This window comes from Synechococcus sp. CS-205, from assembly GCF_025128255.1.
Taxonomy (GTDB): Bacteria; Cyanobacteriota; Cyanobacteriia; order PCC-6307; family Cyanobiaceae; genus Regnicoccus_A.
On the sequence record NZ_JAHLZB010000024.1, the window covers coordinates 163579 to 219008 of the forward strand.

General features: G+C 68.2%; 53 protein-coding genes, 1 tRNA gene and 1 riboswitch (2 of these 55 only partly in view). Of the genes, 34 read left to right on the plus strand and 20 right to left on the minus strand.

The features are described from left to right. Positions 1–495, plus strand: the 3' portion of a protein-coding gene (locus KQ297_RS06080) for a PHP domain-containing protein (RefSeq protein ID WP_259738614.1). The gene continues 204 nt to the left of window position 1, outside the view; only the last 495 of its 699 coding nucleotides appear in the window; its start codon lies beyond the left edge, outside the window; the stop codon is at positions 493–495. A 29-nt stretch (positions 496–524) separates the two neighbouring features. Next, positions 525–1070: a hypothetical protein gene (locus tag KQ297_RS06085; RefSeq protein ID WP_259738615.1), complete on the plus strand. Its 546-nt coding sequence runs from the start codon at positions 525–527 to the stop codon at positions 1068–1070. 9 nt (positions 1071–1079) lie between these two features. Here the strand turns inward: KQ297_RS06085 and cobN are convergent, their stop codons facing one another. Continuing rightward, positions 1080–4787, minus strand: a complete 3708-nt coding sequence (cobN, locus tag KQ297_RS06090) for a cobaltochelatase subunit CobN (RefSeq protein ID WP_259738616.1) — start codon at positions 4785–4787, stop codon at positions 1080–1082. 89 nt (positions 4788–4876) lie between these two features. On the opposite strand from cobN, the gene KQ297_RS06095 reads away from it, so the two are divergent. The 3 genes from KQ297_RS06095 (at position 4877) to KQ297_RS06105 (ending at position 9829) form a co-directional block, all read left to right on the plus strand. Further along, positions 4877–5794 carry a branched-chain amino acid transaminase gene (locus KQ297_RS06095; protein WP_259738617.1) on the plus strand — a complete coding sequence of 306 codons (918 nt, stop codon included), beginning with the start codon at positions 4877–4879 and terminating at the stop codon, positions 5792–5794. A 67-nt stretch (positions 5795–5861) separates the two neighbouring features. Further along, the gene (metH, locus tag KQ297_RS06100; protein ID WP_259738713.1) at positions 5862–9494 is read left to right on the plus strand and encodes a methionine synthase; all 3633 of its coding nucleotides are present in this window, start codon (positions 5862–5864) and stop codon (positions 9492–9494) included. A gap of 62 nt (positions 9495–9556) precedes the next feature. Beyond that, positions 9557–9829, plus strand: coding sequence for a DUF4090 family protein (locus KQ297_RS06105; RefSeq protein ID WP_259738618.1), 273 nt, complete (start codon positions 9557–9559; stop codon positions 9827–9829). Between the two features lie 37 nt (positions 9830–9866). Here the strand turns inward: KQ297_RS06105 and KQ297_RS06110 are convergent, their stop codons facing one another. Further along, a complete protein-coding gene (locus KQ297_RS06110; protein ID WP_185464568.1) occupies positions 9867–10088 on the minus strand; it encodes a hypothetical protein in 222 nt (73 codons plus the stop codon). 198 nt (positions 10089–10286) lie between these two features. Between KQ297_RS06110 and KQ297_RS06115 the strand changes: the two genes are divergently transcribed. Next, positions 10287–10649, plus strand: a complete 363-nt coding sequence (locus tag KQ297_RS06115) for a DUF2237 family protein (RefSeq protein ID WP_259738714.1) — start codon at positions 10287–10289, stop codon at positions 10647–10649. An 18-nt stretch (positions 10650–10667) separates the two neighbouring features. On the opposite strand, the gene KQ297_RS06120 is transcribed toward KQ297_RS06115, so the two are convergent. Further along, positions 10668–11450 (minus strand): SDR family oxidoreductase, encoded by a 783-nt coding sequence (locus KQ297_RS06120; RefSeq protein ID WP_399251311.1) that lies wholly within the window; start codon positions 11448–11450, stop codon positions 10668–10670. A 38-nt stretch (positions 11451–11488) separates the two neighbouring features. Here KQ297_RS06120 and KQ297_RS06125 point away from each other — a divergent pair, with 38 nt between their 5' ends. From KQ297_RS06125 to KQ297_RS06145, 5 genes are all read left to right on the plus strand, one after another. Beyond that, the gene (locus KQ297_RS06125) at positions 11489–12406 is read left to right on the plus strand and encodes an NAD(P)H-dependent glycerol-3-phosphate dehydrogenase (protein WP_259738619.1); all 918 of its coding nucleotides are present in this window, start codon (positions 11489–11491) and stop codon (positions 12404–12406) included. Further along, positions 12403–13332, plus strand: a complete 930-nt coding sequence (locus KQ297_RS06130) for a PhzF family phenazine biosynthesis protein (protein WP_259738620.1) — start codon at positions 12403–12405, stop codon at positions 13330–13332. The genes KQ297_RS06125 and KQ297_RS06130 overlap by 4 nt, the downstream gene beginning before the upstream one ends. Next, positions 13254–14312, plus strand: coding sequence for a SpoIID/LytB domain-containing protein (locus KQ297_RS06135; protein WP_259738621.1), 1059 nt, complete (start codon positions 13254–13256; stop codon positions 14310–14312). Before KQ297_RS06130 ends, KQ297_RS06135 begins: the two co-directional genes overlap by 79 nt. Then, the gene (locus KQ297_RS06140; RefSeq protein ID WP_259738622.1) at positions 14299–15150 is read left to right on the plus strand and encodes an ATP adenylyltransferase; all 852 of its coding nucleotides are present in this window, start codon (positions 14299–14301) and stop codon (positions 15148–15150) included. Before KQ297_RS06135 ends, KQ297_RS06140 begins: the two co-directional genes overlap by 14 nt. A 148-nt stretch (positions 15151–15298) precedes the next feature. Continuing rightward, positions 15299–16093, plus strand: coding sequence for a sigma-70 family RNA polymerase sigma factor (locus tag KQ297_RS06145; protein ID WP_259738623.1), 795 nt, complete (start codon positions 15299–15301; stop codon positions 16091–16093). Here KQ297_RS06145 and KQ297_RS06150 read toward each other — a convergent pair. Further along, the gene (locus KQ297_RS06150; RefSeq protein ID WP_185464563.1) at positions 16041–16235 is read right to left on the minus strand and encodes a sigma factor SigF; all 195 of its coding nucleotides are present in this window, start codon (positions 16233–16235) and stop codon (positions 16041–16043) included. The genes KQ297_RS06145 and KQ297_RS06150 overlap by 53 nt on opposite strands. Before the next feature lie 285 nt (positions 16236–16520). Between KQ297_RS06150 and KQ297_RS06155 the strand changes: the two genes are divergently transcribed. Further along, positions 16521–18134, plus strand: a complete 1614-nt coding sequence (locus tag KQ297_RS06155; protein ID WP_259738716.1) for a DUF3370 domain-containing protein — start codon at positions 16521–16523, stop codon at positions 18132–18134. A 20-nt stretch (positions 18135–18154) separates the two neighbouring features. After that, entirely contained in the window at positions 18155–19276 is a 1122-nt protein-coding gene (locus KQ297_RS06160; protein WP_259738624.1) for a J domain-containing protein, read from the plus strand. A 939-nt stretch (positions 19277–20215) separates the two neighbouring features. On the opposite strand, the gene apcD is transcribed toward KQ297_RS06160, so the two are convergent. After that, positions 20216–20710: an allophycocyanin subunit alpha-B gene (gene apcD / locus KQ297_RS06165; protein ID WP_185464561.1), complete on the minus strand. Its 495-nt coding sequence runs from the start codon at positions 20708–20710 to the stop codon at positions 20216–20218. Between the two features lie 121 nt (positions 20711–20831). Between apcD and rlmD the strand changes: the two genes are divergently transcribed. Beyond that, positions 20832–22232: a 23S rRNA (uracil(1939)-C(5))-methyltransferase RlmD gene (gene rlmD / locus KQ297_RS06170; RefSeq protein ID WP_259738625.1), complete on the plus strand. Its 1401-nt coding sequence runs from the start codon at positions 20832–20834 to the stop codon at positions 22230–22232. A gap of 25 nt (positions 22233–22257) precedes the next feature. On the opposite strand, the gene pheT is transcribed toward rlmD, so the two are convergent. After that, positions 22258–24720, minus strand: coding sequence for a phenylalanine--tRNA ligase subunit beta (gene pheT, locus KQ297_RS06175; protein WP_259738626.1), 2463 nt, complete (start codon positions 24718–24720; stop codon positions 22258–22260). A gap of 110 nt (positions 24721–24830) precedes the next feature. Between pheT and rpmG the strand changes: the two genes are divergently transcribed. From rpmG to KQ297_RS06190, 3 genes are all read left to right on the plus strand, one after another. Next, positions 24831–25025, plus strand: coding sequence for a 50S ribosomal protein L33 (gene rpmG, locus KQ297_RS06180; protein WP_185464558.1), 195 nt, complete (start codon positions 24831–24833; stop codon positions 25023–25025). Positions 25026–25099: 74 nt separating this feature from the next. Further along, on the plus strand, positions 25100–25321 hold the full coding sequence (rpsR, locus tag KQ297_RS06185) for a 30S ribosomal protein S18 (protein ID WP_006171444.1): 222 nt from the start codon (positions 25100–25102) through the stop codon (positions 25319–25321). A gap of 34 nt (positions 25322–25355) precedes the next feature. Next, positions 25356–27380: a ribonuclease catalytic domain-containing protein gene (locus tag KQ297_RS06190; protein ID WP_259738627.1), complete on the plus strand. Its 2025-nt coding sequence runs from the start codon at positions 25356–25358 to the stop codon at positions 27378–27380. A gap of 11 nt (positions 27381–27391) precedes the next feature. On the opposite strand, the gene KQ297_RS06195 is transcribed toward KQ297_RS06190, so the two are convergent. Continuing rightward, on the minus strand, positions 27392–29215 hold the full coding sequence (locus KQ297_RS06195; RefSeq protein ID WP_259738628.1) for an FAD-dependent oxidoreductase: 1824 nt from the start codon (positions 29213–29215) through the stop codon (positions 27392–27394). Between the two features lie 137 nt (positions 29216–29352). Between KQ297_RS06195 and metG the strand changes: the two genes are divergently transcribed. Together metG and lptC are read left to right on the plus strand one after the other, a co-directional pair. Next, positions 29353–30942 carry a methionine--tRNA ligase gene (gene metG, locus KQ297_RS06200; protein ID WP_259738629.1) on the plus strand — a complete coding sequence of 530 codons (1590 nt, stop codon included), beginning with the start codon at positions 29353–29355 and terminating at the stop codon, positions 30940–30942. After that, positions 30939–32075 (plus strand): LPS export ABC transporter periplasmic protein LptC, encoded by a 1137-nt coding sequence (lptC, locus tag KQ297_RS06205; RefSeq protein WP_259738630.1) that lies wholly within the window; start codon positions 30939–30941, stop codon positions 32073–32075. The genes metG and lptC overlap by 4 nt, the downstream gene beginning before the upstream one ends. On the opposite strand, the gene KQ297_RS06210 is transcribed toward lptC, so the two are convergent. Next, positions 31987–32670, minus strand: a complete 684-nt coding sequence (locus KQ297_RS06210) for a cofactor assembly of complex C subunit B (RefSeq protein WP_259738717.1) — start codon at positions 32668–32670, stop codon at positions 31987–31989. The genes lptC and KQ297_RS06210 overlap by 89 nt on opposite strands. Before the next feature lie 111 nt (positions 32671–32781). Here KQ297_RS06210 and KQ297_RS06215 point away from each other — a divergent pair, with 111 nt between their 5' ends. The 7 genes from KQ297_RS06215 to KQ297_RS06245 all read left to right on the plus strand — a co-directional run bounded on the left by KQ297_RS06215 (position 32782) and on the right by KQ297_RS06245 (position 37452). Beyond that, positions 32782–33189, plus strand: coding sequence for a tellurite resistance TerB family protein (locus KQ297_RS06215; protein ID WP_185464552.1), 408 nt, complete (start codon positions 32782–32784; stop codon positions 33187–33189). Between the two features lie 38 nt (positions 33190–33227). Then, positions 33228–33902: a photosystem II repair protein Psb32 gene (psb32, locus tag KQ297_RS06220; RefSeq protein WP_259738631.1), complete on the plus strand. Its 675-nt coding sequence runs from the start codon at positions 33228–33230 to the stop codon at positions 33900–33902. Positions 33903–33908: 6 nt separating this feature from the next. Further along, complete coding sequence (gene pxcA, locus KQ297_RS06225; protein WP_259738632.1) at positions 33909–35051, plus strand: proton extrusion protein PcxA; 1143 nt, start codon at positions 33909–33911, stop codon at positions 35049–35051. After that, positions 35038–35604, plus strand: coding sequence for a bifunctional adenosylcobinamide kinase/adenosylcobinamide-phosphate guanylyltransferase (gene cobU, locus KQ297_RS06230; protein WP_259738633.1), 567 nt, complete (start codon positions 35038–35040; stop codon positions 35602–35604). Before pxcA ends, cobU begins: the two co-directional genes overlap by 14 nt. Then, positions 35601–36086 (plus strand): tRNA (cytidine(34)-2'-O)-methyltransferase, encoded by a 486-nt coding sequence (locus KQ297_RS06235; RefSeq protein WP_259738634.1) that lies wholly within the window; start codon positions 35601–35603, stop codon positions 36084–36086. Before cobU ends, KQ297_RS06235 begins: the two co-directional genes overlap by 4 nt. 144 nt (positions 36087–36230) lie before the next feature. Next, complete coding sequence (locus KQ297_RS06240; protein ID WP_259738635.1) at positions 36231–37307, plus strand: M23 family metallopeptidase; 1077 nt, start codon at positions 36231–36233, stop codon at positions 37305–37307. A gap of 71 nt (positions 37308–37378) precedes the next feature. Continuing rightward, positions 37379–37452 (plus strand) — tRNA-Met (locus tag KQ297_RS06245). 91 nt (positions 37453–37543) lie between these two features. Here the strand turns inward: KQ297_RS06245 and KQ297_RS06250 are convergent. Continuing rightward, positions 37544–37858 (minus strand): hypothetical protein, encoded by a 315-nt coding sequence (locus tag KQ297_RS06250; RefSeq protein WP_259738636.1) that lies wholly within the window; start codon positions 37856–37858, stop codon positions 37544–37546. A 169-nt stretch (positions 37859–38027) separates the two neighbouring features. Here KQ297_RS06250 and KQ297_RS06255 point away from each other — a divergent pair, with 169 nt between their 5' ends. After that, positions 38028–38618, plus strand: a complete 591-nt coding sequence (locus tag KQ297_RS06255; RefSeq protein ID WP_259738637.1) for a peroxiredoxin — start codon at positions 38028–38030, stop codon at positions 38616–38618. A gap of 105 nt (positions 38619–38723) precedes the next feature. Here the strand turns inward: KQ297_RS06255 and purQ are convergent, their stop codons facing one another. Both purQ and purS read right to left on the minus strand, forming a co-directional pair. Then, the gene (gene purQ, locus KQ297_RS06260; RefSeq protein ID WP_259738638.1) at positions 38724–39377 is read right to left on the minus strand and encodes a phosphoribosylformylglycinamidine synthase subunit PurQ; all 654 of its coding nucleotides are present in this window, start codon (positions 39375–39377) and stop codon (positions 38724–38726) included. Beyond that, the gene (purS, locus tag KQ297_RS06265) at positions 39374–39655 is read right to left on the minus strand and encodes a phosphoribosylformylglycinamidine synthase subunit PurS (RefSeq protein WP_259738639.1); all 282 of its coding nucleotides are present in this window, start codon (positions 39653–39655) and stop codon (positions 39374–39376) included. Before purS ends, purQ begins: the two co-directional genes overlap by 4 nt. A gap of 97 nt (positions 39656–39752) precedes the next feature. On the opposite strand from purS, the gene KQ297_RS06270 reads away from it, so the two are divergent. Continuing rightward, entirely contained in the window at positions 39753–40133 is a 381-nt protein-coding gene (locus tag KQ297_RS06270; RefSeq protein WP_259738640.1) for a hypothetical protein, read from the plus strand. A 15-nt stretch (positions 40134–40148) separates the two neighbouring features. Here KQ297_RS06270 and cobW read toward each other — a convergent pair whose 3' ends face one another. The 3 genes from cobW to KQ297_RS06285 form a co-directional block, all read right to left on the minus strand. Continuing rightward, positions 40149–41288 (minus strand): cobalamin biosynthesis protein CobW, encoded by a 1140-nt coding sequence (gene cobW, locus KQ297_RS06275; RefSeq protein WP_259738641.1) that lies wholly within the window; start codon positions 41286–41288, stop codon positions 40149–40151. A gap of 2 nt (positions 41289–41290) precedes the next feature. Further along, positions 41291–41992: a HupE/UreJ family protein gene (locus tag KQ297_RS06280; RefSeq protein WP_259738642.1), complete on the minus strand. Its 702-nt coding sequence runs from the start codon at positions 41990–41992 to the stop codon at positions 41291–41293. 23 nt (positions 41993–42015) lie between these two features. Beyond that, positions 42016–42177, minus strand: a riboswitch (cobalamin riboswitch). Further along, positions 42171–42656: a pentapeptide repeat-containing protein gene (locus KQ297_RS06285; RefSeq protein WP_255441314.1), complete on the minus strand. Its 486-nt coding sequence runs from the start codon at positions 42654–42656 to the stop codon at positions 42171–42173. (Overlaps the previous riboswitch by 7 nt.) Before the next feature lie 106 nt (positions 42657–42762). Between KQ297_RS06285 and upp the strand changes: the two genes are divergently transcribed. Genes upp through glmU form a run of 4 tightly spaced genes read left to right on the plus strand, consistent with a single transcriptional unit; the run spans position 42763 to position 47149 of the window. After that, positions 42763–43446: a uracil phosphoribosyltransferase gene (upp, locus tag KQ297_RS06290; RefSeq protein WP_259738643.1), complete on the plus strand. Its 684-nt coding sequence runs from the start codon at positions 42763–42765 to the stop codon at positions 43444–43446. Positions 43447–43482: 36 nt separating this feature from the next. Beyond that, positions 43483–44832 (plus strand): 3-phosphoshikimate 1-carboxyvinyltransferase, encoded by a 1350-nt coding sequence (gene aroA / locus KQ297_RS06295; RefSeq protein ID WP_259738644.1) that lies wholly within the window; start codon positions 43483–43485, stop codon positions 44830–44832. 11 nt (positions 44833–44843) lie between these two features. After that, entirely contained in the window at positions 44844–45767 is a 924-nt protein-coding gene (locus KQ297_RS06300) for an MnmC family methyltransferase (RefSeq protein WP_259738645.1), read from the plus strand. Positions 45768–45796: 29 nt separating this feature from the next. Then, positions 45797–47149 carry a bifunctional UDP-N-acetylglucosamine diphosphorylase/glucosamine-1-phosphate N-acetyltransferase GlmU gene (glmU, locus tag KQ297_RS06305; RefSeq protein WP_259738719.1) on the plus strand — a complete coding sequence of 451 codons (1353 nt, stop codon included), beginning with the start codon at positions 45797–45799 and terminating at the stop codon, positions 47147–47149. Here glmU and murF read toward each other — a convergent pair. The 4 genes from murF to KQ297_RS06325 are packed head-to-tail and all read right to left on the minus strand — an operon-like array spanning position 47118 to position 51559. Further along, positions 47118–48569: a UDP-N-acetylmuramoyl-tripeptide--D-alanyl-D-alanine ligase gene (gene murF / locus KQ297_RS06310; RefSeq protein ID WP_259738646.1), complete on the minus strand. Its 1452-nt coding sequence runs from the start codon at positions 48567–48569 to the stop codon at positions 47118–47120. The genes glmU and murF overlap by 32 nt on opposite strands. A gap of 4 nt (positions 48570–48573) precedes the next feature. Then, positions 48574–49290 (minus strand): hypothetical protein, encoded by a 717-nt coding sequence (locus KQ297_RS06315; RefSeq protein ID WP_259738647.1) that lies wholly within the window; start codon positions 49288–49290, stop codon positions 48574–48576. 2 nt (positions 49291–49292) lie between these two features. Beyond that, entirely contained in the window at positions 49293–50846 is a 1554-nt protein-coding gene (gene glgA / locus KQ297_RS06320) for a glycogen synthase GlgA (RefSeq protein ID WP_259738648.1), read from the minus strand. A gap of 53 nt (positions 50847–50899) precedes the next feature. Continuing rightward, positions 50900–51559 (minus strand): L,D-transpeptidase, encoded by a 660-nt coding sequence (locus KQ297_RS06325; RefSeq protein ID WP_259738649.1) that lies wholly within the window; start codon positions 51557–51559, stop codon positions 50900–50902. Positions 51560–51890: 331 nt separating this feature from the next. Here KQ297_RS06325 and KQ297_RS06330 point away from each other — a divergent pair, with 331 nt between their 5' ends. Beyond that, the gene (locus KQ297_RS06330) at positions 51891–52280 is read left to right on the plus strand and encodes a hypothetical protein (protein ID WP_259738650.1); all 390 of its coding nucleotides are present in this window, start codon (positions 51891–51893) and stop codon (positions 52278–52280) included. Between the two features lie 35 nt (positions 52281–52315). Here the strand turns inward: KQ297_RS06330 and menB are convergent, their stop codons facing one another. Next, on the minus strand, positions 52316–53212 hold the full coding sequence (menB, locus tag KQ297_RS06335; protein WP_399251327.1) for a 1,4-dihydroxy-2-naphthoyl-CoA synthase: 897 nt from the start codon (positions 53210–53212) through the stop codon (positions 52316–52318). Next, a complete protein-coding gene (gene menD, locus KQ297_RS06340; protein WP_259738651.1) occupies positions 53212–55083 on the minus strand; it encodes a 2-succinyl-5-enolpyruvyl-6-hydroxy-3-cyclohexene-1-carboxylic-acid synthase in 1872 nt (623 codons plus the stop codon). Before menD ends, menB begins: the two co-directional genes overlap by 1 nt. A gap of 50 nt (positions 55084–55133) precedes the next feature. Here menD and lepB point away from each other — a divergent pair, with 50 nt between their 5' ends. Further along, positions 55134–55430 carry the 5' portion of a signal peptidase I gene (gene lepB / locus KQ297_RS06345; RefSeq protein WP_259738652.1) on the plus strand. 279 nt of this gene lie beyond the right edge of the window, so 297 of the gene's 576 nt are visible here — the first part of the coding sequence; it begins with the start codon at positions 55134–55136; the stop codon falls past the right edge of the window.

Here is a 55430-nt window from a genome sequence, read left to right on the forward strand (position 1 = left end):
GCGGTGACCGATCACCACAGCGTCGCGGCCCTGGCACCGCTTCGCCGACGATTGGCGCAGCACAGGGAGCGGGGCCTGGGGGTTCCCACCCTCTGGAGCGGGGTGGAGATCAGCTGCCTGCTGGAGGGCTGCCTGGTTCATGTGCTCGGCCTTGGCTTCGACCCGGATCACCCCGCCCTGGGCCCCTACCTCCAGGGCAGCGCCGTGGTGGGCAAGGCGCTGCGGGCCGAAGCCGTCCGCCGCGCGATCCATGCCGCCGGCGGACTGGCCCTGCTGGCCCACCCCGCCCGCTATCGGCTGCCCTACCACCTGCTGATCGCGGCGGCGGCCGAGCTGGGCTTCGATGGCGCTGAGGCCTTCTACGACTACGAACAAGGGCAGCGCTGGCGCCCGTCTCCTCTGGTGTGCGATGCGATCGCGGCCCAGCTGAGTCGGCTGGGATTGCTGACAAGTTGCGGTACTGATACCCATGGGCTGGGGCTCGGTGGCCGCTAGGCTCGTTCATAGGTTTCCGTTCCCTGACCATGGGTCTGCTTGATCGTCTGCTCGGCAACCGCTCCGAAGGAGCCTTTTCGTCCAAGGCCGCCAGGGAGAAACCGGCCAAGGCGAAGCAGGAAGAGAGCTTCTACCTCGATCCAGACGCCTCCAGCAGCCTGGGCGATGTCAAGTTCATGCGCCGTTCGAACAAGATCCGCCACACCTTCCCCGGCAACGCCGACAACCCCGGCGGCAAGGAAATGATCCAGGAAGTGGATTCGATGGCCGCACGGCTCGAGAAAGCCAGCACCGGCCTCCCCGGCACCGAGGTCAGCGCTGCCACCAGCAGCCCCAGTGGCGGAGTGCCCAAGCCGGTCAAGAAGACCTTTGTCGAGAAGATGAGCTCGGCCGAGCTGAGCAATCGGCTGCGTGGTGCCGCCGTGGGTGGTGTGAACGCCGCCGGTGGTACGGCGCCCGCCGCTCGCAAGCCCGACGGCAGTTCAAGCGAAGGCCAGCCGGCCATCAGCCGCCAGCAGGCCAAGCCCGGTGCCATCGACCCGTTCAAGGACATGGCCAAGGAGATCAACTCCTGATCTGCAGCCTCAACCCTCCACCAGGCTCTCACTGCTGAGCACCAGCTGCCTCAGCCGCTCCAGTTGTTCCGGGCCTGCCCCTTCCCACAACTGGCGGTTGTGGGCTTCCAGCAGCCGCTCGGCCATGTCGCGCAGTGCCCAGGGGTTGGCCTGGCGCAGGAAGGCCAGCAGCCCCTCATCCCCCAGCCAGGTGTCGCAGATGGCGCCGTAGCTCCAGTCAGGCACCCGTCCGGTGCTGGCGTCGTAGGCGAAGAGGTAATCGAGGCTGGCGGCCAGCTCGAACCCCCCCTTGTAGCCATGGGCGCGCATCCCCTCGATCCAGCGGGGATTGAGCACCCTCGAGCGCAGCACCTTGTCGAGTTCCCGCTCCAGCCGATGAACACGCGGTCGCTGGCTTCGGGAGTGATCGCCGAACCAGAGGGCCGGAGCCGACCCCCGCACCCGCTCCGTGGCCGCGCTCAGCCCACCCTGGAACTGGTAGTAGTCGTCGGAATCAAGCAGATCATGCTCCCGGTTGTCCTGGTTGTGCAGCACCACCTGCACCTGGCGCAGCCGTTGCTCCAGCCCGCCGCGGTCGGCAATCGCCTCGCCGCTGCCCTCGTAGCGCCAGCCGCTCCAGTTGAGATACGCCTCGCCCAGATCGCTGCGCTCCACCCACTGGCCACTGTCGATCAGCCCCTGCAGTCCAGCGCCGTAGGCCCCGGGGGCTGATCCGTAGACCCTGGCGCAGTGGCCCTCGCGGCGCAGAGCTGCCGCCAGGGGATTATCCGGCTCCGGTTCCTGCAGGCCCCCCACCAGGGCGGTGGCCCGGTTGACCCAGCCCACCAGCTGGGGGAAGGCATCCCGGAACAGCCCGGAGATGCGCAGGGTCACATCCACCCGGGGGCGCCCCAGCAGGGAGAGCGGGATGATCTCCAGGTCCACCATCCGCCGGGTGGGTCCATCCCAGACGGGCCTCACACCCATCAGCGCCAGGGTCTGGGCGATGTCTTCCCCGCCGTTGCGCATGGTGGCGGTGCCCCAGACCGAGAGCGCCAGGTGGCGCAGGTCGTCGCCCTCCTCCTGCAGATGCAGCTCCAGCAGCAACTCGGCGCTGCGCCGGCCCAGGTCCCAGGCCGCTTCGCTGGGCAGTCCGCGCAGATCGACGCTGTAGAAGTTGCGGCCGGTGGGCAGCAGGTCGGGTCGGCCGCGGGTGGGGGCTCCGGAAGGCCCGGCGGCGATCCGCTCCCCCGCCACCCCCGCCAGAAAGGCCTGCCGCTCGGCGTCGCCGCAACGCAGCAGTCGAGGGAGCAGATCGCCGCGGACCCGCTCCAGCACAGAGCGGGTGATGGCGCCGCAGGGGGGGAGGGCCGCCAGGGGGTCCACCAGCAGAGGCCGCAGCAGTTGCAGGGCCCAGTCCTCCAGCAGGGCCACCCCATCACCGATCCGGCGACAGGCCCCGTCGGCAGGCTCCGGTGCTGCAACGGCTGAGAGCAGCAGCTGCCGATCGACCGGATCCAGGGGCTCCTCCTCCGGGTCCGCCCAGGGGTCGAGCGCCAGCCCCAGGTCCCGGGCCAGCGCCTGGGTCAGCCCGGGCCCTTCGGCCAGGGGCGGCCGCGCCAGGCACAGCAGCAGCTCCAGCAGGGGTTCCTGAGAGGGCAGCCGGCCGAAGGTGTGCAGGCCGGTGCGGATCTGGGCCTCCTTGAGCTCGCAGAGGTAGCCATCGGCCCGATCGATGCGGCCCTCCAGATCGCCCGCCTCCAGGGGCAGCTCCAGGGTTTCGAGGGTCTCGGCCAGCCGCTGGCGCAGGGGATCTCTCCGCTCGCTGCCCAGCTGGCACGCCTCCCAGTACTCATCGAGCAGGGCCTCCAGGGCCTGGAGCGGTCCGTGCAGCCCCGCCCGTCCCAGGGGTGGGGTGAGATGGTCGAGGATCACGGCCTGGGCGCGGCGCTTGGCCTGGGACCCTTCGCCGGGATCGTTGACGATGAAGGGATAGAGGTGGGGCATGGGCCCCAGGGCCCATTCGGGGAAACACCGGTCTGAGAGCCCCAGCCCCTTGCCGGGCAGCCACTCCAGGTTGCCGTGCTTGCCCACGTGCACCACCAGCTGGGATCGCTCCACCTCCCGCAGCCAGAGGTACTGGGCCAGGTAGGCGTGGGTGGGCGGCAGATCCGGGCTGTGGTAGGTGAGGCTGGGGTCGCGGTCGTAGCCCCGCTCCGGCTGGATCAGCACATGGACGTGGCCGAAGCGCAGACCCCGGATCGGGAAACCGGCACCGCTCGGGGTGGTTTCCAGCCCACTGTCCTGATCGGCCGGGCCCCAGCGCCGCTCGATCAGCTCCCGTCCCTCCTGCGGCAGGCCGCCGTACCAGCGCTGATAGGTGGCCAGGGGGAGGTGGTCCAGGGGCGGCCGGTGGCCGCTCTCAGCATCGTTGCTGCGGCCTGCCAGCAGCTGCTCGATCAGCTCCTGGCCATCGTGCGGCAGGGCTGCGTCGGCCTCCCCCAGCTGGTAACCGGCGGCGGCCAGCCAATGCAGCATGGCCGCCGCACTTGCGGGGGTATCGAGGCCGACGCCGTTGGCCAGGCGGCTGTTGCGCGTGGGGTAGTTGGCGAGCACCAGCGACAGGCGCCGCAGCGCAGGGGCTGTTTCCCGCAGGCTCACCCAGGCCCCCACCAGACGGGCGATCCAGTCGAGGCGCTCCTCATCCGGCACGTAGTGATGCAGGGCAGTGGTCAGCCGGGCATCGGCCCGCTCCGCCGCCTGCTTGAACGCCCCGACCCGGGTGGTGAGGCGACCATCAAGCTCCGGCAGCGCCACCTGCAGACTCAGGTCGAGCGGTCCCAGGCCGATGCTGCTGCTCTCCCAGCGTTCGCGGCTGGAGCTGCTGCAGAGCAACTGCAGCACCGGCACGTTCAGGGCCTCCCAGAGCGGTGCACCCAGGCCCGCCTCCTCGAACTGCACCGAGGCGAAGGAGGTGGTGCAGAGCACGGCCTGCACCCCTTCGCGCTCCAGCAGGTCAGCCACACCGCGCTGCACCCCGGCCTCGCGCAGGCCGCTCACCCAGAGGGCCCTGGGACAGAGGCCCCGTCGGCGCAGGGCGGCCAGGGTGGCCTCCGCCAGGGACGTGTCGCCCGCCTGCAGCAGGGCGCGGTAAAGCACCAGGCCGATGCGGGGCCCGGGATCCGCCCGCCAGTCGTGGGGGGCGGGATCGGGCAGAGGGGCCGCCAGGGGCGGCTCCGGTCGCTTCCCATCCAGGAGGGCGGCGAGGCAGAGCAGCACCCGGCGCAGGTTCACGCGCCCCCCTTCCCGCAGGCAGCGGCCGATCGCCACCGCCAGGGCTGGAGCCACGTTGCCCAGGCCTGCCAGGTCGCCCTCCTCCTCCCTGGTGCCCGCCACCACGATCAGCTGGCGGCCAGGGCCGTCCGCCCAGTGGCGCAGTTGCTCGAGGCCATAGCTCCAGTGACCCCGTCCCCCCAGCAGGCGGACCAGCACCAGCTGGGTGTCCTCCAGGCTGGAGGCCAGGTAGTGGTCGATCACGGCCGGGTGATCCAGGGCCGCGAGGTTGAGGCCGCGGACCTCCTGGCTGAGCAGCGTCGGTTCGTCGCCCAGCAGGCCAGCCAGGGTGGTCAGGTCGGTGTCGGCGCTGCTGAGCAACAACAGGGGCGCGGAGGGTTGCTCCACGAAGAGGGGACCATCCGTTTCGCCGGTGGCGCCGGGAACTGCCGCAAGCCGATGCATCGATCCATCCTCGTTCCTGACGGTGAGAAGATCGAGGCCCGTCCACGGTGCGGTGCCGCCCGCCCCTCCCCCATCCCAAGCGTCTCCGCATGCAGAAGTTTCTTCCCTATGCCTGGTTCCAAGGCGGTTGCGTTCCGTTTGCGGAGGCCACCCTGTCGGTGGCCACCCACGCCCTGCACTACGGCACCGGGGCCTTCGGGGGGATGCGGGCGTTGCCCAATCCAGCCGATCCGGCTGAAATCCTGCTCTTCCGTGCCGACCGCCACGCCCGCCGGCTGAGCCAGAGCGCCCGCCTGCTGCTGACGGAACTGGACGAGAGCACGATCCTGAGTGCCATCGAAGCCTTCCTTCAGGCCAACCGACCCACCACACCGATCTACCTGAGGCCGTTCGTCTACACCAGTGATCTCGGCATCGCGCCGCGCCTGCACGACATCGAGACCGATTTTCTGATCTACGGCATCGAACTGGGGGACTACCTCTCCCCCGATGGGGTCAGCTGCCGTGTCAGCAGCTGGACCCGTCAGGAAGATCGCTCCCTGCCCCTGCGCGGCAAGATCAGCGGGGCCTACATCACCAGCTCCCTGGCCAAGACCGAGGCGGTGAAGAGCGGCTTCGATGAGGCCCTGCTGCTCAACAGCCGCGGCAAGGTCAGCGAGGCCAGCGGCATGAACCTGTTCATCGTGCGCGATGGCGTGCTGATCACCCCCGGGGTCGACCAGGACATCCTCGAGGGCATCACCCGCGCCAGCATCCTGGAACTGGCCCGCTCCCTCGACATCCCCGTGCTCGAGCGGGCGGTCGACAAGACCGAGCTGTTCGTGGCCGAGGAGGTGTTCCTCAGCGGCACCGCGGCCCGGGTGACTCCGGTGCGCCGCGTGGAGACCACCGATCTCCCCACGGAGCGCCCCGTGATGGAACTGCTGCGGGAGCGCCTCACCCGGATCACCATGGGCAACGACCCCAGCTATGACCACTGGGTCACCCGCATCCGCCTGCGCGACTGATTTCTAGAATGATTGCTGGCACGATCACGCGATGACGGCACTGGCAGGCGGGACGGCGGCGGCAGCGATGACGGGGACCCAGAGGATCGGGTTCCTGGAGCACCTCCATGGCCCTGGCCGTCCTGTGCTGGTTTTTGACGGCGCCACGGGCACCTCGCTGCAGCAGATGGATCTGAATGCCGAGGATTTCGGCGGCGCAGCCCTCGAGGGCTGCAACGAGAACCTGGTGATCACCCGCCCCGATGTCGTGCAGGCGGTGCACCGTCAGTTTCTCGAGGTGGGCTGCGATGTGATCGAAACCGATACCTTCGGTGCCGCCTCGATTGTGCTGGCGGAATACGGACTCGAGGATCAGGCCTTCGCCCTCAACCAGCGGGCCGCTGAGCTGGCCCGTGAGATGGCCGACCGCTACAGCACCCCCGCCAAGCCCCGTTTCGTGGCGGGCTCGATGGGCCCCACCACGAAGTTGCCCACCCTGGGCCACATCGACTTCGACACGATGAAGGCCTCCTTCCGTGAGCAGGCGGCGGGATTGCTGGCCGGCGATGTCGATCTGTTCATCGTGGAGACCTGCCAGGATGTGCTGCAGATCAAAGCGGCGCTTCAGGGACTGGAGGAGGCCTTCGAGGCCGCTGGCGAGCGAAGGCCGTTGATGGTTTCGGTCACGATGGAAACCACCGGCACGATGCTGGTGGGCTCGGACATCGCCGCGGTGGTCTCGATCCTGGAGCCCTTCCCGATCGATGTGCTCGGCCTCAACTGCGCTACCGGTCCGGAGCAGATGAAGGCGCACATCCGCTATCTGAGCGAGCACATTCCGTTCGTGATCAGTTGCATTCCCAACGCCGGACTTCCGGAGAACGTGGGAGGCGTGGCCCATTACCGTCTCACCCCCCTGGAACTGCGGCTGCAGCTGCTGCATTTCGTTGAGGACCTTGGGGTCCAGGTGATCGGTGGTTGCTGCGGCACCACCCCCAGCCACATCGCGGCTCTCGCCGAGCTGGCGGTGGATCTCCACCCCAGACCCCGCCCGGTGCGGCTGCCGGAGCAACGGCGGCAGCGGCCGGCCCTGCAGTGCGAACCGGCGGCGGCCTCGATTTACGGCATCACGCCGTATCACCAGGACAACTCCTTCCTGATCATCGGCGAGCGGCTCAATGCCAGCGGCTCTCGAAAGGCGCGTGATCTGCTCAATGCCGAGGACTGGGATGGATTGGTGGCCCTCGCCCGCGGCCAGATCAAGGAGAATGCCCATGTTCTCGATGTCAACGTCGACTATGTCGGCCGCGATGGCGAGAAAGACATGCACGACCTGGTCAGTCGCCTGGTCACCAATGTGAATCTTCCGTTGATGCTGGATTCAACGGAGTGGCAGAAGATGGAAGCCGGCCTCAAGGTGGCTGGAGGCAAGTGCATCCTCAACTCCACCAACTACGAAGACGGCGATGAGCGCTTCTTCAAGGTGTTGGAGCTGGCTCGCCGCTATGGCGCGGGCGTGGTGGTGGGAACCATCGACGAGGAGGGCATGGCCCGCACAGCTGAGCGAAAATTCGCCATTGCCCAACGGGCCTACCGGGACGCCCTCGAGTATGGAATCCCGGCCCATGAGATCTTCTACGACCCCCTGGCTCTGCCCATCTCCACAGGCATCGAGGAAGATCGCCGCAATGCCGTCGCCACGATCGAAGCCATCCGCAGGATTCGCGCCAGTCTGCCCGGAGTTCATGTGGTTCTGGGGGTGAGCAATGTGAGCTTCGGGCTCTCCCCCGCCGCACGGATCGTGCTCAATTCCGTCTTCCTGCACGACTGCTGTGAAGCCGGCATGGATGCCGCCATCGTCAGCCCTGCCAAGATCCTGCCGCTTGCCAAGATCAGTGAGGAGCATCAGCAGGTCTGCCGGGATCTGATCCACGACCGCCGTCGTTTCGAGTCGGAGCAGGTGGGCGCGATCTGCACCTACGACCCGCTCACGGTTCTCACCGGACTGTTTGAGGGGGTGAGCGCCAAGGAGGCCAGGGCGTCAGGCCCCAGCCTGGCCGATCTGCCCGTGGAGGAACGGCTGCGCCAACACATCATCGATGGCGAGCGCATCGGACTGGAGCCGGCCCTTGAGGAGGCCATGGCCAACCACCCACCGCTTCAGATCATCAACACCTTTCTGCTCGATGGCATGAAGGTGGTGGGGGAGCTGTTCGGCTCCGGACAGATGCAACTCCCGTTCGTGCTTCAGAGCGCTGAAACGATGAAGGCGGCGGTGGCCTATCTCGAGCCCCACATGGAGAAGGTGGAGGGAGAGAGCAGTGCCAAGGCAAAATTCCTGATCGCCACCGTTAAGGGCGATGTGCACGATATCGGGAAGAATCTGGTTGACATCATCCTGACGAATAATGGTTATGAAGTGATCAATCTCGGCATCAAGCAGGGGGTGGAGGCCATCATCGAAGCCCAGCGGCTGCACCAGGCAGACTGCATCGCCATGAGTGGGCTGCTGGTGAAATCCACAGCATTCATGAAAGACAATCTCCAGGCCTTCAACGAGGCGGGCATCACCGCTCCGGTGATCCTCGGCGGAGCAGCCCTCACTCCCCGCTTCGTACAGAAGGATTGCCGCTCTGTCTACAACGGCCAGGTGATCTATGGCCGCGATGCCTTCGCTGATCTGCGCTTCATGGATGCGCTCTCGGACGCCCGCAAGGCCGGTCAGTGGGATGACCAGCTCGGATTCCTGGCCGGTGCCCCTGCGGGTCTGGGCCTGGAGGTGGAGCTCGAGCCAGCGGCTGAGCCCAGAGCCACCGCCCCTGAAGGGGTAAGTGTGGACGATCAGCCCACGCCCGCAAAAGCCGGCGCCCCCGAAATCACCAGCGATCGCTCGGCGGCGGTGCCGGAGGAGCCCGCCGTGGAACCTCCCTTTCTGGGCAGTCGTCTGATCCATGAGGGTGAGATTCCGCTCGATGAGGTGTTCGCCTACCTCGATCGCAACGCCCTCTTCGCCGGCCAGTGGCAGCTGCGCAAGAGCCAGGAACAGAGTCGTCAGGCCTACGAGGCGATGCTGGTGGACAAGGCCGAGCCGGTGCTGCAGAGCTGGATCGAGCGTTGCCAGGGGGAGGCCCTGCTCACGCCCCGGGTCGCCTATGGCTATTTCCCCTGCGGCCGCGATGGCAATGCGCTGGTGGTCTTCGATCCCGTGAACACCACTCAGGTGCTCGGCCGCTTCGAGCTGCCCCGTCAGCGGGGCGGCAACCGCTACTGCATCGCCGATTTCTTCCGTGATCTCAGGGAGGGCGGGCCCAGTGATGTGCTGCCGATGCAGGCGGTGACCATGGGCGAACAGGCCAGCGCCTTCGCCCGTGAGCTCTTCGCCGCCGATCGCTACACCGACTACCTCTACTTCCACGGGCTGGGCGTGCAAATGGCCGAGGCGCTGGCGGAGTGGACCCACGCCCGCATCCGCCGGGAGCTGGGCTTCGCCGAAGAAGAACCCTCGACCCTGCGCGACGTGCTGGCCCAGCGCTACCGCGGCAGCCGCTATTCCTTCGGCTACCCGGCCTGCCCCAACGTGGCCGATTCCCGGCAGCAGCTGGCCTGGCTCGATGCTGGCAGCATCGGACTGAGCATGGACGAAAGCGATCAGCTTGAGCCCGAGCAGAGCACCACGGCCCTGGTGGCGGTGCACAGCCGCGCCCGCTATTTCAGTGCCTGAGGCCGCTGAAGGCCGCTCGTCCGAGGCGATGGCAGGCTGAGGCGTTCCTTGCCTGTCTTTCCATGGCGATTGCCGGTCCTGATGGTGTTGATGCGGCGATCGCCGCGGGCGTCGATCTCGATGGGAGTCCCATCCCTCCTGAGATGCTCAGCCTCTACAACGAGGTGATGCTGCTCGAATCGCAGCGGGCCCGCAGCGGCGTGCGCAAGTCGATGCGCAACCGGGTGGTGAAGACCGGCTCGAAGCACCTGGATCAGGCCAGCCTTGATGCTCGTCTCAAGGCTGCCGGCTGGGAAGGGCTCAAGTCCAAGGAGATCGACTTCTTCTACGGCTGAGGCTGCGCCATTGCGCCGCCTGGCCCGGCACTGGAGCTCAGAGGGATTCCAGGCTGTCGATCACCTCCTGCTGGAAAGCCTCCAGATCGGTGGAGTCGCTCAGATCGAATCCTTCACCGGCTGCATTCTGAAGGAGTTCCTGGAAGTGAAAGGCGCCTTCGCCATGGGCGAGGAATTCCATGGCGGAGGTTTCACCGCTTTCCCTGAAGGCGTCATGCAGGGCCATGAAGGCTGCATCTTCGGCGAAATCCCAGCTCATGAAGGTGTGAAGGCAAGGCGGAAGGGCGGCAGAAGGAGGCCTTCCAGCACCACGGCTCAATGACCTTTAACGCCTGCCCCCCCGAATCCGTCAACCTCCCGGCTGGATTTCGTGCCTGCGAATGGTCAGACTCAGCTGTCATGTCCTGGATTTCACGTGGATCAGTCGTCGTCAGCCCCAGGCCTTCAAACGCGGAATGTGCTGGGAGAGCCTCTGGTCGTCTGTGGCTGCGAGCCGATGACGGGCTGGTTCCGCGATGGCCACTGCCGCACTGATCCCTCGGACCATGGACGCCACACGGTCTGCTGCGTCGTCACCGACCTGTTTCTGCGTTACTCCCTGTCCCAGGGCAATGATCTGAGCACCCCCAGGCCCGCCTACGGATTTGCCGGCCTCAAGGCCGGAGACCATTGGTGCGTCTGCGCCGCCCGCTGGCTGGAGGCCCACGACGACGGCGTGGCTCCACCGGTGCGGCTGGAGGCCACCGAAGCGTCCACCCTGGAGTTGATCCCTCTGGAGCTGCTCCAGTCTTTCGGCGAGGCCCCTTCGCCCGAGGGTTGAGCCCTCAGTATTGAATGGTCACCAGGGAATGCTCGTCCCGTCCCAGGCCAGGAAGCGCCCGGAGTGGGCGGGCGTCTGGGCCGCCAGCACGTCGATCAGGTGGTTGGCGGCCCGCTCCGGGCTGAACAGTCGCTCCGCCGGCACCGAGCTGCGGAAAGGTGCGGAGAGGGCCGTGGCGGTGGTGCCCGGATGCAGCAAGGTGACGCAGGCCTGGGGCAGCCGTCGTTCCCATTCCAGGGCCAGGCAGCGCAGCAACTGGTTCTGGGCCGCCTTGGCGGCCCGGTAGCCGTACCAGCCCCCCAGCCGGTTGTCGCCGATGCTGCCCACCCGCGCCGAAAGGCTGGCGAAGTGCACGGGCCCCCGGCGGGGCAGCAGGGGCTCCAGGGCCCGTGCCAGCAGCACCGGGCCGTAGGCGTTGACGCTGAACAGACGCTCGAGGGAGACGCGCTCCAGCTGTTGCAGCCGTTTCTCCGGTCGCAGGCCGCCGTCATGGAGCAGGCCGGCGGTGTTGATCACCAGCCGCAGGCGCACATCCTCCGCCTGCAGCTGCCTCGCGCAGGCCGAGAGGCTGGTGTCGTCTGTGATGTCGAGGGGCAGCACCCGGCCTGGTGGCATCAGCCTTCCTGGGGAGCATTCCCGCCGGCTCGTGGCCCAGAGCCTCAGCCCTGGGGCCCGTTGGGACAGAGCCTGGAGCAACGCCATGCCGATGCCTCCGCAGCCCACCACCAGGGCATCCCCCTGCCAGTGGGCCAGATCGAGGCCGCCTTCAGGGGCCGGTGCTCCTTCGGCGGGCATGGACATCGGCGGGACCAACAGGGAGGGTGGCCCATGATGGGCCGATGGCTTTGCGCATCGGCATCTTCGGGCAGGGGGCTTGGGGCCGCTCCCTTCACCAGGTGTTCCGGCAGGCTGGCCACAAGCTCAGCGGCTGGTCGCGCCGCGACGGGGGTGATCCTGCCGATCTGCTGGCGGATCAGGATCTGATGCTGTGCGCCGTCGCCATGGCCGGCGTACCGGAGCTTTCCCAGCGGCTCTCCTCTCAGTGGCCATCGGGGCTGCCCCTGATCAGCTGCACCAAGGGCCTGAACCAGCGTCTCAGGCTCACCGCCTCACAGCTCTGGCAGCGCTCGATCCCCAACCTCCGCAGCCTGGTGCTGAGTGGGCCGAACCTGGCCGGAGAGCTGGATGGCGGTCTGCCTGCGGCCAGTGTGCTGGCCTCGTCCCACTCCGATCTGGCCCAGGCCCTGCAGCTGGAACTCAGCAGCCAGCAGCTGCGCCTCTACACCAATACCGATCCGATCGGCACCGAACTCTCCGGTGCCCTCAAGAATGTGATGGCCGTGGCCGCGGGAGTCTGCGACGGCCTGGGCCTGGGTGCCAACGCCAAGGCCGCGCTGCTCACCCGCGGGCTGGCGGAGATGGGCCGCCTCAGTCAGCAGCTGGGTGGTGAGTCCGACACCCTCTACGGCCTGGCCGGACTGGGGGATCTGCTGGCCACGGCCAACAGTCGCCTCAGCCGCAACCATCGCTTCGGGGTGCACCTCGCCGAAGGACTCACCGCCGAGCAGGCGATCCAGGCCATCGGCGCCACGGTGGAGGGTCCATCAACGGCCGTGGCGGCTCTCGCCATGGCCGATGGAGGCGAGGCCCTTTTGCCGATCTGCGCCCAGGTGGTGGGCCTGATCGAGGGCCGCTTCACCCCCCAGGAGGCCGTCCGCGCCCTGATGGATCGAGATCTCAAGCCCGAGGAGCGATGAACGACGGTGGTCTGCCTGCCGTCCTGATCACGGCCTTCGCCGAGAGGCCGCTTCAGGGCAATGGAGCTGCTGTGGTCGCCCTGGCGCGGCCAGCGTCGAGCGGCTGGATGCAGGCGGTGGCCGCCCAGCTGAGGCAGTCGGAGACGGCTTTTCTTTTGCCTCTCGAGGGCCTTCTGCCTGAGGCTGAAGCCGCAGGAGACTGGGCCCTTCGCTGGTTCACCCCGAGCTGTGAAGTGCCGCTCTGCGGCCATGCCACCCTGGCCTCTGCCCTGGCCCTGGGCCATTGGGGCCTCCTGCAGCCCGGCGGCACCACTCGGTTGCACAGCCGCTCCGGGCCGCTGCTGGTGAGCCTCAGCCCGGCCGCCGCGGGCTGCGCCCAGCTGGTGCTCCCCTCCGCGGGTCTGGAGCCCTCGCCCTTGTCCGTCGAGCTGGGCCCTCTGCTTGGCATGACGCCGCTGCGCAGCTGGCGCTCGGCCCTGGGCTACGGGGTGGCCCTGCTGCCACCGGAGTTCGACCTGCCGTCCCTTGACGGGGAGGCCCTCGCGGGGCAGTTGCCCGGTGAGCTGCGCCAGGGTCTGGTTCTGATGCAGGCGTTGGGGGACAGCGCTGATGCCCCTGCGCTGCAGGGGCTCAAGGCCGACTATCAGCTGCGTTTCCTGGCACCGGGCCTCGGCATCAATGAGGACCCTGTCACCGGCTCGGCCCACGCCCTGGTGGCCCCCTGGTGGTGTGATCTGCTGGGCCGCGATCGGGTCGTGGGCTGGCAACCCTCTCCCCGGGGTGGCGGAATGGTGTGCGATCGGCTGTCTTCAGGCATGATCCGCCTGTCGGGTTCGGGGCAACTGCTGTGGGATGGCCGCTTGAGCGCTGGTGTCGACGCTGCCGAACCCGTGGACTGGAGCTGCTGCCTCCCCGGACCAGCCTGAACCGCGTTCTGGTCACCGCCCCCCTGAGTGTGGTGGCCCTGGGCCTTGGCTTCCTGGCCCAGCAATCCTTCACCGAGCCCCGCTCCAGCCTCGATGCCAAGGTGATGGAGGCCTTGCTGCCGGCCACCGCCGCCGACGACCCCGACCGTCAGGCCGAGGCCCGGCAGCTGCAGGAGATTCAGGCGCGTCGTGCCGACGTGAGCACTGCCCCGCCTCCATCGGGACCCTCTCCCCGCGGGGAGCTGGCGCTTGCGGAGCCGGCCGCTGGTCGTCCCGTGCCCCTGGAAGCGCGGGTGGCCCTCCTGCGCCAGGCCGGTCGGCCCACGCTCTCGGCAGGGGGCCCCTGGCGTCTGCTGGATGGTGAGGGTCGGGTCCTGCTTCGTGGCAGCGGGGGGGAACCGGTCAACTGGAGCGCTCAGAGCAGTGCGGATCTCTGGCTGGAGAGCGCTGGTGGCCACGCCCTGCTGGTGAATGGGCTCCCCTACGAGGGACGGCTGCGCCTGCTGCGTGAGGGCGGCGGCATCACCCCGATCAACCACCTGCCCCTGGAGCGCTACATCGCCTCGGTGGTGGGGGCCGAGATGCCCAGTTCCTGGTCTATGGAAGCCCTCAAGGCCCAGGCGGTGGCGGCCCGCTCCTATGCCCTGGCCCATCTGGCACGGCCCGCCAACCGCTACTGGCACCTGGGAGACACGACCCGCTGGCAGGCCTACCGAGGGCTGGAATCGGTCAGCGCGCGGACGCGCGAAGCCACGGAACGCACCAACGGCCTCATCCTCAGTTACCAGGGAGGCATTGTGGAGAGCCTCTATGCCGCCAATTCCCAGATCACCCTGGAAGCCCATGGCCATCTGGGAGCGAGCATGAGCCAGGAGGGTGCCCAGCAACTGGCCCGTCAGGGCCAGCCTTACAACCAGATCCTCGGCCACTACTACCCGGGAGCCTCCCTGGCGCGGTTGCAGATCGGTGGAGCGGGCTGAGCGGATCTGGAGCGAGGCGCTGGAGCGCAGCCGTGGGGCCCTCGAGGGCGGCAGTCTCGTTCCCCTGGAAACGGAGTGGATCCCCCCCCAGGGCTGGGAGCCATTCCACCTGCGCCGGCTGCTCTCCGCCACCCCGAAGCACCTGAGGGCCTCGGGACCGAAGCCCAACCCCTTCCACCCCTGGGACCCCCAGCTCCAGGTGCGCCTGCTGGGGGACAGCCATCTGCTCCTGCTCAACAAGTATCCGGTCCAGGCGGGCCATGTGCTGCTGATCACCCAGGAGTATGCGCCCCAGTCCAGCTGGCTGGAGAGCGGCGACTGGGCGGCCGTGGCCAGGGTGGATGCCGACACGGGCGGATTGTGGTTCTTCAACAGCTGCGCCGAGGCCGGCGCCAGTCAGCCCCACCGTCACCTTCAGCTTCTTCCTCGCCACGGCGACCAGATCGTCTGTCCGCTGGACGGGCTGCTGAGGGCTCAGTCGGCCGGAGATGAGGAATCCTGGCCCTGGGCCTACCGGCTCACCCCCCGGCGGCCAGGGGAGTGCGCCGAGGACCTGGCGTCCACCTACCAGGCCCATGCCCTGGAGCTCGGTCTCGGCGACCCCGCCAGCGACGTCAGGCCCCTCCATCCCTACAACCTGATCTTCAGTGACCACTGGTTCCTCACGGTGCGGCGGCAGCGGGAACACGTGGCCGGGTTCAGCGTCAATGGTCTGGGGTTTGCGGGATATCTGCTGCTGAGCGAGCGCTCGGACCTGGCCTGGTTGCAGCGCGAGGGCCCCTGGTCCCTGTTGCAGGCGGTGGCGGCAGGGACTGAGGGCCTGACGCCTCACACCTGAGGGCTGAGCGCTGAGGGGAGTCTTGGGGAGGATTCAGTGATTCCACGGTTGCTGGAATCCGGCTGTTGGTCCGTATCTGGAAAAGGAGCAGCGACCTGGCGTTGCGGCTCCCTCTATCGCTCCAGATACATCCACCGTCACGGCTCCGATGACCAGCTCTTCCCTGCTTCAACCCCGCACGCGCCGCTCTGCACTGAACCGGCGACTACGCCAACGCAACGACCGGGTGGCCCGGCACCTGGAGCTGGTGCGGCCGATTGCGCATCACTACAGCACCCTCTGCAGGGAGGGGCGCGACGATCTCACCCAGGTGGGTCTGCTGGGCTTGCTGCGGGCGGCTGAACTGTTCAGGAGCGATCAGGGCACGCCGTTTGAGGCCTTCGCTCGCCATCACATCCGCGGAGCGATCCTCCACTACCTCCGCGACCAGGCTCCGGTGATCCGGCTTCCGCGTCGGCAGAAGGAGCTGGAAGACCGCCTGCGCCGACTGGAGCAGAGCCCGGCCGGCAACTCCGCCAGCCCCCTGGAGTCGATGGAACACTCCGGTCTGCGCCGGCTGCTGGGGTTGAGCGAGCCCCAGTGGCGCCGCTTTGAGCAACTGCGCCAACTGGGACGGCTCGTGAGCCTGGACGCGGAGGAGGTGCAGCTTGCCGCCCCCGAAACCGAAGCGGAGCACGATCCTGATGCCGGCGAGATGGCTGAGCGGATTCTTGGGATGCTGGCTCAGCTCGATCAGCGCCAGCGCACCGTTGTGAGGGAGGTGGTGCTGGCCGGTCAGAGCCTCAGGTGCACGGCCCGCCTGATGCAGGTCAGCCCGATGACCGTTCACCGTCTGCTGGCCCGGGCGCTCGACACCCTGCGTCAGCAGCTGGAAAGGGAGGGGCTGGGCTTCAGCCCTGCTCCGGGGCCCCATCGCGGTCCATCTGCTTCTCCAGCGTGCTGATCGCGGCACTCACCGCCGCCAGTTGCCGCTCGATTCCGTCTCGCCAGTACGTGAGCATGCGCAGCTTGCGCTCCTGATGCTGACGACGACTGGTGGCGGGGTCGCAGCAGGAAGCCCCGAAGCAGGGCAACGGCGGAAACATGAGAAAATGTCACGGGTAGGGTTGGTTCTAGCGAGCGGTCCACCCCTGATGTGATGTCACCTCCCCGCCGGGGGCTGCATCGCAGGGTCAGCGAGACTTCACGATGGCCAAGGGTCCAGACCCGCCGCCACGAGGAGCGATCCGCGCCAACCAGCCATCCCGTCCCAGCCGAGAATCAGCGTGAGCAATCTAGGTCCCATTGGTCTCGCCGCCGTCGCCATTCTTCCCGGTCTCTCCGGTGCTGTTCTGGTGGCGCCAGCGGCCCAGGCCGCCGCTGTGCCCCTGATGGCGGGTCAGGCGGCACGGCCTCTGCGGGGACGCTTCAACGCTGTGCCGGTGTTGCACTCCAACCAGCCCGAGGAAGTGTTCGGCCCGGGCATTCTGGTGAACACGGCTCCTGGATCAGCCATCGCCAGGGAAAACCGCCAGAGACTGCGCAACGCCACCTTCACCTTCAACGGTGACTTTGGCCTGCACATGCACCACAAGTACTACCCGGAAGACGCCACCCGTCTGGGCTATGGCCTGGTGCGCGGGCAGCTCACCCTGGCCACGATCGTGATCAACCCGGGCCCCCAACCGGTCACCCTGGAATTCGATCGCGGTGCGGTGCGCAACAGCTTCCAGGCGCCGTATCTGGCCAACCACCTGATGGGGGTCAAGCCGCTGGGCCCAAGGCCCTGGAACACCGGTCCCGGTGACGCCACTGCCGTGATCATGCTGCGCAACCAGCTCGATCCGAAACTGCCTGAGCGCTTCACCATTCCCGCGAACAGCCGGGCCGTTCTCTTCCACACCCAGCTCCCAGCCAGGGGAATCGCCAACGGACTTCTGAGCGGCCGCAGTGACGGGCCTTTCCAGATGGCCGTCGTGGCTGCCGAGGATCCCCGCAGCGATGCCGATCTCTTCGCGGTGCTCGATCAGGGGGTGCTGGCTCCCGGGCGCACCTACCTGAGCATGCTTCCCAAGATCCGGAACCGACAGGTGTTCTCACGGGTCGGTGGGGTGGCTCTCGGCGATGCCTTTCAAGCGAGCCTCAGCCATGACCTCACCCAGTCCCCCTTGCACGTTCCCTTCACCAGCACCAACCGGCACCATTTCGGCACCGGTGATATTCAGGTCAATGCCCTGGCCAGCCGCATGATCGATTCCTCCCTCGACAATGTCGGGACCTATGGCGTCCGCTTCGATGTCGAGCTGAATCTGAAGGGCGCTGGCCCTTACGAGCTGGTCTTCAGCCATCCCACCGCCGATGGCGCTCAGTTCACCGCCTTTCGGGGATCGATCGGGATCGAGACCGACCAGGGCTACGGCGAAGTGCACGTGGGCATGCGTTCTGGCGAAAGTCTCTCCCTCAGGCAGCTGAACCTGCGACCAGGGGTGAACAACAGGGTCAAGGTGAGCATGGTGTACCCGGCCGATGCCACCCCTGGACATCTGCTCAGCGTGGTGCCGGCCTATCAGCTCGCGCAGCTGCGCGAGCGGGAGCGGCAGGTGGCCGTCGCCCGGGCTGCCGCTGAAGCGGCCGCAGCCAAGCGCAAGACCAAGCCAGCGACGACACTGCCGGCCGTGGTGACCCCTACCCCACCAGCTCAGGCCACCGCGCCGACTCCTGCGGCCCCTGCTAGGCCCGTCAGGCGCCCCGTCAAACCCGCCGGCGCTGCCCCACGGCCCACTCCGCCACCCTTGCCCCGGCCGCCGATCATCCCGGCCTGGTTGCCGCCCCTGCCACCGTTGAAGTTCTTGAATCAGACCCCCCAGGCCTCTCCCTCCCTGGCGGAAGTGCCCGTGGGCACAACACCTCCGGCCTCCCCCCAGGAGACTCAGCAGCTGCGGGATCGCTACCGCGAGGCCGCCCTGGCTCAGCAACGCTTTCTCAGGCAGTTGATGGGCCGCTAGCCCGTCCTGATCAGGTTGCCGTGGCACCCGACGACACGAAAGCGGATCGCCAGCGCATTCAACTGATCCTCCCCGTCGCCCAGGTGGAGCAGATCGATGAGTTGTGCAAGCAGCTCGGCCACCGCAGCCGCGGAGCCCTGCTGGAGCGTCTGCTGGATGACCTCTTCCCCGGTACCGATGGCCAGGACGGTGACCAGGATGGGGAGGAGACCGGTGCTGAGGAGGAGCTGGATTCCTGCCGGGCCCTCGTCCTGGTCACAGGTCAGGAGAACCGACTGGTCTCCCCCGATCAGGGTCAGCTGGGACTGGATGAGCTGGGTGAGCCGGAGAAGCCCGATGGACTTGCTGAGGCAGGTGAGGCCTCCTCTGCCGCACGAGCGAGCGACCCCCTGGGGCCTTCCTCCCTGCAGATCCCTTCCAGACGCCCTCGGAACCCAGAGACCCAGGAGCTGCGCGAAGCCCCGGGCCCAGCCGGAATCGATCTGCCGGGCTTCGTCAGGCAGTCATCGGCGCGCCTGCGCCGCAGCCTGCATCCCAGGCCGGCGGCCCAGGGGGAACCGCTTCCTGCCGTCAAGACATCAGAACTGGATCAGGCGCTGCTGGCCGCCGAGGAGCACTGGCTCAGCCTTTACGGCACGGCGGCCAACGAGGCCGTGCTGGAAGCCGCCATGGTCTGGCTGGCCCGGGACATCTGGGTCCAGTCGGATCAGGCGGAAGGACGGCCCTTCACCTGGGCCCTGATCGAACAGTGGGTCACCGGGTTCGTCAGCGGCTGGCCAGCGGGGCCGCCCAGTTTCAACCGGGTGATCGTGGCGGCAGGCTTGCTCGAGGACCCCTTCAGCACTGACACCCTGACGCTGCGGGTGCCCACCTTGATCCGCCGGTTTGTGCATCGCTTCCGCAGGCGACGTCGGGGAACCTCCTTCCAGACCCTGGAGCACACGATGACCTTGCAGGGAGCCCTGAAGGTGCTGGCCTTGCCCACGGCGCCTGGGCACAAGCTCAGCCTCAACCAGATCCGCGAGGCTTACCGCGAGCAGGCCATGAGTCACCACCCGGATTCCGGTGGGAGTGCCGATGCGATGCGCCGCCTCAATGAGGCGTATCAGTTGCTCAAGGAGCTCTACCGCCGACCGGCCTGAACCCACTCGTGGTCCTGGTCCATTCTTCTCATCCAAGACTCTTGTCTGGTCCGGCTGCGAGACCCGAATGCGACCGATGGTGTGTCTCGCTGGATTCGGAGCTGGCTCCGCGCCTTCGGTCCTGTTCTCTGCGGTCATGGGAAAGGCTGTGTCCAGCCGGGCCTGGACAGGCGTTCCAGGGGCTCAAAGCAGCGCAAGAGGCCTGTGGTGGCCAGCGTTTTCTTTTCTGCGTACCTGCTGCAGACACAGGTACGCCATCATTTCTGGTTGCAGGGGCCATGACTCGGGTCCTGGGCGGAAGCTGAAAACACGGCCTTTGAGGCTCGCGTGTTGATGGGTCCCTGGCGTCTCATCTGTGAGCAGAGCTTGGACCTGAATTCGGTCCAACTCAGGACCGAGCAGTCCATGATGAGACCTGTTCTGAGTCCAGAGATTGGTCTTGCCTGAGCGCCCTGCCTTGGCGATCCGGCCTCTCATCCGCTACCCGAGCCAGCGGATGCCGTTCGATGCAGCCAAAGCCATCAGGGACTTGTCCGTCGCCTCTGAGAGGGCGCAGGGCTGGAATTGTGCAATAGTCTCGACTGTGTCTCTGTTCTAGACGCTGTAGAAGTCTTAATTGAGACGCTCTCAACGCTCTGACCTCAAGCGCGTCTGGCCTGCGCTGATCGCTGTCAGATCGTCCGGCGTCGCTCCACTCAGGCTTCCGACTGCCGCCGGTTCAGGTCATCCTGTGAGTTCAGAGGTCTCACATGAGACGCACAGCTAGTCCTGTGTCAAGACAAAAGTGAGACCCCTGGCAGGCTCGGCCAAGGGCCTCGTGGCTGCTCCAGTCCATCGCCAATTCATTGGGCAACGGATGCAAGGGCTTTTGGGATCAGCCCCCTGGCTGCTGGTTGAGCAGCGCTTCCGCTGGTGCGTGAGCAGGGGGCAAGGTCTGGCTCAGCCCAGGGTCTGCATGCCCTGGATCAGGTAGTCGAAGTAAGGGGCAGCGCTGGCGGCATCATCAGTGGAGAGCAGGGCCAGGGAGGCCTCCTTGAGGGTGCGCATGCTCTCGACCATGCCCGCCATGGGCACTCCGAGGCTGTTGTACATCTCGCGGGCTCCGTTGAGACCGATCTCCTGGATCTTCTCGGTGCTGCCTGCCAGCACTCCGTAGGTGACCAGGCGCAGGTACCAGCTGAAATCACGCAGGCACTGGGCCCGTTGCTTCTGGCCGTAGGCATTGCCGCCCTGGGCCACGTATTCAGGCTTGCGTGAGAACAGCAGGCGCGCCGCCTCATCGACGATTTTTTTCTCGTTCTCGGCGAGGGCGCGGGCCACGCGGATGCGCTGGGGGCCTCCAGAGAGGTACTGCGCCATCGAGCGGAGTTCTCCGCCGCTGGGATACCGCAACTGATCATCGGCTTGGAGGATCAGATCCCGAACGACGCTCATCAAGGACACCAGGCGCCTAATGACTTTATCGAGCCGTGATGCTCCGCGCCGAAGGACGTCTTCAGATGTAACGCCCCTTTGCATCTAGGGTTTGCTCAACGTCCAAGGCGCTCCGATCCAGATGGGACTTCCCCTGCCGGTCCCAGGTACGGACCTGGATCTGTGCATTTCCGGCCTCAACCATCACGGCCAGGGGGTGGCACGCATCAGCTCGAGCGAGGAGTCAGGTCGCGACCTGGTGGTCTTCGTCCCCGAGGCCCTGCCGGGGGAGCGGGTGCTGGCCAGGGTGCACCACAGGGCCCAGCGCCATCTGGTGGCTCATCCCCTTGAGCGGCGCAACGATGCCCCGGAGCGGCGGCAGCCACCCTGCATCCTTGCCTCGGATTGCGGAGGCTGCGGGGTCCAGCACCTCCAGGACCAGGCCCAGTTGATCTGGAAGCAGGATCTGGTTCAGCAGGCCCTGCGCCGCATCGGCGGCCAGGGCCTCGCGGTGGAGCCGATCCTGGCCTCGGACACCCCCCTGGGCTACCGCAACCGCACCACGATTCCCCTGGAGCGCTGCCCTTATGGTCAGCTGAGGGCCGGCTTCTACCGCAGCGGCACCCACCGGATCGTGAACATGAACCGCTGCCCGGTTCTCGATCCCCGCATCGATCGCCTGATCGCCCCCCTCAAGCGTGATCTCGAGCAGAGCGACTGGCCGGTGGATGTGGATCTCAGCGAAGGGGGGGGCCTGCGCCACCTGGCCCTGCGGGTCGGGCACCACACCGGTGAAGTGCTGCTCACCCTGATCAGCAGCCACAGCGATCTGCCCGATCTGGCGGCGATGGCGGAAATCTGGATGGAGCGCTGGCCGGAGCTGGTGGGCGTCGGTCTGAACATCCAGCCCCTGCCCACCAACACCCTGATGGGGCCGCGCACGGTGGTCGTGGCGGGCCGCCCATGGCTGAACGACCGCTTCGCCGGTCTTGAGCTCCGGATCGGGCCCGACACCTTCTTCCAGGTGCACACCGCCCAGGCCGAGCGGTTGGTGCCCCTGCTGATCGAGGTCCTTCGCCCCGCCCCTGGCCGCAACCTCGTGGATGCCTACTGCGGGATCGGCACATTCAGCCTGCCCCTGGCCGCCGCCGGCGCCCGGGTTCTGGGTCTCGAGCAGCACCCCTCCAGCGTGGAGCAGGCCCGGCTGAATGCCGGTCTCAACGGCCTCAATGGCCTGACCGTCGAGGTTGCCGATGTGGCCCTGGCCTTGCCTGAAGCCCTCGAGGGCGCCCATGGCTTGCTGCTGGATCCGCCGCGCAAGGGTCTGCCGGAGCGGGTCTGCGAAGCGATCCTGGCTTCGCCACCCGAGCGGGTGGCCTACCTGAGCTGCAACCCTGCCACCCTGGCGAGGGATCTGGCCCGGCTCACGGCAGCGGGAACCATGCGCCTGCAACGGGTTCAGCCCATCGACTTCTTCCCCCAGACTCAGCATGTGGAGGCCCTGGCCGTGCTGGAGCGCACCTGGGAGACACCAACCGGCTGAGCTCTGGGCGGCGCCGGCCTCAGCCCTAGGTGCGTCTGGCTGCCCCGAACTGCTTCTGCAGGGCCCCCAGGATCTTGGTGTGGGCCTGCTCCACCTCCACTTCGGTGAGGGTGCGGCGGGCGTCGCGGTAGCGCAGGCGGAAGGCCTGGCTGGCGCTGCCCGCCTCCACCTGGCTGCCCTGGTAGCGATCGATCAGGTCCGCTCTCTCCAGCAATGGTTTGCCCGCCTTGCGGATCGCGCTGAGCAGCTGGGCGGCGGTGACCGTATCGGGAACCACCAGGGCCAGGTCGCGCTCGGAGGCCGGCACGGTGGCGAAGGGAGTGAAGGCCGGCTGCCAGCGGTTGCGCCGGGTGGCGGCACTGATCAGGGGAGAGAGGGCGAGCTGGAACAGGTGGGTGGCCTCCGGCAGATCGAGGTCTTCCGCCCGCTGGGGATGCAGCTGACCGAACCAGCCGGCAACCCGGCCCTCCACCAGCAGCTCCGCCGAGCGGCCTGGGTGCAGGAGGGGGTGATCACCGCTTGGCCGGTCCTCGCACGGCACCTTCAGGGCGGCGAGGGCCTGCTGCAGCACACCGCGGGCTTCGAAATAGTCGAGGCTGCGCCCTTTGCCGCCGCTGCTCCAGAGCTCCGAGCGTCGCTCGCCGCAGATCACCCCGGCCAGCTCGGCCTGCTCCTTGAGGCTCTCCCCCTCGACCTGGAAGACCCGTCCGATCTCGAAGGCCCAGAACCCCGGCATCGAGGCCTGCAGGTTGCGCCGTGCCGCCAGCAGCAATTCATCCAGCAGGCTGTCGCGCAGGTGGCCGTAGTCGGTGAGCAGGGGATTGGTGAGGCCCAGCCGCGGAGGGTGATCCATCAACCCCTGGGCGGGCACCAGGGAGAACGCGCAGGTTTCCTGCAGCCCGGCGTGGCAGAGCGCCTGGCGCAACCACCGCTCCGCCTGTTGCCCGGCCTCGAGCCCCCCCGGCTCGATCGGGTCGGGAAGGTGACTGGCGAAGTGGTCGTAGCCCACCAGCCGGGCCACTTCCTCGATCAGATCCACCTCCCGGGTGAGGTCCATGGAGCGGGATGGGGGCACCGTCACCAGCCAGCCCTCACTCTCCGCCACGAGGCTGCAGCCCAGGGCCGTGAGGGTCTGCTCGATGCGACCGTCGGGCAGATCCTCCGGCCGGCCGTCCACCAGCACCGGACCAAGCAGATTGTGCAGGGCATCGCGCCGCAGCTGCAGGGGTGGCGCCGGTTGGTGGGGACGCCGGTGCAGCCAGCGACCTTCCACCCGGGCTCCCGCCAGCTCCTGGAGCAGCTGCACCGCCCGGTCGGCGGCCGTCAGCGTGACTTCACTCGGCAGGCCTTTCTCGAAGCGGGCGCTGGCGTCGGTGCGCAGGCCCACGCTGCGGGCACTGCGGCGCACGGCCTCGGCGCTGAACATGGCCGCCTCCAGCCAGAGGGCGTCGCTGCCGGGATGCACCGCTGTCTCGGCGCCACCGATCACCCCGGCCAGGGCGATCGGCCGATCCCCATAGGTCACGACAAGCGCTTCGGGGCTGAGCGCATGGCTGGAGCCATCGAGGGCGTCGAAGTTCTCGCCAGCCTGGGCGGGGCGCAGGCCGAGGGCCGCCGGGTCCGCCGGCTTGCCCCCCAGGGCCGCCAGGCGTCCTTGATCGAAGGCATGCAGGGGCTGCCCGGTTTCCAGCATCACCAGGTTGGTGATGTCGACCACGTTGTTGATCGGCCTCAGACCGGCCCGCTCCAGGCGACGCTGCAACCAGCGTGGCGAGGGCTCCACCCGCACACCCGTGAGGGCGGTGAGGCTGAACAGGCCGCCCGCTTCGATCGCAGCGGCGCTGGCCTCTCCCACGGGCAGGGGCTCAGCGGGGATCACCGACGCGGCGGGCGGCAGGCTGAGCCTGCCACCGGTGAGGGCCGCCACCTCCCGGGCGATGCCCAGCATCGAGAGTCCGTCGGGGCGGTTGGCGGTGATCGCCAGCTCCAGCACCTGGTCATCGAGGCCCAGAGAAGCCGCCACAGGCGTGCCCACGGGCGGCACGGTCTCCAAAAGTTCATCGAGTACGGCGATGCCGTCCGAGCTGTCGGCCAGGCCCAGCTCCTTGAGGGAGCAGATCATGCCGGTGCTGGTCACACCCCGCAGTTCGCTGGCCTGAATGGTCAGATCCACGGCGCTGAGATGAGCACCCACCAGAGCCACCGGGACATGCATGCCGGCACGCACATTGGCGGCCCCGCAGACCACCTGCAAGCAGGGCTCGCCGGAGCTGGCCGGCCCCACCCGCAGCTGGCAGACGCTCAGCCGATCGGCATCGGGGTGGGGCTGCCTGTCTTCCACGTAGCCCACCACCACGCCCTCGGCCTGGCTGGCGAGGTCGTCAATCGCTTCCACCTCGAAGCCGGCGATGGACAGGCGCTCGGCGAGCTCCTGAACCGGACCATCGCAGGAGACCAGTTCCCGCAACCACTGGAGCGAGACCCGCATCCGCCTGCATCGATCAAGGCCCAGATCCTAAGGATCGGAATGCCGGAGCCCGGGACGGTAGGGTGTCGGATTGTCATTACGCCTCGCATCTAGCGGCGCACGTCCTTCCCATGGCCAAGAACAAGGGCGTCCGGATCGTGATCACTCTCGAGTGCACCGAATGCCGGTCCAATCCCGCCAAGCGCTCTCCTGGGGTGTCCCGTTACACCTCAGAGAAGAACCGCCGCAACACCACTGAACGGCTGGAGCTGAAGAAGTTCTGCCCTCACTGCAACAAGAGCACGGTCCACAAAGAGATCAAGTGAGGTCCCCGGGTCGTCGCCATCGGCGCTGACCCCAGCAGCTCGTCCTTCCGTCCCCTGTCCGTTTTCGCCCACCCATGTCCAGTTCCTTTTTCAAGAAGCGCCTCTCACCGATCAAGCCCGGTGATCCGATCGACTACAAGGACGTCGATCTGCTCAAGAAATTCATCACCGAGCGCGGCAAGATCCTTCCCCGCCGTCTGTCCGGTCTCACCGCCAAGCAGCAGCGGGACCTGACCAACGCCGTCAAGCGGGCCCGGATCGTGGCCCTGCTCCCCTTCGTGAACCCCGAAGGCTGAGCAGCCCTTTCCCTGCCCCTGTGGAGCATGGCGTTTGCAACCGGGTGATCTCGTCGGTCTGATCGGCTCGAAGGGGCCGGAACTGGCTCTGATCGAAGCCATCAACGGCAGCCGTGTCCGTCTCAGGGCGGGCTGGGACGCCCGTTCCCAGAGCGTCCCCCTGCGACAGCTGGATCTGGTGGCCCCCCTGCCGGGGGTGCATGAGCCGCCAGTCCGTCTGGATCAATCCCCCTGGCTGCTGGAGCCATCGGTCCTGGCTTCCGCTTCCCCCGGTCGCCGCGATCTCGGTGCCGCCTGGCTGTTGCTGGTGGAGGCGCCCCCCGAGGAGGGGGTCAGCCTGGCGGAGTTCACCGAACTGGTGGCCGGCGGCGACAGTCCGGCAGCCCGGGCCGCCTGCTGGTGCTGGCTGCACCAGCCAGAGCAGCACCTGTTTCGCTGGCGCCAGGGCCGGGTGCATCCCCGTTCCCTGCGTGATCTCCGCCAGCTCCGTCACGACCGTCACCGACAGGCGCTCGAGCATCGACGGGTGCAGCAGTGGCACGACCTGCTGCGTCAGCGCACGCCCCTGGAGACCTCCGATCTCGCCCCCGCCCAGGTTGAGCAGTTGCAGCAGTTGCTGGCCTTCGCCGGCGGTGAGATCGAGGCGTTGTCCGATCCGGAGCTTCGTCGCGGCCTGCAGCAGGCCCAGTGCGCCGCCGAACCAGGACCGGTGCGCCGTCTGCTGGTGGACCTGGGCCAGTGGCAGCCCCATGCCTTGCCTTCTCTGCGCAGCAGCGTCTGGGACCAGGGGTTCACGCCGGCCCTGCTGGAGGACGCCGAGGGCCTGCTGGCTCAGGCCGAGCAGGATCAACCCGGCGATGAGACCCGGCGGGATCTCACCGCCCTGCGCAGTTACACCATCGATGACGCCGACACCGAGGAAATCGATGACGCCGTGTCGCTGGAGCCCCTGGCGGGGGGCGGCCTGCGGCTGTGGGTGCACATCGCCGATCCCGGCCGCCTGGTGGCCAGCGGCTCCCCCCTCGATCTGGAGGCCCGGCGCCGTGGCACCAGCCTCTATCTGGCCTCGGGGGTGGTGCCGATGTTCCCCCTGGCCCTGGCGGTGGGTCCCTTCAGCCTGCGCCAGGGGCAACGCTGTGCCGCCTGGAGCTGCGCGGTCGAGCTGGCGGAGGATGGAAGCGTGGCCCGCCATGAGCTGCTGCGCAGCTGGATCCGCCCCACCTACCGCCTCACCTACGGCGATGCTGATGCCCTGATCGACATGGCTCCGCCCGAGGAGCCCGACCTTGCCCAGCTGCAGGGGCTGCTGGAGCGCCGGCGCCGTTGGCGCGAGGCCCGCGGGGCCCTCTCGATGGAGCAGAGCGAGGGACGGATTCTCTGCCGCGACGAGCACGCTGAACTGGAGATCACCGATCCCTCGCCGGCTCGGGCCCTGGTGGCCGAAGCGATGATCCTCACCGGCTCGGTGGTGGCTGCCCATGCCGTCGACCTCGGCCTGGCCATGCCCTTTCGCGGCCAACCGGTGAGCGAGTTGCCGCCCGAGAGTGAGTTGCAGAGTCTCCCGGAAGGGCCTGTCCGCCATGCGGCCCTGCGGCGCTGCCTCAGCCGCGGCTGCACGAGCGCAGCAGTGAGCCCCCATTTCAGCCTGGGGCTGCCGTCTTATGTGCAGGCCACCTCGCCGATCCGCCGCTACGCCGATCTGGTGGCCCAGCGCCAGCTGGCCGCCACCCTCACCGGCGATCAGCCCCTCGACGCCGCCCGGATGGGGGAGCTTCTCGAGGAGCTTGATCCGGTGATTCGCGAAGGCATCCAGATCAGCCGTGAGGATCAGCGCCACTGGCAGCAGGTCTGGTTCGAGCAGCATCGCGGCGAGCGTTGGCCCGCTGTCTTTCTGCGCTGGTTGCGCCAGCAGGACCGCCTGGCCCTGGTTCACCTGGAGTCACTGGCGATGGACCAGGCCGTGCGGGCACCGGAGCTGTGTCAGCCGGGGGATGCACTCACGGTTCAGGTCCAGCAGGTGGATTCCCTCTCCGATCTGCTGAGGCTGGAGGCCCGCTGAGCCTGCACCGATCAAGCCTCCAGCCGCGACACCCGCAGCCAGGGCCCCCAGGGATTGGCGACGCCGATCAGGCGCACCGACCTGGGAGCCTCCTGTTGTTGCAGCCAGTGGTGCAGGCCAGGCTCCAGGCTGATCAGCGGCCAGGCGCGGTGTTCGCTTTCAAGGGTGTAACTCCCGTCTCCATCGGGCACGAGGGTGCCGTCGAAGACCCGCTCATGGGGTTCCTCCGGGGCCTGGAAGGGGCTGGCTGGCTCGCTTGCCGCCAGGGTCCCCCGCGGCTGCAGCAGCGCTGGATCCAGCAGGGCGCGCCGCTGGCGCCGCTGCCAGTCCGGGTGATGCCAGGGGGTGTCCCAGAGGGGCATCGGCCCGGCCGGTGCCAGGGGGTCGCTGATCAGCGCCTCCTGCAGACGACGGACGTCGAGGGCGGCCGGAACCGTGCCGGAGCCTGAGCAGAGGGCCGCCGCCGCCCCGGCGGCCTGGCCGATGTTCAGGATCAGTGGCTGCAGCCGGGTGGCGCCATTGGCCATGTGGCTGCAGCTGATGGCCTTGTCGGCCGCCAGCAGGTTGTCGAGATCGGCGCTCACCAGGGCTCCATAGGGAACCATGAACGGCGTACCGCTCCAGCGGCCACCCCAGCGGCAGCTCTTGGGGGCCAGAGGCCAGTCGTCGCCAGGGTAGTGGTGATCGTTGGCGTAGTTGCCCACCGCGATCGAGCTGCAGCGACCCTCCCCATCGAAGGGGATCGGCCCGATCCAGGCCCCGTCGTCGTCGGGGGTGCCCCTGAGCCCGGCAGGCGCCAGGGGCAGCAGATCCTGCTCCAGCACCAGGCGGTGGCCCACCAGCCGCCGGCCCTCTCGCCAGTAGGGCATCAGGGCCAGGGGCGATGGTCCTCCCAGCGCTGAGCCTCCCCCGGGGGCTTCGGGAAACACCCCGGCGGGCTGCAGCCAGCCGCCGGAGGCTTCCCCCAGGGCGCCGAGAAACGCCAGGCTGTGCTGCTGCATGGCTCGCGCCAGCTCCGCCTGGGCGGTGAGATCAGCGCTGAAGGCCCGCTCCAGGCCGTCGTGCCAGTCGTTGCCGTGCAGGGGCCAGTTGAGCATCACCAACCCACCGGGCAGGCGTCCGTAGCTGAGGGTGCGCTCCAGGCCGAATGCCTCGGTGGCCCGCTCGAACGGAGCCGCAGGAGTGCTCCCGCCTGGACAGGGCCCATTCGACTCCTGGGCCAGCACCACCCAGGTGGGGGACTGCACCGGCTGGTGCTGGAAGAACGGATCGGTATTCAGCCGCTTGCGGGTGGGTGCGCTGGGTTCCCCCCAGTCGTCGCTGGCGTCCCAGCCCAGATGGAAAGGCACGCCCGCGTGCGGCAGCAGATCCCCGCGATCGCTGCCGTCGATGACCAGCTGCAGGCTCAGGCGCACCAGCTCGCCCTGGTGATCCAGCTCCATCGCCGCGAGCCGTGAGCCGGTGCGCTCCAGCTGCCTCAGACGGCAGCCGCTCCACCAGCGCAGCCGCGGTTCGGCAGCCAGCCAGCGCCGCAGCACCCGCTCGGCGCTGGCTGGCCTCCAGCCGAAACAACTCACCCAGTTGTGATCGAGGCCTTCGGGTTCCTCCCGCTGCAGGGCGCGCAGCAGGGCGCCCCAGAGTCCGCTCTGCCAGGGGCTGAGTTCGTTGCCATCGGGCGCACAGACCCCCGCCGCGCTCACCATGCCCCCCAGCCAGGGTCCTGGTGTGAGCAGGAGCGTGTCGGCGCCGCCACGGGCGGCCTGCAGGGCGGCGGCCACTCCGCCACTGCCGCCACCCCAGACCACCACGGCCGCCTGATCGTCTCGTGCTCGCATCGGGGTGGCCGACTCCACGACCTCGATTGTGCCGATGCGCCCGCACCCCCCTGAGGAGGGGCTGGGATGGCACTCGGTAGGATCCGGCCCCGGCGCAGGGCCGCTCTGGCGGCGCAGCGGGCCCTTCACCACCGCCGATGACTTACACCCTCACCACTCCGCTCTATTACGTCAACGACAAGCCCCATCTCGGCAGCGCCTACACCACGCTGGCCTGCGATGCGCTGGCCCGCTTCCAGCGCCTGATGGGCCGATCGGTGCTGTTCATCACCGGCTGCGATGAGCACGGTCTCAAGATCCAGCGCACCGCCCAGGCGGCCGGTCTCACCCCCCAGGCCCACTGCGACCAGGTGAGTGATCAGTACAGGGCCCTGTGGGACCGCTGGCAGATCAGCCACGACCGCTTCATCCGCACCAGTGAGCCGCGCCACCGTCTGCTGGTGGAGCAGTTCTTCCGGCGGGTTGAAGCCTCCGGCGATGTGGTGGAAGGGCGCCAGCGGGGCTGGTACTGCGTGGCCTGTGAGGAGTTCAAGGAGGATCCCCCCGAGGCCCGAGCGCCCCAGTGCGGCACCCACCAGCGACCCCTGGAGTGGCGCGATGAGCTCAACCTCTTTTTCAGGCTCTCCCGCTACCAGCAGGCCATCGAGGAGCTGATCCAGCGACCGGGCTTCATCGCTCCTGCCAGCCGCCGCCGCGAAGTGGAGAACTTCGTGGCCCAGGGGCTGCGCGATTTCTCCATCTCCCGGCTGGATCTGCCCTGGGGAATTCCCGTTCCCGGCCACGACGGCCACACGTTCTATGTGTGGTTCGACGCCCTGCTCGGCTATCTCACCGCTCTGCTGGAGCCGGGGGATCCGCCCGACCTGGGGCTGCTCAGCCAGCGGGGCTGGCCGGCAAGCATCCACGTGATCGGCAAGGACATTCTTCGCTTTCACGCGGTCTACTGGCCGGCGATGCTGCTCTCGGCAGGTCTTGAGCTGCCCGAGCGGGTCTTCGGGCACGGCTTTCTCACCCGGGAGGGGCAGAAGATGGGCAAATCCCTGGGCAACGTGCTTGATCCCGGTGAGCTGCTGGAGCGCTGCGGTCCCGATGCCGTGCGCTGGTACCTGCTTCGCGACATTCCCTTCGGCGATGACGGCGATGTGCAGCAGCAGCGCTTCAGCGATCTGGTCAACAACGATCTGGCCAACACCATCGGCAACCTGCTCAACCGCACCTCCTCAATGGCCAGACGTTGGTTCGATCAGGCGGTCCCGCCTCCCAGTGATGGTCTCGACGGGAGCCACCCCCTCGCCCTGGCGGCGGACACAGCCCGGCAGCAGGTGATCGAGGGACTGGAGCGGCTTGATTTCCGTCAGGCCGCCGCAGCCTCCCTGCAGCTCGCCATCAGCGCCAATGGCTACCTCAACGACCAGGCCCCCTGGAGCCGGATGAAGCAGGAGGGCCAGCGGCAGCAGGTGGCCGACGACCTCTACGCGGTGCTGGAGGCCGCCCGGCTGGTGGCCTTGCTGCTGGCGCCGATCCTGCCCGATCTCTCCACCCGCATGCTGCTTCAGCTCAACCAGCCCCCGGCCCCCAGTGATTCCTCTCTCGGAGCTCCAGGCCCTGGTCCTGGCGGTCCCGCCCCGTGGCAGCAGCGCCTGGGCTGGGGGGGATTGATCGCCGGCACTCCCCTCCCCGAGCCGGAGCCGGTGATGGCCAGGCTGGAACTGGATGGACCGCTGTGAAGGCCCCCCTGGCCCGCGCCCTGATCTTCGGATTGCCTCTGGTGGCCCTGCTGGGCTGCACGCGCCAACCGATCAAGCCCAAGGAGCCCCAGCCCTTCGTGTTCCGCTCGCTCAACCTGCGCCAGCAGGATGGTCAGGGTCGCCCGGCCTGGGAGCTCACCAGCCCGCAGGCCCGCTACGACCTGCAGCGGCGCGTCGCCCGCGCCACGGATCCCCGGGGCGTGATCTACGTCGGCGGCAAGCCGCGGTACAAGGTGGAGGCCACCAGCGGCCTGGTGATCAACGATGGTGAGGTGATCCAGCTGGAAGGGAAGGTGCGGATCCTGGTGCTGGGTCCCAGAGGCTCGGTGATCAGTGGGGATCGGGTGCGCTGGACGCCCGGCCGGCAGCTGATGGAGATCGACCGGCGCCCCGTGCTCACCGAACGTCAGAGCCGCCTGAGTGCCACCACGGCCCGGTTCCTGCTCGACAAGGACAAGCTGGAGTTGCGCGGCAAGACCCGCCTGCAGCAACCAGAGCTGGATCTGCGCGCGAGCCGGGCTGACTGGCAGGCCAACACCGGCGCTCTGGTGGCGGCGGGTCCGGTGAAGGGGGAGCGGCGGCCCGCCGCTGAAAAGGGCATTGTCCAGACGGTCACGGGATCGTCGCTGCAGGGGAACACCCGCCTGGAAGTGGTGGATCTGCTCGCGCCGGTGCGCTTCACGGACCCCTCCCGCAAGGCCGTGCTTGATGCCCAGCGCACCCGCTGGAATGCCAAGGACCAGGTCCTCAGCACCGCTCTCCCCTTCACCGGCGTGGTCGATCAGCTGAACGTGGCGGGAGACTCCCTGCGGCTGGTGCTGGCAGAGAAAACGGCGATCATCCCGAGTGGTTGTCGCCTTCGCCAGCCCGGTGAACGGCTCCAGGCCAGGGAATGCCGCTGGAACTGGGACACCCAGGACATCCAGGCGCGGGGAAGCGTTCAGCTGGAGCGGGATCAGAATCAGCAGATCACGCGCAGTGAGCAGCTGTTCGGGAAGGTGGGCCCCAAGGGACTGGCCGAGTTCACGACCCCGGGGGGGCGGGTGTTTTCGGAGCTGAAGGTGCCTCCTCCCTCGAAAGAGCGACGTCAGCCCGCTCCAGTGACGTTCTGAGCTTCTCGGCCCACCCCTCGATCCAGAGTTCATCGCTGCGACTGAAGCAGCGGGGCGACCAGCCTCCCGCCAGCAGCCAGCCCTGGCTGCCGATCGGCTGGACCAGCACCGCCGGGGTGCCCACCGGCAGGCAGCTGAATTCCTCGCGGCCGGGGTAGAGCTTCAGGTTCACCAGCGAGACCGTGCGGCCGTTGGCCGTGGCTCTGCGGCAGATCTCCCCAGGATCGAAAGGACTGTGGCCCAGCAGACCACGCCGCAGCAGGGTCCTGCCCTGCCAGTGGATCAGCAGGCTGGCGGCAGGAGTGGCGGTGAGCAGCAGGCGGCTCCCCCAGGCCAGCTCCAGGCTCAACTCCTCGGGTAGCTCGGCGTCGAGCTCCAGCCCCTGCTCCCCCTCCAGCTCCACGCGCTCGGGGGCGAGGGGCAGGGCCCGGGTCCAGAGCACAGCCACCAGCATCAGACCGACCGCCATCAGGCTCGCCAGCACCCCGGCACGCTCCAGGGCCGGATTCAGCTCCGGCGCGGTGAGCTGATTGAGCAGACAGAGCCCGAGCCCCAGCAGCCCTGCCGCCAGGGTGAAACGGGCCGGGGTGGGCATGGTGGTCACGGTGTCCACGACGTTGGCGTGAACGCTGACACGGATTCCAGTCTCCGGCGGGCCCTGCCTGGCCACGGGTTGCTGGAATGGGAGCAGTTCCGATCTCCTGCCATGGAAGCCAGCAAGGCCTTCGCCGCCATCGCCCTGGCCGCCGTGGCCTGTGATGGGACGCTGGGCCGCGATGAGGCCAAGGCCTTGCGGGGCCTGCTGGAGCACCGGACCCCCTATGCCGACCTCACAGACCTCGCCATTGCGGAACTGTTCGATTCCCTTCTGGCTGCCCTGCGCCAGGGGGGGCTTGAGGCTCTGGTCACTGCCGCGGTCCCCGTGCTGAACACCGAACAGCGGGAAACTGCCCTGGCGGTGGCGGCCCAGCTGGTTCACAGCGATCGGGTCGTCCAGGCCAGCGAGCAGGTGTTCCTGCAGAGCCTGGCGGTTCAACTCGCCTTGCCTGGAGGGAAGGCCGGGCAGATTCTCGCAGCGATTGAGGCCCTCAACCGCGACAGCCTGTCCAGCTGAGGGCAAACTGTGGGGCAACGATTCATCTCCAGGTTCCCGTGCGTCTGCTGCCCCGAGTACTGGCCCTGTTCACAGCCCTGGTCATCCCCCTGCTGGTGCTGGCCCCGGCAACCTGGGCCGTGGGAGTCGGAGATCTGCCGGCGCCACCGGCCTCACAGCACCTGATCGATACGGCAGGACTGTTCAGTCGCGCCACCTCGGCCGAGCTGGAGCGTCGCCTGGCCGAGCTGGAGAGTGGCCACGTTCAGGCGAGGTTGCTCACTGTGTCCCGCCTCGATTACGGACTGGAACTCGACTCTCTCGGTCAGCAGCTCCTGCAGGCCTGGTCGGGAGCCGAGCCCAGCTCCGGGGGTGACTTGCTGGTGCTGATCGACGCCCAGACCAACACGGCGGCCGTTGTTGCCAGCACCGAGCTGCTGGAGCAACTGCCGGCTTCGCTGCTGCGGGACACCGCCGACAGCACCATGGCGGTTCCCCTGCGGCTTGGAACCCGCTATCGCCAGGCCTCTCTCGACGCCATAGCCCGTCTGAACACGGTCCTGCAGGGCGGGGAGGACCCTGGCCCCCCTCTGGAAGAGACGGCCGCTCCTGTGGTGAGCAACATCCCCACCCGGGAGGAAACCGCTGCGGGCAAAGGCTTCCAGTGGGTGATCGTGCTGCTGGTGGTGGGCACCATCGTGCCGATGCTCACCTGGTGGGTTTTCTCACGCTGATCACCGATGGCGCTGCGCAACTGGATGGGTGCCTTCGGCAAGGCACGCTCGAGCGATCTCGTCCATCGGCTGGAGCGTGCCTATGAGGCTGCCCTGCTGATTCAGAGCATCGAGATCGAGTTCTTTGCCGATCGTCCGGTCCGAACCGATCTCGAGCTGAGTGTGCCCCGCCAGGTGCGCAGTCAGATGCTGCGCCGCTTTCGCGCGGCCTTGCAGGTGTGTCGCGAGAGCATCGAGGAGATCCAGCCTCGCCGGCACGAGCTGGATTCCCAACAGCAGCGTCAATTCCAGCTGATCGAGTCAGTCGAAGCCCGCTACAACTCACGCTCCGGCGCCGCCAGCCTGAGCCGCACCCCTGAGCTGTTGCCACGCAGTCTGATGGGGGCTGTGGAGCGGGTGCGTCAGCAACTGGACCCGGAAGCCGAGGCCAGCGTTGTGGCGGGTTTCCGGCGCCGGCGGGATTCCACGCTGGTGTCCCTCCGCGTTCTCCTGTTGCTGGTGCTGGTTCCCCTGCTGATGCAGCAGGCCAGCCGCTCCTTCGTGATCTCTCCGTTGGTGGATCGCTTTGCGCCCCATGTGCCCTTCCTGAGTTACACCAAACCGCAGCTGGAGGAGGAGGCGGTGGAGAAACTGCGCATCTACAAAGCCGAGATTGAATTTGATGCTCTGCTCAAAGGCAGTGTGCTGCCCACCAATGAGGAGCTGCATCAGGCTCTGGCGACCCGTGCTGCCGAGCTCAAGGATGAGGCCGACCGTCAGAGCACCCGCGCGATCAAGAACGTGATCTCCGATGGGGTGGCCCTGTTGGGCTTCGTGCTCGTCTGCGTGTTCGGCCAGGAGGAGATCCGGGTCTTGCGGGGCTTCCTGGATGAAGCCGTCTATGGCCTGAGCGACAGTGCCAAGGCTTTTGCCATCATCCTGTTCACGGACATCTTTGTTGGATTCCACAGTCCTGAGGGTTGGATTGTTCTGCTGGATGGTGTGGCCAACCACCTGGGACTTCCCCAGCGGCAGAATTTCATTCTTTTGTTCATCGCCACATTCCCGGTGATTCTGGCGACCATTTTCAAGTATTGGATCTTCAGGTATCTCAACCGTGTTTCGCCCTCCTCCGTGGCCACCCTGCGCAACATGAATGGGGGTGGTTGAGCGGCGACCGGTTGCGGGGTTGACTCTGGTGAGCGGTCCCAGCCGCAGTGGCAAGAGCCGCTGGGCCGAGCACCTGGCTGCGCACAGTGGCCGCTCTGTGCTCTACATCGCCACCGGAGTCCTGGCTCCGGACGATCAGGCCTGGCAGCATCGCCTCCAGCTGCACCAGCGTCGTCGCCCCAGCACCTGGACCACCTGGGAGGTGGAAGGGGAGCTGGAGTCAGCCCTGGCGCGCGCGCCCGCCGATCACCAGTTGCTGATCGACTCTCTCGGCACCTGGCTGGCTCACCACCTCGATCTCGACGGCGAGGCCTGGGAACAGAGGCAGGATGCGCTGCTGCAGGCTCTTCTGAGCTGCAGGGCTCCCCTGCTGATCGTCACAGAGGAGACCGGCTGGGGCGTGGTGCCCGCCACGGCGATCGGCGGCCGCTTCCGCGATCGCCTGGGCCGGCTGCAGCAGCGCCTGCAGCCCCTGGCCCAGGCCAGCTGGCTGGTGATCCAGGGCCGTGCTCTGGATCTGAGAGCTCTCAGCCAGCCGGTGCCGGGACTGTGAGCGCCCTTCCCAGGGTGGTGCTGTTTCAGCCCCAGATTCCGCCCAACACAGGCAATGTGGCGCGCACCTGTGCCGCCACCGGCGCCGAGCTTCACCTGATCGAACCGTTGGGGTTCAGCCTCGATGACCGGCAGCTCAAGCGAGCGGGGCTCGACTACTGGCCATGGGTGCCCCTGCACATCCATCCAGGCTTCGAGTCCCTGTGCGCCGAGCGGAGCCGGCGGGGAGGACGTCTGCTGGCGTTGAGCAGCCAGGCTGATCAGCCTTATCAGCACTTCACCTACCGCAGCGATGACTGGCTCCTGTTCGGCCGGGAGAGTGATGGCCTGCCGCAGGAGCTGCTCGAGCAGGCCGACCAGCGGCTGACGATTCCGATGCCAGGCTCCGTGCGCCGCGGCGGTGGGGTGCGCAGCCTGAACCTCTCGGTGTCGGTCGCGGTGGTGCTGTTTGAGGCCCTGCGCCAGTTGGAGACCAGCGACTGAGCGATCAGACGCTGCCCAGATCGTGCCTGACGATCAAAGGGCTGGCCCCAGAGGGTTGTGCCGGATGGTTCAGGCCGCTACCCTCGGCGCGGCTCGGGGATGGTGGCTTCTCCACCGGGCCTTGTCCGACGGGTGAAATTTTCTATGAAGCCTTCGCATCTGATCCTGCCGCTGCTGGGAACCATGCCGGTTCTCTCGCTCGTGGCTGTCGGGGCTATCCCCGGCATCGCCGACGCGCGCCGCCCCGGTTTCGAAACGATGCCTGAGCGGTTGGAGGTCGAACCTTCGCTGTCCGGCGAACCCCAACTGCTGGCCTCCCTGCCGGCTTCGTTCCGCGACAAGCTCTGGGTTCGCATCCGCAGCGACATCACCCTTGAGGAGCTGGCCAGCCAGTTGCGGGTTCAGGAAACCCCCCTGGCCAAGCTCAACGATGTCAATGAAGACCACGGCTTCAGTCCGGGTGACTGGGTGGTGCTTCCCTCCCAGAAAGCCTCGGCGGCCAAACAGCTCGCTTCCCTCGATACCAGCCAACTCCGCCGCTCGGCTCCGCTGAGCGAGCCCCCGCCAGTGGAGGGCACCGGTGTGGTGCGCTTCGGCGACAACCTCGTGAAGCTGGCCCAGCGCTACAGGCTCAGTATCCAGGACCTGCTTCGGCTCAACCCTGGTCTTGAGGCCGCCCGCCTGGTGGAAGGCAGTCAGATCAGGGTGGCCCGGGCCCGTCCCACCCGCTCGCGCATGGTGCTGGGGCTCAAGCCCACGGGTAGTGGCGGGCTGAGCTGGCCTGATCTTCCCGGTTTCAACCGCCCTGGCGAGAAGCCCAAGCCGCCGAACCAGATCGGACGTGGTTGGGTCTGGCCGGCCCGTGGTGTGTTCAGCTCCGGCTATGGCTGGCGCTGGGGCCGGATGCACAAAGGCATCGACATCGCCAGCAACGTCGGAACTCCGATCGTGGCGGCCCAGGGTGGTCAGGTGTCCTATGCGGGCTGGCACAGCGGGGGCTATGGCTACCTGGTGGAGATCCAGCACCCGGATGGCAGCAAATCCCTCTACGGCCACAACAGCCGTGTGCTGGTGAGGGTGGGCCAGCAGGTGGCCCAGGGCACCAAGATCTCCGAAATGGGCAGCACCGGACGCAGCACGGGTCCGCATCTCCACTTCGAGATCCACCCCCCTGGCCGTGGCGCTGCAAACCCGCTTCAATTCCTCCCCGGCAGAGCCTGATCTCCATCTTGGTCACCCCCCTCTCTCCTTGCTGGGAGAGGGGGGTCGATCGTTTAAAGTCCTTACAACGCGGCTCGGTAGCTCAGCTGGTTAGAGCGTGGGATTCATAACCCCAAGGTCGGGAGTTCAAGTCTCCCCCGAGCCATTGTGGCGAATCAGCGCCAATCCACTTCACCCGCCCCTCATCAGCCTGGCTGGCCTCTGGCGGGGGTTGGGCTCGTCCCTTCAGGGGCTGCTCAGCGCATCTCGATGGCGTTGAGGCGCTCCCGGAAGCTGGCGGAACCGCTGGCTCCCCCTTCGCCGCCGGGTGCTGCCGGGGGGAGATTGGGTGCCGGAGCCGGCCCGGCATAGCGCCGTGCGCGCCCATAAACCTTGGGCCGCACGTCCACCGCGCGCACCAGGTTGCCGGTGCGTGAGCGGCCTCCGCCGTCCTCGTCGCTGGGTTCCTCCCGGTTGAGCGGGCTGGTTTTCAGCTCATTGCGAAGCTGATTGAGCAGACGGAAGTGACCGGTGTTGTTGTACTTGCGCAGCAGGACGGGGTCCCAGGACATCAGGAAAAAGCTGTGGATGGGTGCACGGCTTCAGCCGTTGTCGCCTTATCCATCTTAGGGGCCATTGCTGCCAGGGTTCCGTGATAAATTGTTGCATGCGCAAGTGGTAGTCGGTCCGAGTTCGGACAGCCCGCCTGCGATTCCGTCCGTTACCCCCCCTTCCTCACGCATGTCCCGGCTCGTCGGTCTGCAGGCCCCTGATTTCACGGCCACCGCTGTGGTGGACCAGGAGTTCCAGACGGTCTCCCTCTCCCAGTACCGCGGCAAGTACGTGGTGCTCTTCTTCTATCCCCTCGACTTCACCTTCGTCTGCCCCACGGAGATCATCGCCTTCAGCGACCGCTACGCCGATTTCACCAGCCGCAACACCGAGGTGCTGGGCGTTTCGGTCGACAGCGAGTTCTCTCACCTGGCCTGGATTCAGACCGATCGCAAGCAGGGCGGCATCGGAGACATCGCCTACCCCCTCGTGTCTGACCTCAAAAAGGAGATCGCTTCGTCTTACAACGTGCTCGATGGGGAGGCCGGCGTTGCTCTGCGCGGCCTGTTCATCATCGACCCGGAAGGCGTGATCATGCACAGCACGATCAACAACCTCCCGGTGGGTCGCAGCGTCGATGAGACCCTGCGGGTGCTCCAGGCCTTCCAGTACGTCCAGGCCAACCCCGATGAGGTCTGCCCTGCCAACTGGACCCCTGGGGAGAAGACCATGAAGCCCGACCCCGTCGGCAGCAAGGAGTTCTTCGCTGCGGTCAACTGATCGCCCAGCACTGAACCAATCACCCTGCTCTGATCGCTCCTTGATCAAGAGCCACGGGGGCCATCACCGGCCCCCTTTTTGATGTCCGGGGAGGGGCTGCGCAGCTCAGCCCAGCAGGCTCGCGAACAGGCGCTGACCGTCGAGCCCACCGGTGCGGGAGTCGCAGGCTCGCTCGGGGTGCGGCATCAGCCCGAGCACGTTGCCAGCGGGATTGCACAGGCCGGCCACATCGCCCACCGAGCCGTTGGGATTGTTCTGATAGCGCAGCACCACCTGGCCGCTCTGCTCCATCGCCTCGAGAGTGGCCGGCTCGCACTGGTAGCGGCCTTCCCCGTGGGCGATCGGCAGGCTGATCGCTTCAGCCTCTCCATAGCCGGACAGCCAGCGGCAAGCTCCGGGGTTCACCTTCAGGCCGGTGGGCTCACAGATGAAGTGGAGCCGGCTGTTGCGGGTGAGGGCTCCGGGGAGAAGACCCAGCTCGGTGAGCACCTGGAAGCCGTTGCAGATGCCCAGCACCGGGCCGCCCCTGGATGCGAACCCGGCCACCTCCTCCAGCACCGGAGCGAAGCGCGCGATCGCGCCGCAGCGGAGGTAGTCGCCGTAGCTGAAGCCACCGGGCAGGACCACGGCATCGAGCCCACTCAGATCACGCTCCTCATGCCAGAGGAACCGGGTAGGAATCCCCATGCAGCCCTCGGCCGCCCAGCGCACGTCCCGGTCACAGTTGGAGCCGGGGAAGACCACCACACCAATCGTCATGCCGAGAGGCTCGCCCCGTTGGTGACAATCTCGCTCAGCTCCAGTTCCCAGTTCTCGATCACGGGATTGGCCAGCAGCCTGTCGCTGAGCAACTCCACCCGAGAGCGGGCTGTGTCGGCATCGGGAGCTTCGATCTCCAGCTCCACCGCCTTGCCGATGCGCAGTCGGCTCACTCCCTCCACCCCCAGGCGGCCGGTGGCGGCGCGGGTGGCCTCGCCAGCTGGATCGAGAACCGAGGGCCTCAGAGAGATCAGCACGCGGGCGTGAAAGCGGGGCACCAGGCAGCCAGAGCGTTTGTTAAATCTTGGCAGCCGATGCTCCCCCTTCGCCAGGGCTCGATCCAGCTTGAAGGGATGAGACGGAGGAGACCAAGCCATGCAAGGCCGAGCCCTGGCGCTGCCGGCGCGGCTGCCCGTCTCCGCCGCCAGCCTGATGACCCTGTTGGTGATTCTCGTGCTGGGGCTCGATTGGTTGTCGCGAGCGGCGGTCGGAGCCGATGAGCCGCCCAGCTACCAGGTGGAGTGCCGCCTGGAGGGTGGCCCCTGGAACCCGTGCGTGATGACGGTGGAATCGGTGGGAGAGCGCTGGTGGATCGACATGGAGGGCCTGCGGGTGCTCTTCCGTCATAACGGGCGGGGCAGCGTGGAGATGCGCCGTTCCAGCGGTCCCTGGCAGCGCGTGAGCGGCAACTGGCAGGAGGACCATGCCCTCTGCTGGGATGGGCTCTGTGCCAAGGGCTCCTTCCCGCTGGACTGAGCGCTGGCGGTGCCTTCAGCCGCCGGCGCTGCAGGCAGCCCCGGCCAGGGCCTCCTCCAGCTCGTTGCGATCCAGCCGCAGGCCCAGCGCCACCAGCTCCAGACCAGGACGACCTGCGTCGGCAGCAGGGGCGACGGGCTGGCGGTCGTACCAGCATTCGAGCCGAGGACCCACCGCCTGGATCTGCAGGGGTCTGGGCTTGCCGCTCTGCTGCAACCAGCCCTTCAGGCGCAGAATCCCCTGCTTCACGATCTGCTCGATCAGCAGACGCTCCAGGGCTCCCCGATCGAAATCCCCTGGCAGCTGCAGCGCCAGTGACTGCATCGGCACATGGCTGTGGTCGTGGACGTGGTCGTGGACTTGGGGCTCGTCGCTGTGGTTGTGGTCCTGCGGGTGATCTCCCGGAGCCCGGTGCTGCCCGGCTGCCTGCTCAATCCGATCAAGGCCGAGCATCAGATCGGCGGGCACGTCCCCGCGTGCCATCGGCAGCACGGCGACTCCAGGGCGGCAGAGTGGCCCCAGCTGCCGCTGCACGGCCTCGCGCTGGGAGGCATCCAGCCGATCGGCCCGGCTCATCAGCACCAGATCGGCCGCCTCCAGCTGATCCCGGAAGAGGTCTTCGAGGTCAGTGAGGTGATCGAGGCTGGGGTCAGCTGCCCGCTGCCGCTCCAGGGCCGCGGGGTCCCCCACCACGCTGCCCTGGGCCAGAGCTTCGCCATCCACCACCGCCACCACGCCATTGACGCGCGTGCGGGTGCGGATCTCGGGCCACTGAAAGGCCTGCACCAGAGGTTCGGGCAGGGCCAGACCACTGGTTTCCACCACGATGCCGTCGAGGCGATCCGCCTTCTCCAGCAGGATCTGCATGGTGGGCAGGAACTCATCCTGGACGGTGCAGCAGAGGCAGCCATTGGCCAGTTCCACCAGCCGCCCCTCCAGCTCCTCCTCAGGGCAGAAGCCGCAGCTGCGAAGCAGGGCTCCATCGATGCCCACCTCGCCGAATTCATTGACCAGCACCGCCAGACGCTGGCCGCTGTTGAGCAGCAGCTGGCGCAGGAGGGTGGTCTTGCCGGCACCGAGAAATCCGGTCACCACGGTGACCGGCAGCCGCCTGCTGGCAACTGATGCCAGGGGGGCTGCGGGGGAAACGGTCATGGTCAGGGCACCAGCTGGGTCCAGGCGAACGTGGCGCCGATTCCGATCAGCAAGCCCGCCACCAGACGCAGGTTGGCGGTCTGAAGGCTCTGGGCCCAGGAGCGCACCACGGTGACGGCGATGATCAACAGGGCACCCTGGCTGATCAGCAGGCCGAGAAGATACAGACTCTGGGTCCCGATCGACCATGCGAGCACCGGCTGGCTGAGCACGCTGCCGTGCAGCGCGATGGCGGGCAGCAGGATCCAGCGGGGCCAGCGGCCCAGCACCACCAGGCCTGTGGCCACCAGCGAGAGGGCCACCAGCAGCTCGCTGCCGGGTAACACCGGCAGGATCAGGCCCAGGGCGGTGGAGCCCAGGCCGATCGCCAGCAGGGCGATCACCCAGCGCAGCGGTTGCTGCAGTCCGACCAGGCCGAGGCTCAGCAGGAAGAGCAGGTGGTCTGGGCCGAGCAGGGGATGCCCCAGACCGCTGAGGAACCCAGCCAGGGCTCCTTCCTGCAGCCCGACCGTGTCCATCAGGTGGTGGGCAGAGGCCGGCGCCGCCATCAGCACCAGCGGCACCAGTCCCACCAGGGCGATCAGGTGCAGGGGACGGGGGCCAGCAGGACACTCACGCTGGACCCGTTGTTGCCGCCGAGGAGCTTGCTGAGAAGGACGGGCTGGCTGCCGCAGCGGAGCCGGGTCCCGAGAAAGGGAGGTCATGGTCTGGAGTTCCGGTCCGCGCCGGCACGAGAGGGAGAACCGGCGGGTGTTCTGACTGGCGCGTGCGGCGGCGGTTGACCGGAGCACGGGCTTCACAGCTGCGGGACAGTGCCGGAGTTGCACCGGACTTTCCCCCTTGCCCCCGGTGGCTGTTCTCCACCGGAACCGGACTCGAATGTTACCGGCACCCCAGGCTTTCCACGGTGGAGACCCCTGTGCTGGGGTTGATGCCGTCGGCGCGGGAGCAGAGGGCCTTGAGTTGAGAGAGATCCAGCACCGCATCGCTGAAGTCGGCCCCCTCGATCGAGGCGCCGGTGAAGCGGCTCTGCATGAGCATGGCGTTGCGCAGCACCGCTCCGCTCAGATCGGCTCCATCGAAGCGGGTGGCGAAGGCCACGGCGTCTTCGAGGTTGGCCTCACGGAGGTTGGTGTTGGTGAGGTCGCTCGAATTGAACACGGCCCCGCGCAGGTCACTGCCACTGAGGTCGTAACCGCCCATCGAGGCCTTGAGGAACTCCTGCTGGTGCAGATCACGGCCCCGCATGTCGGGCTGAAGGTCCTGGAGGGCACGCTGGCCCCTCAGCTCCGGAGCCGTGATCGCCCGGGCGCTCTCCACCCCGGTGAACAGGGCGCCGCCCACCAGCACGATCAGGCCCGCCAGCAGCGCCAGCCAGCGCCCAGGCGCGGGCCGGAAGCCTGAAGGGTGGGGCCCGGAAACCCGAGGGGCAAGCGGCACGTCGCACGTAGCGTGACGCCCCAAGCTATGGCACATGAGCATGTCGTTGCGGGTGGTCGTTCCACCCCATCCCCTGATCGCCCACTGGCTCACACTGCTGCGGGATCAGGAGACTCCCTCCCCGCTGTTCGCCACCGCCATGGCCGAGCTGGGACGCTGGCTCACCTACGAAGCGGTGCGCGACTGGTTGCCCCAGCGACCGGTGGCGGTCCAGACCCCGCTCGCCCTCACGGAGGGGATGGTGGTGGATCCGTCCGTGCCGGTGCTGGCGGTGCCTGTGCTGCGCGCTGGACTTGGCTTGTGGCAGGGGGGGCAGGCGGTGCTCCCCTCCGCCCGGGTGGCCCATGTCGGTCTGGTGCGGGATGAACGCACGGGTGAGGCCGACTGCTACCTCGACGCCCTGCCCCAGCGGATCGGCGAGCGGGTGGGGGTGATGGTCTTCGATCCGATGCTGGCCACCGCCGGCAGCCTGATCCAGGTGCTCGAGCGTCTGCAGGCCAGGGGGGTGAGCGGTCAGCGGCTGAGGGTGATCACGGCCCTGGCGGCCAGTTCAGGCTTGGGGACCCTCGGCAAGCGGTTTCCGGATCTCACCGTATACACCGCCTGCGTGGATCCCGAGCTGGATGAGGCCTTCCGCATCGTTCCCGGTCTGGGGGATGCCGGTGATCGGCTCTATGGGTCCCAGTCGCCCGTGTTTCCAGCGGAAGCTCAGCCCTAGGCTCCCCCGATTGACCCTCCTCACCACCCCCTTCGCATGGCCGTCGCTCCTGCATCCGGCAGCCCCCTGACCCTGGGCTCCAACGCCGGAGCAGGCCCTGGCGGCAGCCTGCGCGGCACGGTGCGGGTGCCAGGCGACAAGTCGATTTCCCACCGGGCCCTGCTGTTCGGCGCCATCGCCGAAGGCGAGACCCGCATCGAGGGCCTGCTGCCCGCCGAGGACCCCCTCAGCACCGCCGCCTGCCTGCGGGCCATGGGGGTCACGATCAGTCCGATCGAAGCGGGTGAACCGGTGCTGGTCCAGGGGGTCGGGCTCGATGGCCTCAGGGAGCCCGAGGACGTGCTCGACTGCGGCAATTCCGGCACCACCATGCGCCTGATGCTGGGGCTGCTGGCCGGGCGCAGCGGACGTCACTTCGTGCTCAATGGCGACGCCTCCCTGCGCCGGCGGCCGATGGCCCGGGTGGGGCAGCCCCTGGCCGCCATGGGCGCCCTGATCCGTGGGCGGGCGGGTGCCAACCTGGCCCCTCTGGCGATCGAAGGCACCCAGCTCCACGGCGCGGTGATCGGCACTCCCGTGGCCTCGGCCCAGGTCAAATCGGCCCTGCTGCTGGCGGCCCTCACGGCCAGCGGCTCCACCACCGTGATCGAGCCGGCCCGCTCGCGTGACCACAGCGAGCGCATGCTCAGAGCCTTCGGTGCCGAGCTGGAGGTGGACGGTGAGATGGGACGCCTGATCCGGCTCCATCCCGGGGCCTCGCTCCATGGTCTGCCGGTGGTGGTGCCCGGCGACATCAGTTCGGCTGCCTTCTGGCTGGTGGCCGCCGCCATCACCCCGGGAGCCGAGATCACCGTGGAGAATGTGGGCCTCAACCCCACCCGCACCGGCATCCTCGAGGTTCTCGAGCAGATGGAGGCGCGTCTGGAGGTGCTCAACCCCCGCGACGTGGCCGGTGAGCCGGTGGGGGATGTTCGGGTCAGCCATGGCCCGCTGCAGGCGTTCGAGATTTCCGGGGATCTGATTCCCCGCCTGGTGGATGAGATTCCGATTCTGGCGGTGGCCGCCTGCTGCGCCGAAGGGGTGAGCCGCATCCGTGATGCCGAGGAACTGCGGGTGAAGGAAACCGATCGCCTGGCGGTGATGAGCCGCCAGCTGGGGGCCATGGGGGCCTGCCTGCAGGAAACCGCCGACGGCCTGGTGATCGAGGGGGGGCGCCCGCTCCGCGGCGCCGAGGTCGACAGTGAAACCGATCACCGGGTGGCGATGAGCCTGGGGGTGGCCGCCCAGGTGGCGGGTGGGACCACCCGGTTGCATCGCAGTGAGGCGGCGGCGGTCTCGTACCCAGGCTTCTGGGACGATCTGGCGCGCCTGCAGGCGGAGGCCTGAGGCCAGGCGGGGTGACCTTCGGCAGTCAGGGAACGGCCCATCTGAGCCCCCGCTTCAGCGGCGACGGCAGTTTCAGTCTGTACAGCGTCGAGTACGGGGAGGGGTTTCACTGCCGCAGCGGCGCCCTGCTCGAGGCGCAGCGCACCTTTGTCAGGCCCGCCCAGCTGGAGCGCTTCTGTGCCGGTGAGGAGCTCTGGGTGGTGGATGTCTGCGTGGGACTGGGCACCAACAGCGCCGCCCTGCTCGAAGCGGCAGCCCCCCGCGGCCTGCGCCTACGCTGGTTCGGGCTAGAGATCGATCCGGCCCCTCTGGCCCTGGCTCTGGCGGAGCCGAGCTTTTGTGCCCAGTGGCAGGCCCAGCTGGGGCTTGATCTGCTCCGGCAGCTGCGGGACACCAGCTGCTGGCGGAGCTCCCACGGCCAGGGGCAGCTGCACTGGGGTGATGCCCGCCAAGCGATCGAAGCGGTGCTGGAGTGCTCAGCTGGTCGCTGCGATCTGGTGATGCTGGATGCCTTCTCGCCGCGCCATTGCCCCCAGCTCTGGAGCCAGGAGTTCCTGGCAGCGCTGGCCGCGTTGCTGGCCCCACGGGGGCGTCTGCTCACCTACTGCTCGGCCGCCGCACCCCGCCGCAGCCTGGCGGCGGCGGGCCTGCAGGTGGCGGCGCTGGGATCCGTGGGCGCCGCTGCAGGCCAGGCCTGGAGCCAGGGGACCGTGGCGTCTCAGGCTCTGGAAGCCACCTCGCGCTGGTGGCGGCCCCTCTCGGCGATGGAGCTGGAGCATCTGGCCAGCAGGGCCGGCGAGCCCTACCGCGACCCGGAAGGACAGGCCGATGGGGCGACGATTCTGGCCAGCCGTCAGCGGGCCCAGGCCCTGAGTGACGCCGAACCGGCCAGTGCCTGGCGGCGGCGCTGGGGGCTGCAGGGAGGAGACCGGTAGATTCCGTGCCCAGCCGCCTTGATCCGCCGATGCTCGCCGTTGCCGTGCTGGCCGCCGGAAAGGGCACCCGGATGAAGAGCGATCTCCCCAAGGTGCTCCAGGCCCTGGCGGGCTCCACCCTGGTGGAGCGGGTGCTGGCCAGCTGCCGCCACCTCGATCCCCAGCGGCAGGTGTTGATCGTGGGTCACCAGGCCGAGCGGGTGCGCTCCGCCCTGGCCGGCCTGGAGGGCCTGGAGTTCGCGCTGCAGCAGCCCCAGAACGGCACCGGCCATGCCGTGCAGCAACTGCTGGCTCCTCTGGCTGAGTTCGAGGGGGAGCTGCTGGTGCTCAACGGCGATGTGCCCCTGCTGAGGCCCGCCACCCTGGAGTCGCTGCTCGAGCGGCACCGGGCCTCAGGGGCCGCGGTGACCCTGCTCACGGCTCGCCTGGCTGATCCCAGTGGCTACGGGCGCGTGTTCACCGATGGCCAGGGTCAGGTGGAGGCGATCGTGGAGCACCGCGACTGCAGCGAGGAGCAGCGCCGCAATGACCTCACCAATGCCGGCATCTATTGCTTCAACTGGCGCGCCCTGGCGGCGGTGCTGCCGAAGCTGAGCACCGACAACGACCAGGGGGAGCTCTACCTCACCGACACGGTGGCGATGCTCAGCCCCGCCGTGCATCTGGAGGTGGAGGACCCCGCCGAGATCGCAGGCATCAACGACCGCCTGCAGCTGGCCCAGTGCGAGGCAGCCCTGCAGGAGAGGCTCAGGCGCCACTGGATGGCCGAGGGGGTGAGCTTCGTGGATCCCGCCAGCTGCACCCTCAGCGATGACACCCGCTTCGGTCGGGACGTGCTGGTGGAGCCCCAGTGCCATTTCCGGGGCAGCACCAGCATCGGCAGCGGTTGCCGCATCGGCCCCGGTTGCCTGATCGAGGACAGCCAGCTCGGCGATGGGGTGCAGGTGCTCTATTCCGTGCTGCGCGGGGTGAGCGTGGCCGATGGTTGTGTGGTGGGTCCTTTTGCCCAGCTCAGGGCGGGCGCCCGCCTGGAGAGCGGCTGCCGCATCGGCAATTTCGTGGAGGTCAAGAACAGTCATCTCGCCGCCGGCTGCAAGGCCAACCACCTCAGCTATCTGGGCGACGCCGATCTGGGGGCCGAGGTGAATGTGGGGGCGGGCACGATCACCGCCAACTACGACGGCGTGCGCAAGCACCGCACCGTGATCGGCGCCGGCAGCAAGACCGGCGCTAACTCGGTGCTGGTGGCACCGATCGTGCTGGGTGAGGGCGTGACCGTGGGGGCGGGCTCCACCCTCACCCGTGACGTGCCGGCCGGCGCCCTCGCCCTGGCTCGCGCCCGTCAGCTGATCAAGGCCGACTGGAGCCCGCCGCGGGGCTGAGCCCCTGCTCCAGCAGCGGCAGCAGGCGCTCGAGGGCCACCCCCCGGCTGGCCTTCAGCAGCAGGTGATCACCTGGCTCCAGCCAGCCCAGCAGCGCCTGGGCGGCTTCCTCCGGGGAGTCGAGTCGTTGCAGACGTCCCAGGCCGGCGGCCCCCGCCAGCAGGGCTTCCCCTTCAGGGCCCCCCGCCACGATCACCAGGCCATCGAGCCCGAGGGCTCTGGCCCGCTCCCCCACCCGGCGGTGCAGCTCGGAGCTCTGTTCCCCGAGCTCGAGCATGGTGCCCAGGGCCGCGAAGCGACGGCCCGCCTGGGCCGAGAGCAGATCCAGGGCCGCCAGCATCGCTTCGGGGGAAGCGTTGTAGGTCTCATCCAGCACCTCGATCCCCCTCAGCCGGATCCGCCGGCTGCGTCCGCCCGGCAGGGCCACCTCCAGGTGGCGCAGCTGCAGAGGATCCACCCCCAGTTCGCTGGCCACGGCCAGGGCCAGCAGCAGGTTGCGGGCGTTGTGGCGGCCCGGCAGCGGCAATTCGGTGCTGTACTGCGTGCCCCCCGGCTCCGCCTGCCCCCAGATCAAGCGGTCGCCGTCGGCGCTGGCCTGGAGGCGGCCCAGCAGCTGGGCTGGCTGAGGACCCGGGGGGTCGTCGTGGAGGGCGACGCGGATCACCCGCCCGCTCCAGACGGCGGCGAGGCTGGCCTCGAGCAGGGGGTCACCGGCCGGGATCACCACCAGTCCATCGGGACGCAGGGCCGCTACGATCTCGCACTTCGCGGTGGCGATCGCCTCGCGGCTGCCCAGCCGGCCGATGTGGGCGGTGCCGATGTTGGTGATCACGGTGATGTCGGGCTCGGCGCAGCGGCTGAGCCGCTCGATCTCCCCCAGACCGCGCATCCCCATTTCCACCACCACGGCCCGGTGATCCCCGCCGGCCTTGAGCAGGGTGAGGGGCACGCCGATGTCGTTGTTCTCGTTGCCCACGCTGGCCAGCACCGGACCGAGTGGGGACAGCACGGTGCGGATCAGCTCGCGGGTGGTGGTCTTGCCGGCAGAGCCGGTCACGGCGATCACCGGGGCGATGCCCTGGCGGCGCCAGAGGCGCCCCAGCTGCTGGTAGGCCTCCTGGGTGTCGTCCACCAGCCAGATCCGGCCGCCGCTGGAGCGCACCAGGGCTTCGGCCTGCTCGGTGCTGAGGCGGTCACGCTGGGCCAGGGCGGCCAGCGCCCCCTGCTCCAGGGCCGCTGCCAGGAAGCGGTGGCCATCAAAGCGCTCCCCCACCAGTGGCACGAACAGGCAGCCAGGTTTCAGTTCGCGGCTGTCGGTGCAGACCCCGCTGAAGCTGGCGTCCGGATCGGCGGGAGCCGCTTCGATCGGCGCTCCCCAGAGCTCCACCAGGTTCTCCAGCCGCATCGGTTCCGCTCGCATCGGATCAATCGAGCAGAATCATGCCGCCGCCCACGACCGCATTCCGGCCCAGTTCCGCGCCGCCGCCGTCGATCAGCCGCAGCCGCTCGTAGCCGAGGCCAAGGGCCTGGTGCCACCACTGCTGCGCCAGCCGTTGCCGCTCGGGCTCCGCCAGGGCCTTGAAGGCCTGCGAGATCCGCAGCTCCAGCAGCGCGGCGATGCCGCTCTCCGGTGCCGCCATCACCAGCCCTGAGTCGTCGCTGAAGCCCGGGGGCAGCGCGATCGCTTCAAGGCCGGGACTGGGTGCGACCGGTTCGGGCGGCTCCGCCTCGCGCAGCTCTGGCTCTGCCACAGCAGGAGATTCCAGGGATGGCTCCGTGGCTTCCACCCCTGCCGCAGTTCCTTCAGCCCGGAATGCGGAACTGGGTGCGATCGGCAGCGATTCAATGGGGGCCTCGGCCGGCGTTTCTGCCGGGGTCTCAGCGCTGGGCGAACGCAGCAGTTGCACGGCAACCCCGCCCCCCAGCGTCAGCAGGAGCAGAGCCAGCAGCAGGGCCGGCCAGAACAGCGTGGCCTGGCGCCGGGGCCAGAACGGAGGCACCGGCAGATCCCCCTCCCACTGGCGGCGCCACAGCCGCCTGAGGGCCAGCAGGCAGCTGGCGGCCACGGCGCGCAGGTCCCTCCCCAGGGCCCGCCAGGGATTTTCGTAGACGACCGGCAGCTCGGAGCCGGAGCGCTCCATGCTCAGCTCTGGCCGCGGCGCAGCAGGGCGGAGAGGGGGTTGCGCGGGCCACCGCCTTCCGGCCTGGAGGGCTTGGCTGCAGGTTCAGCTGTCTTGGCTGGGGCACCCCCCGGGCTGAGGCTGGGATCGGCCTCCTGGCCGAGGGAGAACTGCTCCACGTCGCCGGCGGATGGGGTGGGCTGCTTGACCCCACGCACATCGCGGTACATGGCGTCGTAGTCGAGCGCCGAGCGGGTCCAGCTGTGGTCGACGGCCATGGCGCGCAACTGCAGCTCCCTCCAGCTTTGGCTGTGGCGGTAGGCCTCCCAGGAGCGCACAATCGCGGTGTAGAAGTCGACCGGCTCATAACGATCGAAGCAGAAGCCGGTGCCGCTGTGGGTGGCGGGCACGTGGGGCTGGACGGTGTCGACCAGGCCGCCCACCTTGCGCACGATCGGGATGCAGCCGTAGCGCATCGCCAGCATCTGGCTGATGCCGCAAGGCTCGAAGCGGCTGGGCATCAGGAAGGCATCGGCGCCGGCGTAGATCAGCCGTGCCAGGGCATCGTCGTAGGTGAGGAACACCGAGAAGCGGCCGGGATGGCGGGAGGCCATCTGCCAAAGGCCTGATTCATAGCTGCGATCGCCCGTACCCAGCACCACGATCTGACTGTCGGAGTAGGCGAGCACCCGGTCGGCCACCTGCAGCAGCAGGTCCACCCCTTTCTGGTCGACAAGACGGCTGACCATCCCCATCAGGTAGGTGTCGGGATTGGCCCCCAGCCCCATGCGCTCCTGCAGCACCTGTTTGTTGGTGGCCCTCGGCGCCATGTCGGTGGCGTTGTAGCGGGCAGGCAGCAGGCTGTCGCTGGCTGGATTCCAGGCTTCGGTGTCGATGCCGTTGAGGATGCCGCGCAGCTTGCCGCTGATGTAATTCAGCAGGCCATCGAGGCGTTCGCCGTATTCGGGGGTGCGGATTTCCTGGGCATAGGTGGGCGAGACGGCATTGACCCGATCGGCATAGAGCAGGGCGGCGGCCATGGTGTGGTCCCCCTGCATGTACCAGGGAATCCAGGTCATGCGCTCGAGTTTCCAGCGCCAGGGGCCCTGATATTCGAGGTTGTGGATGGTGAAAACGGTGCTGATTTCAGGGTCCTGGTGCATCCAGACCGGGATCATGCCCGTGTGCCAGTCATGGCAGTGAAAGACCTCCGGTTTCCAGTGGTTCCAGGCGAATTCGGCGGCGGCGTTGGCAAAGAAGGTGAAGCGCCAGTCCTCATCTTCTCCGCCGTAGATGCGCTCCGGATCGAACACCGGATGACCGACCAGATACAGCGGCAGCCCATGAACTGGATGCTGTGTTTCGTAGACGGCGAAGTCGTTGCCCATCGCCCAGCCACGAAAGACGGGCTCCGAGGGGATCTTCAGGCGGCTCCAGAGCTTTCCGTAACCCGGCATGATCGTGCGCACGTCGTGGCCCAGGGCTGCCACCGCTGGCGGCAGGGATCCCACCACATCACCCATGCCCCCCACCTTGATCATCGGGGCGCACTCGGCGGCGGCGAACAACACGCGCATGGGGAGAACCCAGGGAAGGGCCGAACTCTACGTTTCCTGCCCTGTGAGAATCCTCAGGGCAGGACCGTGACAACGGTTCCCATGCGCACCAGCTCGAAGAGGTCGCGCACGTTTTCTTCGTACATGCGCACGCAGCCGTGGGAGACCGCCTGGCCGACGGTCTCCCGATGGGGGGTGCCGTGGAAGCCGGCGGTGACACAGCCCTTCACCTCAAGATGCTGCTGACCGTTGAACCCGCGTTTGCCGGCGCAATCGCGGTGGAAGCCGATCCAGCGGCTTCCCAGGGGGTTGTTCGGCCCTGGGGGGTAGAGCTTGCCGCTCACCGGGTGCTTCCAGACCGGATCGGGCGCCATTTCGATCACCTGGAAACGGCCCAGGGGGGTTTCCCAGCCCGGCATGCCCACGCCCACCGGGAAACGGCGAAGCTCGCGGCCATCTTCGATCACCACCACCTGCCGCTTGCTCCGGTGGATCACCAGGCTGCGTTCAGGGCGTGGTGAGCTGATCGCCACTTCGGCGTCTCGCCGCGCCTGCGGCTTCGGCTGAGGTTGCGGTTGCGGTTGCAGAGCCGGGGTGTGGGGGAGCGCCACAGGGGGATGCCATCTCCCTGGAGCCGAGGCGGGAGGCTGGACCTCCGCCAGGGCTCCGGCTGGTCCCAGCAGTCCGCCACCGAGAAGCAGGGTCACCAGGGGGAACATCGAGCGGGGAGGCACGGTCAGGCGTCTGTTCAGAAGCTTTTGAATCCAGCTTAAGGAGGTGGCTCCTGAGCAGGCTGTCAGCAGATTGCAATCAACTCCTGCGCTGTCTCGAGGCCGGGAGCTGCCAACGATCTACTGGGTTCTGGATGGTTCGAAAGAGGAGATCTGTGTGGTTTCACGTTTCTGAGATGGCTGCAGGGACTCGATCTGCAGCCGACTTTGTTGTTCTGCGGTCGGCTGAATGGTTGCTGCCGCTGATCTGGCTGACAACCCGCGACGCCAGCTCGCGAAATCGAGCTGTTTGGCTCCAGGGGCCACTGTGTCAGTGCCTTCCGCTGCTCAACCCATGACTGCCGCTCCCTATCTGATCGCCCTGGCCCTGCTGGAGCAGGGGGGGCAGCGGGCGATGCCACTGCAGGGGAAATCGTTGCCAGAGCCCGTGCCGGCCGACGGTGATCCTGGCGACGTCGGCCGCCAGCAGGCCCTTGAGCTGCTGGTGCGGGTGTGGCAGCGCAGTGAGGGGGGAGCCCTGCGCCGGGCGGCCGGCGAGCACAGCCTGCTGCTGCTGGAGTTGCCGATCGAGGCCTTACAGGAGACCTTGCCCGCGATCAAGGCCCGGTGGATCGCCACCGGCGACAACATGGCTCTGTTGCAACAGCTGAGGGAGCTGGCGGGTGGGCTCTGGACCCTCGGACTCGAGCGCCGTGAGCCGCTCTGCTTCCGGCGGCTTCAGTAGTTGCTCCGGTCCGGTGGCTTGATGGCCATCGGGGTTCAGGGCAACCAGGGTGAATCGCTGAAGTCGGGATCGCGCTTCTCCAGGAAGGCATTGCGGCCCTCCTGACCCTCGGCGGTTCGATAGAAGAGATGGGTGGCCTGGCCCGCCAGTTCCTGGATGCCGGCCAGGCCATCGGTTTCAGCGTTGAAGGAGGCCTTGAGGCAACGGATCGCCGTGGGGCTGTGCTGCAGCACCTCCCGGGCCCAGCGCACCCCCTCGGCCTCGAGTTCCTGCAGTGGCACCACCGCGTTCACCAGGCCCATGGCCAGGGCCTCCTCGGCGTTGTAGCGGCGGCAGAGGAACCAGATTTCCCGGGCCTTGCGCTGGCCCACCAGGCGTGCCAGATAGCCGGCGCCGAAGCCGCCGTCGAAGCTGCCCACCCGCGGCCCTGTCTGGCCGAACGCCGCGTTCTCCGCCGCCAGGCTGAGGTCGCAGAGCAGATGCAGCACCTGGCCGCCGCCGATGGCATAGCCCGCCACCAGGGCGATCACCACCTTGGGCAGGGAGCGGATCTGGCGTTGCAGATCGAGCACGTTCAGTCGCGGCAGGCCGCTGTCATCGAGGTAGCCGCCATCGCCGCGCACGCTCTGGTCCCCGCCGGAGCAGAAGGCGTAGCCCCCGTCGGGCGCCGGCCCCACGCCGGTGAACAGCACCACCCCCACTCGCGGGTCGTCGCGCACCCGGCTGAAGGCGTCGTGGAGCTCCACCACCGTGCGTGGGCGGAAGGCGTTGCGTTTGGCCGGACGGTTGATGGCGATGCGGGCGATTCCCTCATCGCAGAGGTCAAAGCGGATGTCGTCGTAGCTGGCGGCGGGCTGCCAGCGCACCATGCTCTCCCCCGGCAGCACCGGGCCGGGGCTTGGGACGTCAGCCGGCGTGGGATCGGCGCTCATCACAGCGGAGGCTGGGGAGGAGCCATTCTGAGCTGCGGGCGAGGGCAGTCCTGGCGCAAGCGCTGGCGCAGCTGGGCATCGGCGAAGCGGTCGGTTTTCACCTCCAGCAGGGCCACCGGCTGCTGCTGTGCCCAGGCCAGGGCCTCCCCCAACTCCGCCAGGGCCGCCACCCGACGCCAGGGCACCCCATGGGCGGCCGCCAGGACGGTGTGCTCCAGCGGCTGCCCCATGGCGAACAGGCGCTCGAAATCCAGGGGCGGCGAGGCCCGGATCGGCAGTTGCTCGAAGATGCCGCCGCCTCCGTTCTCGATCAGCACCACGGTGAGCTGGCCCCGCAGCTGGTGGTGCCAGAGCCAGCCGTTGCTGTCGTGGAGCAGGGCCAGGTCGCCGCAGAGCAGCACCAGCCCACCGAGGCTCTCCGCCAGACCGGCCGCCAGCGAGAGCGTGCCATCGATTCCCGACGCCCCCCGGAATCCGTACAGGGGCCTGGCGGGGCCGCTGGGATCGGAGAAGCTCTCCCAGTCACGGACGGGGCTGCTGCTGGCCAGCATCACCGCCAGGCCAGGCGGCAACAGCCTGCTGAGGGCCCGGGCCAGGCTGGGCTCATCGGGCCTGGCGGCGCTGGTCTGCTGCTGCAGCTGCCTGTTCAGCCAGCTCTGGGTGCTTGTTTCGGAGGTCCGCCAGCGGGCCAGGAAGTCCTGGTTGGCCCTGGTGCCGGTGCTTCCCTGCCAGAGCGCGGCGGGCAGGGCAGCGCTCCAGGCCTCCAGCCCACCGCTGTGGCGCGCCATCGCTGTGCCCAGGGGATCAAGATCACGCGGATCCGCTTCGCTGATCAGCACCTGATGGCCGCCGCTGGCTGAGAGCCAGGCCTGCAGCCGCCGGCTGGCCGGCAGCGGCCCCAGCCTCAGCATCTGCCCAGGGGCCAGGGCGGGATCGGGGTCCTTGAGGATCAGGTCGTAGCCGGCCACCAGCTGCAATCCCGCCTGACCCCGCAGGCCAGAGAGCCCATCCGCCAGCAGTGGCCAGCCACTGCGCTGCTGCCAGCGCCCTGCCGCGGCGGCGAAGCCGGGCCAGTGCTCGGGCCTGCCCCGCCAGGGTCCCGCCACGATCACGCCGGGGCGATCGGGATCCAGGCCGAGCAGGTGATCGCTGCCCTTGGTTTCGCCGGCGCTGGCCGGCTCAGCGGGGCTGACTTCGGGATCCTGGCCCGATCCACCACTGATCTCTGCAGCGCTCCGATCGATCGCACCAAGCTCATCGACCAGCCGTTGCAGGGCCTCCGCTCCGGCATGGAGCGGCTCCTCGAAGGGCAGATTCAGGTGCACGGGCCCCATCGGAGCGGCCAGGGCCATCCGATGGGCCCGCCTGGCCAGGGCCTGGAGGGCAGCGCGGTCCATGGCGTCCAGGCCCCGGTTGTCGCCCTGGCCGAACCAGCGGCAGCAGGGGGCGAGGAATGCCTCCTGGTTCACGGTCTGATTGGCTCCGCGATTCTTGAGCCGCAGCGGACGGTCGGCGCTGAGCAGCAGCAGCGGAATGGCGCCGCTGTCGGCTTCCACCACAGCGGGCAGAAGGTTGGCCACGGCGGTCCCGGAGGTGGTGATCACCACCGGCGGTTTGCCCTCGGCCCTGGCCAGGCCCACGGCGAAGAACCCCGCCGATCGCTCATCGATGGCCGTGTGCAGCTTCAGCCCCAGGTGCTGCAGCAGCCCGGCCGCCGCCGCCAGGGGCCCCGAGCGGCTGCCCGGGCAGAGCACGACCCGCTCCACCCCAAGCGCCAGCAGCGCCAGCAGCAGGTGCGCCGCTGCCCTGAGGTTGGCCTCGGCCCGTTCACCCTGCCGTCTGGGCTGCTCCTGGCTCACCGGGTCCGCCACCGCTTCAGGATGGAGCGATCATGCCCAATCCCCCTCCATCTCCTTCGGCCATGTCCCCGTCGGGCGCCAGCCGCCGCTGGGGCGTGGCTCGCCAGCTGATTCCCCTGCTGCTCTGGGTGGGGGTGGCCCTGCTGCTGCGCTGGCAGGTGATGGAACCCCGCTGGATCCCCTCCGGCTCCATGCTCCCCACCCTTCAGCTGGAGGACCGGATCCTGGTGGAGAAGCTCAGGCCCCGGCTGGTTGCAACCCTGCCGCGGGGGTCGATCGTGGTGTTCCATCCACCCGATCCTCTGCTCGCCGCCGGTTACGACCCTCGGGCCGCCCTGATCAAGCGGGTGGTGGGGGTG

Coding starts and splice junctions, on each gene's coding strand:
- cobU (WP_259738633.1), top strand. CDS start 35,038: ATGGGGGTGGTTGAGCGGCGACCGGTTGCGGGGTTGACTCTGGTGAGC.
- aroA (WP_259738644.1), top strand. CDS start 43,483: ATGGCCGTCGCTCCTGCATCCGGCAGCCCCCTGACCCTGGGCTCCAAC.
- rlmD (WP_259738625.1), top strand. CDS start 20,832: ATGGGACTTCCCCTGCCGGTCCCAGGTACGGACCTGGATCTGTGCATT.
- pheT (WP_259738626.1), bottom strand. CDS start 24,720: ATGCGGGTCTCGCTCCAGTGGTTGCGGGAACTGGTCTCCTGCGATGGT.
- cobN (WP_259738616.1), bottom strand. CDS start 4,787: ATGCATCGGCTTGCGGCAGTTCCCGGCGCCACCGGCGAAACGGATGGT.
- cobW (WP_259738641.1), bottom strand. CDS start 41,288: ATGACCGTTTCCCCCGCAGCCCCCCTGGCATCAGTTGCCAGCAGGCGG.
- pxcA (WP_259738632.1), top strand. CDS start 33,909: ATGGCGCTGCGCAACTGGATGGGTGCCTTCGGCAAGGCACGCTCGAGC.
- KQ297_RS06280 (WP_259738642.1), bottom strand. CDS start 41,992: ATGACCTCCCTTTCTCGGGACCCGGCTCCGCTGCGGCAGCCAGCCCGT.
- murF (WP_259738646.1), bottom strand. CDS start 48,569: ATGCGAGCGGAACCGATGCGGCTGGAGAACCTGGTGGAGCTCTGGGGA.
- purQ (WP_259738638.1), bottom strand. CDS start 39,377: ATGACGATTGGTGTGGTGGTCTTCCCCGGCTCCAACTGTGACCGGGAC.
- KQ297_RS06105 (WP_259738618.1), top strand. CDS start 9,557: ATGGCGATTGCCGGTCCTGATGGTGTTGATGCGGCGATCGCCGCGGGC.
- glgA (WP_259738648.1), bottom strand. CDS start 50,846: ATGCGCGTGTTGTTCGCCGCCGCCGAGTGCGCCCCGATGATCAAGGTG.
- KQ297_RS06210 (WP_259738717.1), bottom strand. CDS start 32,670: ATGCCCACCCCGGCCCGTTTCACCCTGGCGGCAGGGCTGCTGGGGCTC.
- KQ297_RS06155 (WP_259738716.1), top strand. CDS start 16,521: ATGGCGGGTCAGGCGGCACGGCCTCTGCGGGGACGCTTCAACGCTGTG.
- KQ297_RS06270 (WP_259738640.1), top strand. CDS start 39,753: ATGCAAGGCCGAGCCCTGGCGCTGCCGGCGCGGCTGCCCGTCTCCGCC.
- menB (WP_399251327.1), bottom strand. CDS start 53,212: ATGAGCGCCGATCCCACGCCGGCTGACGTCCCAAGCCCCGGCCCGGTG.
- KQ297_RS06150 (WP_185464563.1), bottom strand. CDS start 16,235: ATGTTTCCGCCGTTGCCCTGCTTCGGGGCTTCCTGCTGCGACCCCGCC.
- KQ297_RS06125 (WP_259738619.1), top strand. CDS start 11,489: ATGGCTTTGCGCATCGGCATCTTCGGGCAGGGGGCTTGGGGCCGCTCC.
- KQ297_RS06315 (WP_259738647.1), bottom strand. CDS start 49,290: ATGGAGCGCTCCGGCTCCGAGCTGCCGGTCGTCTACGAAAATCCCTGG.
- KQ297_RS06145 (WP_259738623.1), top strand. CDS start 15,299: ATGACCAGCTCTTCCCTGCTTCAACCCCGCACGCGCCGCTCTGCACTG.
- KQ297_RS06195 (WP_259738628.1), bottom strand. CDS start 29,215: ATGCGAGCACGAGACGATCAGGCGGCCGTGGTGGTCTGGGGTGGCGGC.
- metG (WP_259738629.1), top strand. CDS start 29,353: ATGACTTACACCCTCACCACTCCGCTCTATTACGTCAACGACAAGCCC.
- KQ297_RS06255 (WP_259738637.1), top strand. CDS start 38,028: ATGTCCCGGCTCGTCGGTCTGCAGGCCCCTGATTTCACGGCCACCGCT.
- KQ297_RS06330 (WP_259738650.1), top strand. CDS start 51,891: ATGACTGCCGCTCCCTATCTGATCGCCCTGGCCCTGCTGGAGCAGGGG.
- KQ297_RS06120 (WP_399251311.1), bottom strand. CDS start 11,450: ATGTCCATGCCCGCCGAAGGAGCACCGGCCCCTGAAGGCGGCCTCGAT.
- rpmG (WP_185464558.1), top strand. CDS start 24,831: ATGGCCAAGAACAAGGGCGTCCGGATCGTGATCACTCTCGAGTGCACC.
- KQ297_RS06215 (WP_185464552.1), top strand. CDS start 32,782: ATGGAAGCCAGCAAGGCCTTCGCCGCCATCGCCCTGGCCGCCGTGGCC.
- rpsR (WP_006171444.1), top strand. CDS start 25,100: ATGTCCAGTTCCTTTTTCAAGAAGCGCCTCTCACCGATCAAGCCCGGT.
- glmU (WP_259738719.1), top strand. CDS start 45,797: ATGCTCGCCGTTGCCGTGCTGGCCGCCGGAAAGGGCACCCGGATGAAG.
- KQ297_RS06250 (WP_259738636.1), bottom strand. CDS start 37,858: ATGTCCTGGGACCCCGTCCTGCTGCGCAAGTACAACAACACCGGTCAC.
- metH (WP_259738713.1), top strand. CDS start 5,862: ATGACGGGGACCCAGAGGATCGGGTTCCTGGAGCACCTCCATGGCCCT.
- KQ297_RS06085 (WP_259738615.1), top strand. CDS start 525: ATGGGTCTGCTTGATCGTCTGCTCGGCAACCGCTCCGAAGGAGCCTTT.
- KQ297_RS06110 (WP_185464568.1), bottom strand. CDS start 10,088: ATGAGCTGGGATTTCGCCGAAGATGCAGCCTTCATGGCCCTGCATGAC.
- upp (WP_259738643.1), top strand. CDS start 42,763: ATGAGCATGTCGTTGCGGGTGGTCGTTCCACCCCATCCCCTGATCGCC.
- apcD (WP_185464561.1), bottom strand. CDS start 20,710: ATGAGCGTCGTTCGGGATCTGATCCTCCAAGCCGATGATCAGTTGCGG.
- KQ297_RS06130 (WP_259738620.1), top strand. CDS start 12,403: ATGAACGACGGTGGTCTGCCTGCCGTCCTGATCACGGCCTTCGCCGAG.
- KQ297_RS06095 (WP_259738617.1), top strand. CDS start 4,877: ATGCAGAAGTTTCTTCCCTATGCCTGGTTCCAAGGCGGTTGCGTTCCG.
- KQ297_RS06240 (WP_259738635.1), top strand. CDS start 36,231: ATGAAGCCTTCGCATCTGATCCTGCCGCTGCTGGGAACCATGCCGGTT.